We start from the raw sequence: 57,671 nt of genomic DNA, 5'->3' as shown, positions 1-57,671 counted from the left end.
AGCAATTGCGCAATTTTTTTCGCCACGTCAGATCCGTCCGGTACACCAGACGCATTCAAAATGGTGATGGTGGATTTCTGTTCAGATTGACTTTGAATTTTGATGCGGAATTGCTGGGGACCTTGGGTGCCTTTGGTTCTGCTGAAAATACGGCTGAAAAAACCTGGCTCTCCATCGGCATCTATTTCTACATAACGAACAAAGTAAATACCTTGCTTACGGTCTCGGTCTTCAACGGTGAAGCCATTGCGATCTAAAGTAGCGCCTACGCGTCGCCATGCAATATCAAAACCTTGAGCAAAAGACACTGCAGGCTTGCCTTCGATACTGGTCAGGGTACTGGCACTCGCTTTGGTTTGAATGACTGCGTCAGTGGTGGTCACAGCATTGCTTTTTGAGGGATCGAGTTTGATCATCAAGCGGCGTAAAAACTCTTTTTCTAATTCTGGATCGCTGGGCCTAGGTTGCCAAACCGTACGACGCGACAAACTGTCTGCGTACACTTCAATCAAGCCACGGTGCGTAACATAAATTTCAGTTTTGTTGTCGCTGGTGCGCTCCAGGCTGATGCGGAATTTATCCCTCTCACCGGTTGAATACAAACTGTCGATCACTTTGCCCAGATTGCGGCGGATAAAGTCTTGTGGAAGTTTGGCTCTGTTTTCAGCCCAGTCGGTTTCCAGCAGGCCCAGTTTCTGATCTTCTCTTGCAAAAGTAAAACCTGATTCAGCCCAAAAATCTTTGATTTGTGGCCAGAGTACTTCTGGTGTGCGGGCCACTTCCAGCCACACTTGTGTACCGGACTTTTTAATTTGTAAATCAGCCAGTTTGAGCGGGCTGGTTTCATCACTGCGCGGCAAAGCTTGTTCGCCACCGAGGGTTTTAGCGCTGATGCTGCCATCGGGTAATTGGTAACGCTTGTTGCGGTCCATCTTGGTCAGGTCCGGCGGGACTTCCAAAGTGACCGGTTTGGCTTCATCATTTTGGGATTTGTAGTTGACCTTGTCTGTCTCTAATACGGAACCACAGGCTGATAGCAGTAAACACAGGGTGATCAGACTGGCTGAACGTCCATTGATACAGTTAAATATAAACATCAAAACCATCCTTTAAGGAAAATCAAATCAACCCACACTCGCGCATGGCGGCTTCCAGTGCAGGTTGCAACTGTGAAGAAAACGGTGTCATTGGTAATCGCATGGTGCCGCCGCATAAACCCATGCGCGCCGCCGCCCATTTCACGGGAATAGGGTTGGCTTCAGTGAACAGGTTTTTATGCAAATTCAGTAAACGGTTTTGAATGGCCATGGCTTGACGCGATTGACCTGCGATAGCGGCTACACACAAATCGTGCATCCATTGAGGGGCGATATTGGCGGTCACACTGACGTTGCCTTGGCCGCCACACAGCATCAAGGCCACGGCGGTTCCGTCGTCGCCCGAGTAAACAGAAAAACCCTCGGGTGCATCATGAATCAGCCACTGTGCGCGCTCCAAGTTGCCAGTCGCTTCTTTGATTCCGATGATGCTGTCGATTTGTGCCAACCGCATGACCGTGTCATGCTGCATATCAGCGACAGTGCGTCCGGGTACGTTGTAGAGCACCATTGGCAAATCGACAGCCTCGGCGATGCTTCGAAAATGCAGGTATTGACCTTCTTGCGTCGGTTTGTTGTAGTAAGGAACCACTTGCAACTGGCAATCTGCACCGACTTGATGTGCAAACCGTGCCAGTTCAATGGCTTCAGTGGTCGAATTGGCGCCACAGCCTGCCATGATGGGCACACGACCGGCAGATTGCTCCACAGACACACGAATGATTTCGCAATGCTCTTCTACGGTGACAGAGGGTGATTCGCCGGTGGTGCCAACCACGCCAATGCAATCAGTACCTTGACTGATATGCCAGTCAATCAGTTTGCGCAAATGCGGGTAGTCGATACTGCCGTCTTCGAGCATCGGGGTGATCAGTGCCACGATGCTTCCGGTGATAGGTGCCATGGGTCAGTCAGTGAAAGACAAAGAGATACATTCTAGCTTTAGCACTGCCAATCATTGGCTAGCGCTCTAGCAGATAGCGCTTTGGCATGGCGATGTCGTTGACATCTGGCTTTACCGCCACAATACGTTGGACAAATCTGTCGGGTCGCTCACAAAAACCATTTTCGTATGCCACTGTTTGTAAGCCTTGGCATAAATCCAGCAATTCGCCTGTGCGGAGTAAAAAATCGGGGTTGGAAGGCTTGCCAACTGTTTCGTTACCCACCGCAAACGTTTCGTAAATCAAAACCCCTGCTGGTCGCAAGCTGGCCAGCAAGTCCTGCCACAAAGGACGCCATAAATAGTTGGTGACGACGATGCCTGCAAACTGTTGACCAAACAAAGGCCATGGTTGATTTTCCAGATCAGCTTCAAGAACATCGCCAAAAGCCGCAGCTGTTTGTAAGGCAAGCTTATCTCGGTCAACGCCCAAGCAAGATAGCCCTTGTTGCCCCAACCATTGCATATGACGACCAGAGCCACAGGCCAGATCGAGTACCCGACCAGATGGCGGGATAAGGTGCGACCATTGACGCACCCAGGCTGAGGCTGTTGTCATTGCTGGGGTCGGTGGTCTGCTTTCAACGCAGCCATGGCCATGCGGTCTACCAAGCTTGGAGCCAACAGTTTGAGCCATCGTCCTATTTTTCCTTTGACTGTCATGACCACCTCGCGTTTGCGCCTGACCATGCCGTAAATGATCAGCCGAGCACATTCCTGGGTAGACATGGCGTTTTCTTCGCGCAGACCACTGACACCTGCCACTTCGCCTTGGGCGTTCAAACCATGGGTACGAATCTGGGTACTGACCACACCCGGGTAAGCCAAGGTGACGCTCACACCGGAGTCTTTCAATTCGGAGCGAAGCGCTTCAAAAAAACCGGTCATGGCAAATTTGCTGGCGCTGTATGCGGTACGACCCGGCACCCCGACCAAGCCTGCCAATGAAGAAACTGCCACGATACGCCCGTGGCTTTGCTTAAGGTGAGGCAAGGCAGCATGGGTGCAATACACACTTCCCCAAAAATTCACCTGCATCAAGTCCTCGTACCAAGACAATTTGTCTGCTGGTACTTGATCAAGCAAAGCGTGGGCAGAGATGCCAGCGTTGTTGATCAAAATATCCAAACTGCCACATTCACGCACCGTGGTTTCCACCAAATGCCTGCATTGGTCAGCTTGCGTGACATCGGTGGGCATGATCAGCGTGCGTGCACCCAAAGCCATGCATTCGGCAGCAACCGATTGAAGACGAGAGGCGTTGCGTGAAGCCAGAACCAGCATGGCTTGCAAACCATGGCGTCTGGCCAGTTGTCTGGCCATTTCCGCGCCTATGCCTTCAGACGCACCGGTGATGATGATGTTTGGCATTTATAAACACCCCCAAGCTTGATTAGCCAGTTGAAACAGAAAGTCTGGTTGTCTGTACAACATGAATACCCCACCCAGTGTGATGACACAGACTGATGCTGTCAGCCTATTCAGCCAGATGGGATTGAATTTGAGCATCATGCAGCAACCATGGGTCGTGAAATGGACGCTTCTTTCACGGGGATATTGATGAGGGCTGCAAACACGCTTAATGCTATGCACAAATACCAGACCAAATCGTAACTGCCCGTGCGGTCATAGACCCAGCCACCGAGCCAGACGCCCAGGTAGCTGCCGAACTGGTGGCTCATGAAAACAAAACCGCTGAGCATAGACAAATGGGACACGCCAAATATTTGCGCGATGACCGCATTGGTGACCGGCACTGTCGACAGCCACAACAATCCCATGGCAGCCGCGAACAAATAAACCGTTGTAGGCGTTACTGGCAGGCTGATAAAAATACTGATGAAGATGCCGCGTGCGATATAGATGCCCGACAACAGCTGGTTCTTTGGCCAGATTTGCCCCAGTGTGCCTGCGGCATAAGTGCCAAAGATGTTAAATAAACCTATCAATGCAAGTGCAGTACCAGCCACTTGGGGCTCTAACCCCTGGTCTTTCAGAAAACTGGGCATGTGCACGCCGATAAACACCACTTGAAAGCCGCACACAAAATAGCCAGCCATCAGCAATTGAAAGCTGCGGTAACCAAAAGCTTCCCGCAAGGCTTGCAGAATGCTTTGCTGTCGAGGGAGTTGTTGACCGCCTGAAAATGCCGGTTCACGCAATCCCAAGGTCAAAGGCAAAACTACCAGCATGCCGGCAGCCAGCAAAAGCAAAGCCTGTTGCCAGCCGACATGCTGGATCATGTAAGTGGAACTGGGAACCAGCAAGAATTGACCGAATGAACCCGCCGCCGACACCACACCCATGGCCCAGGAACGTTTCTCGGCCGGGATATTGCGGCCGATGACACCAAACACAATGGCAAATGTGGTGCCGGCTTGTGCCGCACCAACCATCACGCCTGCGGTGATGGCCAGCCAAGTGGGAGAAGTGGCATGTGCCATGCCCCATAGACCAGAGGCATACAACAAGCCACCGAACACCATGACGCGGAATGCGCCGAATCGATCTGCCAGCATGCCAGAAAAAATGCCGAACACGCCCCAGCAAATGTTTTGCACGCCGATGGCAGTGGCAAAGTCCTCGCGGCCCCAACCCATGTCTTGCGTCATCGGTTGCAGCCACAAGCCAAAACCGTGGCGAATGCCCATGGCAACTGACACAATGACAGCGCCGCATATCAATACTTGCCACATCGGCAAGGTTTTAGGGGTGGAATGTTGCATAGGGTTTACTGTAACGATTTTGAGAAATAGTGATTAGCTTTTGCCAACATTGTCATCGACTGTTCATTTATCCAGTGTGCAATCGGCGGTCTGTCTACAATCTCTTCCCATGGCAAGCAAACAAACTGAATACTCCGAAGGGTCGATACGCGTTCTCAAAGGACTGGAGCCGGTCAAGCAGCGACCGGGCATGTACACCCGCACCGACAACCCCTTGCACATCATCCAAGAGGTCATCGATAACGCCGCCGATGAAGCCTTGGCCGGGCATGGTAAAAAAATCACCGTCACCATGTTTGCCGATGGCTCCATCGGTATCGACGACGACGGGCGAGGTATTCCATTTGGCATGCACCCCGAAGAAAAAGCCCCAGTCATCGAGTTGGTGTTCACCCGATTGCACGCAGGCGGCAAGTTCGACAAGGGCAGCGGCGGCGCTTACAGCTTCTCTGGCGGTTTGCACGGCGTAGGCGTGAGTGTGACCAATGCATTGTCCAAACGCATGGAAGTCACCTCTTACCGCGAAGGGCAGGCGGCGCATCTTGTGTTTCAAGGCGGTGACGTCATTGAAAAACTCAAAGTCCGCAAAGCCGACAGTGGCGAGCGCAAACAAGGCACGTTTGTGCGCGTTTGGCCGGATGCCAAATATTTTGAATCATCGGCTTTACCGTTGAATGAATTGGTGCATTTGCTGCGCAGCAAAGCGGTGCTCATGCCAGGCGTCAGCGTCACGCTGATACAGGAAAAAGCCAAAGAATCCCAGACCTGGTTGTACAAAGGCGGCTTGCGTGATTACCTGATGCAAACCTTGCACGCCGACCCGTTCATACCGTTATTTGACGGCGAAGGTTTTGCCGATGGCGGCCACGAAAGCTTCGCTGAAGGCGAGGGCGCGCAATGGTGTCTGGCGTTCACCGAAGACGGTGCACCGGTGCGCGAAAGTTATGTCAATCTGATTCCCACCAGCGCAGGCGGTACGCACGAAAGCGGTTTGCGCGACGGTTTGTTCAATGCGGTGAAAAGCTTTATTGACTTGCATGCCTTGTTGCCTAAGGGCGTCAAGCTGTTACCCGAAGACGTGTTTGCACGCGCGAGTTTTGTGCTCAGTGCCAAGGTGTTGGACCCGCAGTTTCAAGGCCAGATCAAAGAGCGCCTGAATTCACGCGATGCGGTGCGACTGGTGTCGAGCTTTGTGCGCCCGGCGCTAGACCTGTGGTTGAACCAGCATGTGGACTATGGCAAAAAACTCGCCGAGTTGGTGATCCGTGCAGCGCAATTGCGCCAAAAAGCCGGACAAAAAGTAGAAAAGCGCAAAGGCTCAGGCGTGGCCGTGTTGCCGGGCAAGCTCACCGATTGCGAAAGCCGCGATCTGGCGCACAACGAAATCTTTTTGGTCGAAGGTGACAGTGCAGGCGGCAGCGCCAAAATGGGTCGCGACAAAGAATCGCAAGCCATTCTGCCCTTACGCGGCAAGGTGTTGAACACTTGGGAAGTCGAGCGCGACCGCTTGTTCGCTAACAATGAAGTGCATGACATCGCGGTGGCTATCGGTGTTGATCCGCACGGCCCGAACGACACGCCCGATTTATCCGGCTTGCGCTACGGCAAGGTTTGTATATTGAGCGACGCGGACGTAGATGGCTCGCACATTCAAGTGTTGTTGCTCACACTCTTTTTCCGTCATTTTCCCAAGCTGATTGAAACCGGGCATGTGTTTGTCGCGCGTCCGCCGCTGTTTCGTGTGGACATTCCGGCGCGCGGCAAAAAGCCCGCGACCAAGGTGTATGCACTGGACGAAGGCGAGCTCACCGCTATCTTGGACAAGAGCGCCAAAGACGGCGTGCCGCGAGAGAAATGCAGCATCAGCCGCTTCAAAGGTCTGGGCGAAATGAACGCCGAGCAGTTGTGGGACACCACACTCAACCCTGACACGCGTCGCTTGTTGCCAGTGCAACTGGGTGTTCTCGATTTCGCGCAAACCGAAGGCATGATCACCCAACTGATGGGCAAGGGCGAAGCCGCTGCGCGCCGTGAATTGATGGAGTTGCATGGCGACTCTATAGATATTGATGTTTGAAAAAAATGACTGAACAAACCTCACTCGATTTAAACGCATCCGAATCCGACGACGGCATTGCCTTAGGCCATTACGCCCAACGCGCATACCTTGAATACGCACTCAGTGTGGTTAAAGGCCGTGCTTTGCCCGATGTGTGCGATGGCCAAAAACCGGTGCAGCGGCGCATTTTGTATGCCATGTCGCGCATGGGCTTGGGCTTTGGCGGCGCAAACGGTGCAGTGGGTGCGCGTCCCGTTAAAAGTGCACGTGTGGTCGGCGATGTGCTCGGCCGTTACCACCCGCACGGCGACAGTGCGGCCTATGACGCGTTGGTGCGCATGGCCCAAGATTTTTCGCAGCGCTATCCGTTAATTGACGGTCAAGGCAATTTTGGTTCGCGCGACGGCGATGGTGCCGCCGCCATGCGTTACACCGAGGCGCGACTGGCGCGTATCACCAGTTTGTTGATGGATGAAATCGACGAAGGCACGGTGGACTTTCAACCCAACTACGACGGCTCCACCGAAGAGCCCAAGCAATTACCGGCGCGTTTGCCGTTTGCCTTGCTCAATGGCGCCAGTGGTATTGCGGTTGGCATGGCCACCGAAATACCCAGCCACAATTTGCGCGAAGTCGCTGATGCTTGCGTGGCCTTGATCAAAAACCCCAAGCTGTCGCACGAAGAATTGGTGCAACTCATGCCCGGGCCGGACTATCCCGGCGGCGGTCAAATCATCAGCAGCGCAGCCGATATTTCTGACGCCTACGCCACTGGTCGCGGGTCGCTCAAGGTGCGTGCACGTTGGGTCATTGAAGATATGGCGCGCGGTCAATGGCAACTGGTGGTCAACGAATTGCCACCGAATGTCAGTTCGCAAAAAGTATTGGAAGAAATTGAAGAACTGACCAACCCCAAAGTCAAAACGGGCAAGAAAGCGCTGACACCAGAGCAATCGCAATTGAAAGCCACGGTCTTGTCTGTGTTGGATGTGGTGCGTGATGAGTCCTCCAAAGACGCACCGGTACGGTTGGTGTTCGAACCCAAAACCCGCACCATCGAGCAACAAGAACTCATCACCACGCTGCTGGCGCACACCAGCTTAGAAAGCTCCTCTTCCATCAACCTGACCATGGTCGGTTTGGATGGCAGGCCGGTGCCGAAATCCATGCGTCAAATGCTGGAGGAGTGGATCAGTTTCAGGCAGACCACGGTGCAACGGCGTTCACAATTTCGCTTGGACAAAGTGCTGGCGCGTATCCATATTTTGGAAGGCCGTCAGTTGGTGTTGCTCAACATTGACGAAGTCATTCGCATCATCCGCCACAGCGACGAGCCCAAGCCTGCGTTGATAGAACGCTTCAAATTGTCCGACCGTCAAGCCGACGATATTTTGGACATCCGATTGCGTCAATTGGCGCGGTTGGAAGCCATCAAGATTGAACAAGAATTGAAAGAGTTGCGCGAAGAACAGGGCCGCTTGGAAGATATTTTGGGCAGCGCCACTTCATTGCGCCGTTTGATGGTCAAGGAAATCGAAGCCGACGCCAAAGTGTTTGCCGATGAGCGACGCACCTTGATTCAGGCTGAGAAAAAAGCAGTGGCTGAAATCAAAGTGGTGGACGAACCTGTGACGGTGGTGGTGTCTGAAAAAGGCTGGGTGCGTGCCCGCCAAGGTCACAGCCATGAGCCAGGTAGTTTTGCATTCAAAGCAGGCGATGGTTTGTATGACACCTTTGAGTGCCGTACCGTCGATCAACTGATTGCATTCGGCTCGAATGGGCGCGTGTATTCGGTGCCGGTGGCAGCTTTGCCAGGTGCGCGAGGAGACGGTCAACCGGTCACGACCTTGGTTGACGTGGAGGCGGGTACCCAGTTAATTCATTACTTTGCGGGCCCAACCACCATGACTTTGCTGCTCAGTGGTTCGGGCGGTTATGGTTTTGTGTGTTGCATAGACAACCTGATTTCGCGCAACAAGGGCGGCAAGTCATTCATCAATTTGCAAGAGGGCGAAACTTTGTGTGTGCCTTCTATCGTCGGCGGCGGTAACGGTGCCGAGCCTTTGCCTATCGCCACACATGTGGTGTGCGCGTCTGCGGGCGGTCGTATATTGACATTTGACATCACCGAACTCAAGGCGATGGAGAAGGGCGGTCGCGGTTTGATGCTGATGGACTTGGAAGACAAAGACACGCTTGCAGGCGCTGCCGCTTACACACGCAGTGTTTGTATTTTGGGTGTCGGGCGCGGCGGTAAAGCCCGTGACGAAACACTGGAAATCAGAAGCTTGAATAATGCGCGTACAGCCCGGGCCCGCAAAGGAAAGATGGCTGATTTAGGTTTCAAACCCACCCATGTGTTACGGGTTTTGTAATTCCCGCAATTTTTCTCAATACGTTCAGAGGCAGGCAATGTTATTCAATCACCGATGGGGTTTCTATTGTCATACCGTGTGTTTATGCGCATTGCTGATTGTCAGTCCTTCGCACGCACAAACAGCACCCAAAGCTGTAGCGGCGACCAAACCCGCTATGACGGTGACGATCACCAAACCAAAATCTCAGCAACTCAGTCAGCGTTTGTCTGCCAACGGCACAGTGGCCGCTTGGCAAGAAGCCAGCATCGGTGCGGAAATCGGGGGCTTGCGGTTGACCGAAGTGCGGGTCAATGTGGGCGACCAAGTCAAAGTCGGGCAAGTGTTGGCGGTGTTTGCCAATGACAATGTGTTGACTGAAATCAACCAAGCCAAGGCTGCACTCAATGAAAGCCGTGCAGTGGCTGCTGAAGCCCAAGCCAATGCCGACCGTGCCCGTGCCTTGCAACCCAGCGGCGTGATCAGTGCGCAGCAATTCAACAAAGACGTGACCGCCGAGATGACTGCGAAAGCCCGTGTCGAATCGGCGCAGGCCAATCTGGCTGTGCATGAATTGCGTTTACACCAGACCCAGGTTCGTGCACCTGACAACGGTGTCATTTCTTCACGCACAGCCAGTGTCGGTGCAGTGGTGGCATTGGGAACCGAATTGTTTCGCGTGATTCGTGGCAACCGTCTTGAATGGCGTGCGGAGCTGGTTTCTTCAGAATTATTCCGCATCAAGCCCGGCCAAAAAGTCAAAATCACTGACGCCAGTGGCGGTGAAGTCAATGGCCAAGTTCGCATGCTGGCGCCCACAGTAGACGCGCAAAACCGAACCGGCTTGGTCTATGTGGATTTGCCAAGTTCTGCGCAGGGGTTGCTCAAGCCTGGTATGTTTGTGCGTGGTGAATTTGAGTTCGCCAGCACTGCGGCCATGCTGGTGCCACAGCAGTCTTTGGTGGTACGCGATGGTTTTCAGCAGGTGTATGTAGTAGGTACAGATCAACGGGTCAAGATGTACAAGGTGGTCGTAGGTCGTCGTCAGGCTGACATGATTGAAATCACCAATGGATTGCCACCGGATGCCAACGTCGTGGTACGCGGTGCAGGTTTTCTCACCTCCGGAGACTTGGTGAAAGTTGTGCCATGAATGTATCTGCTTGGTCGATACGCAATCCGGTTCCCGGGGTGGTGTTGTTTGTTCTGTTGAGTTTGGCTGGCTTGTTGGCCTTCAAAAGCATGAAGGTGCAAAATTTTCCAGACTTGGACTTACCCACCATCATCGTGACTGCCGCCTTGCCAGGTGCGTCGCCTGGTCAAATGGAAACCGAGGTGGCACGCAAAATTGAAAACGCCGTGGTGTCTGTTCAAGGTTTAAAAAATATTTACACCAAAGTGCAAGACGGTGTAGCCATTGTTTCATGCGAATTCCGTATTGAAAAACCGGTGCAAGAAGCGCTAGATGAAATTCGCTCTGCGGTGGCGAGTGTTCGCAGTGACTTGCCGGGTGACATGCTGGAACCCGTGGTCAAAAAACTTGACTTTGCTGGCACACCTGTTCTTGCATTTACCATCACCTCGCCCCGATTTGATGAGGAGGGCTTGAGTTGGTTTGTCGATCAGACCGTGGTCAGGCGGTTGTTATCTATCAAAGGCGTGGGATCGGTCAGTCGGGTAGGCGGTGTGCAGCGTCAAGTAGAGATTGCTTTGGACACGGTGCGTATGCAAGCCTTGCGCATATCCGCTGCCGATGTGTCTCGTCAATTGCGTCAAGTGCAAAGCGAAAGTGCCGGCGGACGCACTGACTTAGGTGGCAGTGAGCAACCTTTGCGCACTTTGGCAACTGTTGGCTCTGCCAGTGAATTGGCTGACATGGAATTTGCTGTCGGTCAGGGCGGGCGCATCCGCTTGCGCGATATCGCCACCGTCACCGACACTTTTGCAGAAAAAAGATCTTCTGCTTTTTTGAATGGCAAGCCCGTTGTAGGTTTTGAAGTCACCCGCAGCCGGGGTGCGAGTGAAGTCGATGTCGGCGCCAGAGTCTTTAATGCTTTGGACGAATTGCGCGTCACTCATCCAGATGTGACGATCACCAACGCCTATGACTTTGTCACTCCGGTCAAGGAAGAATTCAATGCCTCAATGATCTTGCTCTATGAAGGCGCATTGCTGGCAGTGTTGGTGGTTTGGTTGTTTTTGCGGGACCTGCGCGCCACCTTTGTGTCTGCAGTGGCCTTGCCTTTGTCTGTCATGCCTGCTTTCATAGGCATGTGGTATTTGGGTTTTTCTATCAATGTCATCAGTTTGCTGGCATTGTCGCTGGTGGTCGGCATATTGGTCGACGATGCGATTGTCGAAGTGGAGAACATTGAACGCCATTTGTACATGGGTAAATCGCCGTTTGTCGCCGCCATGGAAGCCGCAGATGAAATCGGTCTGGCTGTGATAGCCACAACGTTCACATTGGTCGCGGTGTTTTTACCCACTGCCTTTATGAGTGGTGTGCCAGGAAAGTTTTTCGTTCAATTTGGCTGGACCGCTGCTTTGGCTGTGTTCGCCTCATTGGTTGTGGCCAGGATGCTGACACCGATGATGTCTGCTTATTTGTTAAAACCATCGCACAAACCAGAGCCCGTGCCTTTTTGGATGCCTACTTATTTGCGTATGGTGCGCTGGTGTTTGAACCACCGTTTTTGGACAGCCTTGGGTGCGGCGGCTTTCTTCATCGCTTCATTGAGCTTGATTCCTTTGCTGCCCACTGGCTTTATTCCACCGGATGACAATTCACAAACCCAGGTTGGCATCGAGTTGCCGCCCGGTACATCATTGGCATTCACAGAAACAATAGCTGAAGAAGTTCGCCAGCGCATCATTGGCTTGCCAGAGGTGAGATCGGTTTACACCACGATTGGCGCAGGTGCCGCAGGTTCAGACCCGAGCATGCCGCAGGCAAGCGCTGAAACGCGCATGGCAACCTTGACTATTCAACTCTCTCCGCGCGGCGAACGTCCGCGCAAAGGTGTGATTGAAAAACAATTGCGCCTCATGCTGGCCGATATGCCCGGTATGCGCATCAAAGTTGGACTCGGTGCCTCGGGTGAAAAATACTTGATCATGCTGACTGGCGATGATCCCTTGCTGTTGCAACAAAGTGCTACTGCATTAGAGCGTGACTTACGCGGCATACCCGGCTTGGGCGCGGTCATTTCCAGTGCCAGTTTGGTGCGGCAAGAGATCGCGGTTCGGCCAGATTTTGCGCGTGCAGCCGATTTAGGTGTGACCAGCGCGGCCATTGGTGAAACACTGCGTATCGCCACGGTGGGTGACTATGACGCTGCCTTGCCAAAGCTCAATTTGGCGCAGCGGCAAGTCCCCATCATGGTCAAACTGGCTGACAGCGCCCGACAAGATTTGGAATTATTGGGGCGCTTGACCGTGCCGGGCGCACGCGGGCCTGTGCTGCTAGCAGAAGTGGCCAAACTAGAGCCCAGTGGTGGCCCGGCGGTGATTGACCGTTACAACCGTGAGCGCAATATCCAGTTTCAAATCGAGTTGTCCGGCGTGGGTTTGGGTGACGCCAAAGAGGCAGTAAAAAACCTGGCAACTGTTCAACAATTGCCGCCCGGTATCAAGCTTGTCGAAGTCGGCGACGCCGAGGTGATGGAAGAGTTGTTTGCCAGTTTTGGCTTGGCCATGTTGACCGGTATTGTGTGTATTTATTTGGTACTGGTGCTGTTGTTCAAAAGCGTGTTGCACCCCATGACTATTTTGGCGGCTTTGCCCTTGTCCATCGGCGGTGCTTTCGTGGCATTGCTGTTAACCGGTAAAAGCTTTTCCATGCCATCACTCATAGGCTTGATCATGCTCATGGGGGTGGCCACCAAAAACTCTATTCTTTTGGTCGAGTACGCCATCGTGGCTGAGCGCGACCATGCCATGAGTCGCTTTGATGCATTGATGGATGCGTGTCAAAAGCGCGCACGACCCATCATCATGACCACCATTGCCATGGGCGCGGGCATGTTGCCGATTGCAGCGGGTTGGGGCAGTTCCGATTCAAGCTTTCGCTCGCCGATGGCAGTGTCTGTTATCGGCGGCCTGATCACATCCACTTTCCTCAGTCTGTTGGTGATACCGGCGGTGTATTTGTATGTGGACGATGTGGGTAAATTTTTTACCAGCTTGTTGTCGCGTTTGAAACGCTGAGATCAGCTGGGATGCAACTCGGCAATCAACTCAATCTCTACACAGGCGCCCATAGGTAATTGCGCCACACCAAAGGCGCTGCGTGCGTGCGCACCAGCTTCGCCCAAAATATGCACCAGCAATTCACTGCAGCCGTTGGTCACCAAGTGGTGCTCGGTAAAGCTGCTGCTAGAGTTCACCAAACTCATGACTTTGACAATGCGTTTGATTTTGTGCAAGTCACCGCCGCAGGCCGCTTGCAAGGTGCCTAACAAATCAATGGCGACTGCTTCAGCGGCTTGCTTGCCGGTTTCGGTGTCCATGTTGGTGCCGAGTTGACCCACCCAGGGCTTGCCATTTTGTTTGGCAATATGGCCGCTGATGAACACCACATTTCCCGTTTGCACATACGGCACATAAGCAGCCGCTGGGGCGGATACCTCAGGCAATTGGATGTTTCGCTCAGTAAGTCGATGTTGAATTGACATAGGGATTCCTAAAAAATGAAGCAAAAAGAATTCGCAAAGAAGGCATGAAAACCAAGTGGTGTGACAAAGCCCTATTTTGCGCTTGCCGCGCTCAAGTAATGGCTGAACAATCCGAATCCTAACTGCCGTCATAGTTCTCACGATTTTGAAATGAACCACATGATCCACACTTTTTGTTTAAGACCCACTGCCGTTTGCCTGACTATGTTCATGGTGTGTGCGTACCCCTATGCTTTTGCACAGAACAATGAACTCGATGAGCAAGGCCGTTTGATTGCTGCACCCACGGAAACCGATTTGGTCGAGCGCGGCTATTTGTTTTACCCACTCAGGGTATTGCCCAAAAAACAAGCAGAGGCTCCTACCGCGGCATTACCCCCTTTAGCGATTGCCAAAGCCGTGAGCTCAGACAGCGCTGATAAATTGGCTGCAACACTTCCTACGGCTTCAACTTCCCGTGCGTCAACTGAAGCGCTTGACGATGCGCAGGGTGATGCGTCCAAGCACAAGTCGGCACAACAAGTGGCGGCTTCTTCTGCGTCTGATGCTTCAAGTCATACAGCCGACGCGTCTACAAAACCTGCCGCTGCCTCTGTGTTGGTCCAAGTGTTAGAACCGGTCAAGCCTGCAACAGCAGTTCATGCTGACAAGTCACTTGCCAAAGAAGCTACCAACGAAAAGGCAGCCAATGGCGAGCATGCCAATGCGCATGATGCCAAACCTGAGCTAAGCAAGGCTGAATTGGCCAAAGCTGAAAGCGCGAAAGCAGCCGAAGCACGCGCAGCCAAACTCAAAGAAGAGCAAGCTAAATCTGAATTAGCCAAAGCCGAACGCGCCAAAGCGGCAGAAGCACGCGCAGCCAGACTCAAAGAAGAGCAAGCCAAGGCTGAATGGGTCAAAGCCGAACGTGCCAAAGCAGCCCAAGCCCGTGCTGAAAAAATCAAGCAAGAACAAGCCAAAGCCGAGCGAGCCAGGGCCGAGCGTGTGATGTTGGCGGCTCAGGCCAAGGTGGACAAAGCGCTGGATGATTTGGCAAAAGCTGAAAAGGCATTCGCCATGCTGGGCAACCCAGACACACAAGCTGCTGAAGAAGCCAACGCAGAGCCCACCAAAGCCGAACCGGCCAAGGAAGAACAAGCCAAAGCCGTTCCCGCTAAATCAGAACCTACCAAAGCAGAACCGGCCAAGGACGAACATGCGAAAGCCGTTCCCGCTAAATCAGAACCTACCAAAGCAGAACCTACCAAAGCAGAACCTGCCAAGGACGAACACGCACAACGCGTTGATACCCCCGCACATGCATCTGTCAGCGTGACTGCGGGTCAAAAGATATTGCTGCCTAGAGCAGAAAATGCCTTATTGATGGCCGAGTAGGCGGGAGAATATCGCCATCAAGTTTGGCTGCGTCAGGCCGATTTAATACACATGGTAACTGTTGACTTTTTTTGTCGTCTGATCTGTATTGGCCTGGCCTGCTTGGGCTTGGTCTTGCCTGCTCACGCTGAATGGGCAGAATTGATGAAAGATGACGACATCACCTACGTGTGGGACAAAGATTCCGTACGCGCCATCCACATCACACGGATTGCCTGGACCATGACCAACACGACCGCCAAAGGGATCAAGGCGCCGAATGGCGAGGAATACCAGTCGTCACAGGCACGTTGGCGTATCAATTGCAAAACCGATTCATTTGTCAAATTGTCCGAAAGCTTTTATGCCAAAGCGGACGGCAAAGGCCGCGAAGTGGCTTTTTATGAATCCGCAGACTGGCGCCCGCGAGACGCCGCTATACGACCCGGTTCTTACTTGTCCTTACTGAAAAAACAGATTTGTACTAGCACCGAATCCGCTTCTTCCTAACTACAGTTTCTTTCTGCCAAGCGTTACGTCGCAGGGCAAGAAAGGACAGTGTTGCTTCATCTCAACGGACCTGCACCCTGGTTGCTGGCGTGGTTGGCCGGCACTGCATTGCAATTGTTCCAACCTGCATTGTGGTCATTCCAAACCTATGGCCTATGGGTTGCTGTAGGTTTGCTTGTGTGCGCTTGCTGTTTAGGTGCAGCACACCTCAACGCAAACTCACGAAGTGCGAGCTTGTATGCGTCTACTTTGTGGCGCGTATGTGCTGTATTGTGTGCAGGTGTCACCTTGGCGTTTACGCTCACCGCAGTACGCGCCTTGTGGTTTGCCCAGCATGCGCTGGACCCCGCCCTTGAAGGCTTGGATTTACAAGTGACCGGCGTGGTCAGCACCATGCCGCAATGGCACAGTGACGGCGTACGTTTTGGTTTTGAGGTGGAGCAAATACAGCGCAGCGCAGATCAACCAAGCGTGCAACTTCCTGCTCAACTCAGCGTGGGTTGGTACAGCATGAACCATGACGGGGAGGTGCGTGCCTTGCCCGACATACGTGCAGGTGAACGATGGCAACTGCCGGTTCGTTTGAAACGACCGCACGGCTTGGTCAATCCAGGTGTATTTGATACAGAGTTAGGGCTGTGGGAACAAGGGGTGCACGCGACTGCCAATGTGCGAGAGAGTGCCGTGGCTGGTAGCGTTAAACGTTTGCAAAGCACTTGGCGCTATCCCATGGAGCAATGGCGGCAGCACACACGCAGTTTGATTGTGCAAACCTTGAAAGAGCCTCGCTTTAGCGGGCAGACTGCAGCTTTGCTGCTTGGCGATCAGGCGGCTATCAGTCAGCGCGACTGGGATGTGTTTCGCCTCACAGGCATCGCGCACTTGATGAGTATTTCCGGTTTGCACATCACCTTGTGGGCCTGGGTGGCGCGTTGGCTGGTGTCTCGACTGTGGAGCTACAGCGATGTTTGGGGTCAATCATGGTGTTTGTTCTACCCCGCTCCGTTGGCAGCTTTGTGGGGCGGGGTGGTGTTTGCTTTGGTGTATGCCTTGTTCAGTGGTTGGGGCGTTCCGGCACAGCGCACGGTCATCATGTTGATGGCGGCTTGTTGGTTGAGGGTGAAAGCATTGCATTGGCCCTTGCTCGAACAATGGTTGCTGGCGGCTGCGGTGGTGTGTGTGTGGGATCCGTGGGCCTTGTTACAAGCTGGTTTTTGGCTGAGTTTTATGGCGGTTGGCATGTTATTTCTTATACCGGTATCCGCTTCGCAGTCGCCAGCAGTAGCCGCAGCTTCGTTGCATCTGCGTTGGTGGACAAAGCTGTACAAGGCTTTGCGTCATTTGCTGCGCGAGCAAAGCTTCATCACTATCGGACTCGCACCTCTCACGCTGTTGTTGTTTCAACAGGTAAGCGTTATCGGCTTGCTGGTGAATTTGTACGCTATTCCTTGGGTCACGTTTGTGGTGACGCCACTGGCGTTTGCGGGTGTGTTGTGGTCACCGCTGTGGCAGTTGTGCAGCCAGAGCCTGCAACTGCTGATGGCCACACTCCAGCCATTGCCCGACTTGCCTTGGGCTGTGTGGCAAACCGCCGCACCGCCATGGTGGTTGGCGCTCATCGGTATGGCAGGCGGTGCTTTATTCATCAGTCAACGCCAACTGTGGCGACGCATCGCAAGTGCAGCCTTGGTGATGCCTGTGTTTTTCTGGCAAGCGCCGCGCCCCGCGTATGGCGAAGCGAAATTGCTGTTTGCTGATATCGGGCAGGGCAATGCGGTGCTGGTACGTACGGCGCAGCACAGTTTGTTGTTTGACACCGGTCCTCGCTTTGGCGTGGACAGCGACGCCGGACAACGCGTGTTGCTGCCTGTCTTGCAAACCATGGATGAACACTTGGACGCTTTGGTGCTCAGTCATCAAGACAGCGACCACACTGGTGGCGCTTTGTCCGTTTACAAACAACACCAGCAAACACAGCTGTGGTCCTCCATCACCGATGCACATTGGTTATCGCAACAATTGCCTTTGCAACGTTGTCAGGCAGGGCAAGCATGGGTTTGGGATGGTGTGCAATTCGATTTCATTCATCCGCTAGCGGCTGACTATGACAAAACCATGAGCCCGAACAACCGCAGTTGTGTACTGCGCATTCGCGCGCAGTCGCAAACCGTGTTGCTGACCGCAGACATTGAAGCTATGCAAGAAAACGCCTTGTTGCAACGCATGGGCAAGGACTTGAAAGCCGATGTGTTGCTGGTGCCGCACCACGGCAGCAAAACATCGTCATCCGAAAGCTTTATTGAAGCCGTGCAACCGCGCTGGGCCTTGCTGCAACACGGTTACCGCAACCGCTATGGCCATCCAGCGCCTGTGGTGGTGCAGCGCTATGAAGCGCGCGGCATACGCATGTTGGATTCTCCGCATTGCGGAGCCATGCACTGGCGCAGCGATCAACCAGGGGAAGTGCTTTGTCAGCGAGAGTTGGATAAGCGGTATTGGAGGTTTGGGGGACGGTGATTGGGTTTGATAGAGCACTTAAAAAGATCACATAATTGTCATATGACAATGTAGTATTATTTTGTCAAGGAGATTCCTTATGAGCACCACAGCCAAAGTTTTTATGAGCGGACGCAGCCAAGCCATACGCTTGCCGGCCAAGTTGCGCCTGCAGACCAAAGAGGTTCAGATTGAACAAATCGGTGACGCTTTATGGCTGAAGCCTCAAAACGGGGTCAAGCAAGACATGTCACAGTGGTTGGCGGCGTTCTATGAAAACACGGAACCCTTGCCGGATGATTTCCTGAACAACAGGAAAGACTTGCCGCTGCAAGAGCGCGATTGGTCTTGAGCCGGGCGCATCATGAGAAAAACACTGGACACCAATATTTGCAGTTACATACTGCGTCAACACCCCGCGCAAATGTTGGAAATGTTTCGCAGTTTGGACAGACAGCAATTGTGGCTTTCTGCGGTGGTGGCAGCTGAATTACGGTTTGGTGTGGCCAAGCTCGGTGTTCCTAAATTTGCATCTGCCGTAGAAAGTTGGCTGTCCGGATTTGATGTGCAGCCCTGGCCCTTATCGGCGACGCACTCCTGTGCGAGTGTGTGGGCAAATCTGGAAAAAAATGGGCAAATCATTGGCGCCATGGATTTGATGATCGCAGCCCATGCGCTTGCAGAAGACAGCGTGCTGATCACCAACAATGCCAAAGAATTTCAGCGCGTACCGGGTCTTGCTATTGAAACCTGGGGAGTGTGAGTGACATGGCAACTTTTTGAATTTGAATGCCCGGTTCTGCTGAAAACCCTATGTAGTCAGTTGTCTCAGTGACACCACAATAGCCATTTCTTCCGTCATTTCTTCCATCATTTATCCCAAGAGGTATTGCAGATGAAAACCAAACAATTGTTGTTAGTCGCTTTGTGGGCTTTGGGTTGCACCCCTTTGTTTGCCCAGCAATCAGGCATCGCTCGTTTTCCTCTGCAATCGGTTGAGGTCAACGTACCCGGTCGCATCGTTATTCAAGCCAGGGTGGAAATCGATCCTGGCGTAGAAGGTGGCAAGCACACACATCCCGGTATTGAAATCGCCTATGTCATCGAAGGCCAGCTCGAAGTCAAAGTAGACGGCCAACCCACCCGCACCTACAAAGCCGGTGAAGCCTTCTCTGTGGCAGATGGCGTGGCGCATGCGGCAACCAACACGGGCACGGTGACGACCAAATTGTTGGCGACATATTTGGTGGAAGTCGGCAAGCCGTTGGCAACGCCTTTCAAATAAAAAAAACCAACCCTCGGGTTGGCTTTTTGATTGATGCGCACAGTAATCAGGCTTTTCTGCCTGATGCCATCAAGCTGTCAAACGGCATTTCACAAAACTGTGACCACAGCACATATTCGTCGCGGAATTTCGACCATGGTGCATGAATCTTTTTGAACGCCGGACTGGTGTCTATCATCTCGGTCATGAATTGCTGATTGGCTTTGTAGCAAGCCTGCAATATCTCAGGTGAAAACCTTTTCAGTTGTGCGCCGTTGCTGATCAGGCGTCGCAATGCTGCGGGGTTGGTCACATCGTATTTCGCGGTAGACCATTGGTTGGCCTCTGCCGCTGCAATTTTCAGCACCGCTTTGTAGTCGGCAGGCAATGCATCAAACGATTTTTGGTTGACAAACAACGACAGCGTGGCCGAGCCTTCCCACCATCCAGGGTAGTAATAGTATTTCGCCACTTTGTGCAGGCTCAGGTGCTCGTCATCCGCCGGGCCGACAAACTCGGCCGCATCAATCACACCTTTTTCCAACGCAGGATACAAATCGCCGGGCGGTAACTGTTGCGCCACCACACCGATTTTGGACAGCACTTTGCCTGCCAATCCGCCGACGCGCATTTTCAATCCGTTGAAGTCAGCCACGGTTTTCATTTCCTTCCGGTACCAACCGGCCATTTGAGCGCCTGTGTTGCCCACAGGCATGGCGAGCACACCGTAGTTGGCATAAAACTCGTTGAGCAATTCAATGCCGCCGCCCACATACATCCATGCGTTTTGCGCGCGGGTGTTCATGCCGAAAGGAATGGCCGTACCAAAACCAAACGCTGGGTCTTTGCCGATATAGAAATAGCTGGCACTGTGTCCGGCTTCGATGGTGCCGTTTTGTACGCCGTCCAACACTTGCAACGCGGGCAGCAATTCGCCTGCGGCGTGCAAACTGATTTTGAATTTGCCGTCGGTCAATTCACCCACGCGCTTGCACATCATGTCGACCGCGCCGTAAATCGTGTCCAGCGATTTTGGGTAGCTAGAAGCCAGTCGCCAGCGAATTTCTGGGCGGGAAGAATCTGCGATGGCCGGTGCGGCTAGGGCAGTGGCGGCTGTCGCGCCGATCGCACCTCGGGTGAGAAAGTTTCTGCGTTGCATTATTTTTTCTCCTTGTGTGACTGACTGTAATTGAAATTGCTAGTGTTTATTACGCCTCAAGACAGAGAACTCAATAAAAAAAAGGTAGTCACAAACACATACTCGGCAAATAAATCATTCATTTTTCACGTCGATAGGTCTGACCTGCCGCTCCTAACCGAGCGTTGCGATCACTTAAAGAATGCTTGCAAATTCCGGATTGCCAGCCGCAGGTATCAAGCCTGCTCCGCCACCCTTTTACCAATATGCGCCAGTGCTTCTTCCACTTGGTCGATCAATATCAAACACAAATCGCCGGGGTTTAACTTAGCCAGTGCGTGGTCAATGGCGATGAACTCGCCTTGTATTTCCGAGATGTCGCGAGTCAGCTTGGCGTCTTTCAAACCTTGGCGCAGCAAGGCGATGACTTCTCCGTCGGCACGCCCGCGTTGGCAGGCGTCTTCAAACAACACCACGCGCTCAAACGCATCGCCGATCAGCCGAGTTTGTTCGCGAATATCTTCATCACGCCTGTCACCGGCGCCACTGATGACGACACTGCGTTGCTTGGCTGGCAGGTTGGTGACGGCCTGCACCAGCGCTTTGATGGCGTCGGGGTTGTGGCCATAGTCGGCAATGATGGTCGCGCCCTTGTAGCTAAACATATTGAAGCGACCCGGTACGCCTTGCGTGTCGCTGACAAAGGTGGACAAGCCCATGCAAATGCTGTCCCACGGTAAATTGATTGCCCATGCAGCACCAATCGATGCCATGGCGTTTTCCACCTGAAAACCGATGGCACCATTTTGTGTCAACGGTACTTCTTTCAAAGAAACGCGTATTTTTTGAGAGCCTTCTTGTGCCACGATGTGACCATCTTGCACATAAAGCACGCGCTTGCCTTGAGCGCGGTGTGTGGCCAGCACCGGATGGTGCGGATCCACCGAGAAAAACATGACTTGTCCCGGACAATTGTGAGCCATGGCTGCAACCATAGGGTCTGTGGCGTTCAACACGGCTGTACCACTGGGCGAAACGTTTTGTACGATCACGCGTTTGAGAACAGCCAAGTCTTCCACGGTGCTGATGTAGTTCAATCCGAGATGATCGCCTGCGCCGATGTTGGTAACCACCGCCACTTGGCAGCGGTCAAACGCCAGTCCTTCGCGCAGCATGCCGCCGCGTGCGGTTTCAAGCACTGCGGCGTCTACATCGGGGTGCATCAACACGCTGCGTGCGCTACGCGGGCCGCTGCAGTCACCGGTGTCGAGTTGCAAACCATTGACAAAAACGCCATCCGTGTTGGTCATACCGGTACGCAAACCACTGGTGCGCAACAAATGCGCACACAAGCGTACTGTCGTGGTTTTGCCGTTGGTACCGGTCACTGCGATCAAGGGAATGCGCCCGTCTTGTCCATGGGAGAACATGGTGTCGATGATGGCGCTGCCAACATCGCGGCCTTTGCCGAAAGAGGGTTGCAAATGCATACGCAAACCTGGCGCAGCATTGACCTCGACGATGCCACCGTTTTGTTCTTCCAGCGGTTTGAGCACAGACTCACACACCACATCAACGCCGCACACATCCAATCCGACCATCTGCGCGGCCATGACGGCGCGAGCGGCCACTTCGGGGTGAACATCGTCGGTCACGTCGGTGGCGGTGCCGCCGGTGGACAAGTTGGCATTGTTGCGTAACACCACGCGAGCGCCTTTGGTTGGCACACTGTCTGCATCAAAGCCTTGTTCTTTCAATCGCGCCAAAGCAATATCGTCAAAACGGATTTTGGTCAGCGAGGTGGCGTGTCCATCGCCACGGCGAGGGTCTGCATTGACTTTGTCGACGAGTTGTCGCACAGTCGATTGGCCGTCGCCCACTACCAAAGGTGGTTCACGCCGCGCTGCAGCGACCATGCGGTCACCGACCACCAACAGACGGTAATCACTGCCTGGTAAAAAACTCTCGACCATGATGTCGTCGCGGTATTCGAGCGCGTTGTTGTAGGCCTGCATGACTTCTTCGCGGGTACGGATATTCACCACCACACCTTTGCCTTGGTTACCGTCACGCGGTTTGACCACCACTGGCAAACCGATTTCCTGCGCTGCGGCCCATGCGTCTTGTGCGTTATCAACCGGTCTACCCAATGGCACTGGCACACCGGCGGCAAGCAACAATTTTTTGCTGAGCTCTTTGTCTTGCGCAATGGACTCGGCAATGGCGCTGCTGGCATCGGTTTCGGCGGCTTGTATGCGCCGCTGCTTGCTGCCCCAACCGAACTGAACCAGACTGGCATCGGAGAGACGGCGAAATGGAATGCCACGCGCCAAGGCCGCGTCCACAATCGCGCCGGTAGAAGGTCCTAATCGAATGTCCTCATCCAATTCGCGCATTTCTTGTAAGGCTTGATCGACATCGAATTGTCTGGATTCAAACGCAGCCAAACACAATTGCTCGCCTAGGCGCATGGCAAGTTTGCCGACTTGCTCGACCGAATACTCCACCACTACTTGAAACAATCCTTCTTCAGTCGTTGCTGTGGTTCGGCTGAAAGTGACTGGGCAGCCGGCTTGGATTTGCAAATGTAAAACGACTGCTTCCAAGGCATGCGCCATGCTGAGGTGCGCGTCGCGCTCGCCGGGTTGCAAGCGACCCAAGCCAGGAAACAAATGGCGAAGTCGCTTTTCAAATGCTTGTTGATCTGCGCTGAGATTGCTTTGCAGACCGGGTGCGCAACGCACCATGGCTTCGATAGCGACATGGCGGGTCCATAAATTGGGACCGCGCAGAGCGCGAATGCGTGAGACTTCCATCAGGCTTTCATCCTTGCAATGTCAAGATTGGCAATCGCAGACGGTTGACCATAATTTTTCAGACCGGCGCGTATCAGATCGGGCGTCATGTCCAGTGCCCAGGCGACAGCCACCGAAGCCAGTAAATGGTGAGAACTCAAGGTGCCCTCACTCAGTTGCTTGGCAATGGCCGGAAAATCGAGTTTCAACAAACTTTGTTCATGTGAGCCTCGCGACAACATGACCTGTCCGTTGGAAAAATACACAGCACGCCCTTGTTTGGCGAGGTGTTGCTGAATAGCTGTGTTGTGAGGGTCGGAGGCATAAAAAATAACTTCCCCGTCGCACAGGTCTGCCATTTCAACCACCGCATCATCTTCTGCGTTCAATACTGCAGCACCTTCGGGTAGCACCAAGTCTATCTGTGTGCGAGCTACATTGCGAACTTGTTCCTGCGTGAGTATGTCGTGGTCTTGCAGACCCGTGTTGTCAGGCATATCCGTCAACACACCGACGTGGCAACGGTCATAGGGCAGACCTTCATCCAGTACTTGCAGGACGGTATTTTCAAACACGGCCGCATCGAGTGCGCGGTTGATTAACAAACGCTGGCTGGCTTCAAACACGCGCGCATCTTTGGGGTCTACCAATCGCTGGTCCATGAATAACCCGCGAGCAGATGCCAGACCGGTGCGGCGCCCCGTTAAATGAATCAGCCAGTTCACCAGATGCGCCAACTCTGTGGTGTGGCTGCGTCCCATGATGCCAACCACGGGTATGCGCGTGGCTTGTTGAGGTTCGAACAAATGCGAAACAATGGCTTGACCGACGGGGCGTGCTTGGCCGATGGCTGGTTTTAAATGCATCAGCAAACCCGGTCCTGCATTCACTTCTACAACGGCACCGCCTTGCGCCAACAACGGTTTGCTGATGTCTTGTGCCACCAAATCGATACCAGCGATGTCCAAGCCCACCACGCGCGCAGCCAACACCACCACAGCGGCCACTTCGGGGTGAACCAGATCGGTGACATCAATGCCCATGTTGCCCGTGCGCTGGACCACGGCCACCCGGTCTTTCTCGGGAATGCTGTCGGCGTTCAAGCCCTGGCGTTGTAATTCCAGCACCGCAGTGGGCAAGTCTTTCAAGCGTATGGTGTCCAGCGGGAAGTCTTCCTCTTCTCCGCGTCGCGGATCAGAATTGATTTGCAATTCGATGAGTTCAGCCACGGTATGAACGCCGTCCCCTGTAATGCGAGCGGTTTCACCGCGAGAGGCCGCCACGACTTGGTTGCCGACCACCAGCAAGCGGTGTTCGTCACCCGGTATGAAGCGCTCGACCATGACATCGGTGCCTTCGCGTTGCGCCATCAAAAATGCCGTCTCAATGTCTTCGCGCTTGCGCAAGTCCAGCGCCACGCCACGCCCGTGGTTGGCGTCTGTCGGTTTGACTGCCACTGGCAGGCCGATGTCTTGCGCAACGCTCCAAGCTTCTTCAGGGGAACTCACCACCTCGCCAGACGGGATGGGAACACCGCATTGGGTCAGCAGTATTTTGGTCAGGTCTTTGTCGCTGGAAATGCTTTCTGCGATGGCACTGGTACGGTCGGTTTCTGCCGTCCATATGCGGCGTTGCAATGAGCCGTAGCCCAGTTGCACCAAATTGCCTGATGTCAGACGAATAGAAGGGATGCGGTGTTCGGTTGCAGCGTCGACGATGCAAGCGGTGCTTGGCCCCAAACACAGACGGTCGACCATGGCCTTGAGCCGGTTGACCGTGGCCTTGAGGTCGTAGGACCTGTTGTTGATGGCAGCCATCACCAGGTCTCGCGCGGCGACCAGACTTTCGCGTCCGACTTCTTCCTGGCGTGTGCGAATCACAACTTTGTACACACCGCGCTGGCTGGTTTCGCGTGCTTTGCCGAAACCGACTTGCATGCCAGCCAGGGTTTGTAATTCAATAGCCACATGTTCCATGATGTGACCGCACCAAGTGCCGTCCTTGAGGCGCAGCAAAAAACCGCCGCGCTCGCCGACACCGCATCGGTGCTCGACCATGCCGGGCAGCCAATCGGTGAGGCGCTCGACAAAGCCGGGAAGTTTGTTGGAGGGATGGTCTTCAAGAATGCCCAGATCAACCCAGGCTTCAATGACTGGACGGTAGGTCCACACATTGGGTCCGCGCAAATAACGCATGCGCAAAATAGCGATGTCAGGAAAGGTCATAAAGTGAATCAGGGGGTACGGCTGTGAATCTGCCAAGCAGGGCAGAGGGTTAGAATGGTTTCACTGTAGGTCATCGATATAAGAATGAATATTCCCTCTCAAGTTGCGCCAGTGCTGCTGGATTTGCCAGCCTTTTGGCGGGAGGATGTGCAGCTTCAATTGACATCAGAAGAAAACGTTCTAGCTTGGCTGGAGGTTGACCTCGATGAGCGATTGTATTTCGCTAAAGGCTTGCTGGTTCTCACCCCGTCCAGACTGTTTTGGTGCCCACCCGGCAAGGCGCAGGCTTGGCAATCGCAGGCTTGTCAGCCGGATTGGCGCCTGCTTTTGTCTGACCACGCAGGTGTGGGCCATTTGCGATTGATGGACGCCGAGCTGCAGTTGGCCGATTGGCGCTTTACGCTTGGTCACAACCTCAAGGCGGCAGCCTTGTTAGAGAAATTTCACAAATTGCAAACGGGAGATGTGACCAGCAGCAACCAAACGTGGTGCCCGCAATGTCATGCCCCATTGACTGAGCCAGATAATTCCTGTCGAAATTGCGAACAGACGCCAGACGACACACCTGCTTCAACCTGGAGTTTGTTTCGCTTATGGCGTTTTGCCAAGCCATACCAAGGGCAGTTGTTGCTGGGCTTTGGCTTGACTTTGGCCTCAACCGCAGCCACGCTGGTGCCCCCATACCTCACCATGCCATTGATGGACGACGTGTTGATACCTTTTCAAAACGGACAACAAATCGACATCATGCTGGTTGCCAAGTATCTGGGTGGTTTGCTGGCTGCAGCTTTGTTGGCTTGGGGCCTGGGTTGGTTCAAAACCTATGTGCTGGCCTTGGCTTCCGAGCGCATTGGCGCGGACTTGCGTTCCACCGCTTACGAACATTTGCTGAAACTGTCTTTGGAATATTTTGGTGGACGCCGTACTGGCGACTTGATGACGCGCATCGGCAGCGAAACCGACAGGTTGTGTGTGTTTTTGTCTTTGCATTTGCTCGACTTCGCCACTGACGTGTTGATGATTTTGATGACCGCGGTCATTTTGTTCAGCATCGACCCATGGTTGGCATGTGCCACGTTGCTGCCTTTGCCGTTCATCGCCTGGTTGATACACATCGTGCGTGACCGTTTGCGCACCGGTTTTGAAAAGATAGACCGTGTCTGGTCAGAACTCACCAACGTGCTGGCCGACACCATTCCGGGTATTCGTGTGGTCAAGGCATTTGCCCAAGAGAACCGCGAAGCGCGTCGTTTTCAAGAGGCCAATAAACACAATTTGGCGGTCAATGACCGCATCAATTTTTTATGGTCTTTGTTTTCGCCCACCGTCACGCTGGTCACTGAAATCGGTTTGCTGGTGGTTTGGGCTTTTGGTATTTGGCAAGTGGCACACCATCAAGTCACGGTTGGTGTGCTGACTGCTTTTCTGGCTTACAGCACCCGCTTTTACGCCAGGCTTGATGCCATGAGCCGTATCGTGTCGCACACGCAAAAAGCGGCAGCCGGCACCAAGCGTATTTTTGAAATTTTGGATCATGTGTCCAGCGTGCCCGAATCGCTCAACCCGGTGGTATTGAACGAAGTGGTGGGCCGCATACAAATCACTGACGCAGGTTTTCGCTATGGCAACCGCGCTGTCATCAAAGGTTTGACGCTGGACATCGCGCCGGGTGAAATGATCGGTCTTGTCGGGCAAAGTGGATCTGGTAAGAGCACCATGGTCAATTTGATTTGTCGTTTTTACGACCTGAGCGAAGGCGCGATTCGCATCGATGGCATCGATATTCGTGATGTACGCATTGCCGACTACCGCCGTCACATTGGCTTGGTGTTGCAGGAGCCGTTTTTATTTTTCGGCACTATCGCCGACAACATCGCGTACGGCAAACCGGGGGCGACCCGCGCAGAAATTGTGGCAGCCGCGCGTGCCGCGCATGCGCATGAATTCATTTTGCGTTTGCCGCAAGGCTACGACTCGTTGGTGGGCGAGCGCGGCCAAGGGTTGTCCGGCGGCGAGCGTCAGCGCATATCGATTGCGCGCGCACTGTTGATTGATCCGCGCATTCTCATCATGGACGAAGCCACGTCCTCCGTCGACACTGAAACCGAGCAGGAAATCCAAAAAGCATTGGATAACTTGGTGCGCGGACGCACCACCATTGCGATTGCACACCGCTTGTCTACGCTACGCCGCGCTGATCGGTTAGTGGTGATGGAGCATGGTCAGTTGGTCGAGCAAGGACAGCATGATGAATTGCTGGCACGCCAAGGGGCTTATTGGCGCTTGTACGAAGCACAAGCCCGTCAAAAAGAAGCGGAAGAAAACGGTTTGACTTTGGGTGCTGCCAGAGAGGAACGGGTATGAGCGACGCGACTTTCGAACTCAGTCAAAACGCCTCCGGTCACTGGCAACTGCAACTCAACGGTGAACTGCATCAAGGGGTGGTGGTGGTGCGAGCGTTTCCCATTGGTGCGCCGGATGAAGCAGTGTCTGTTTTGAGTGCCGAAGGCCATGAGCTCTTGTGGTTGCCGCATCCATTGCAACTTCCGCAAACGCAACAAGACGCGGTACTGGCGGCCTTGCAGACGCGCGAATTCATGCCTGAAATTTTGCGGGTTGATGCGGTCAGCAGTTTCACTACACCATCGACTTGGTCGGTGCAAACGCATCGCGGCGACACACAGTTTGTGTTGCGTGGCGAAGAGGATATACGCCGTATCAGCGGCAAAACGCTGATCGTGGCAGACGAACACGGCGTGCAATTTTTGATTCGCGATTTGCCAACGCTTGACCGCCACAGTCGCAAATTGCTGGATCGTTTTTTATAAAAAATTTGACAGCCACACCTGAATGCAGGTGTATGTCTGGATGCGGTTTTACCAACCACTCTTTGCGTTGAAACCTTGCTGGCTGTGGATCCGTCAGTTAAATAAATTCTTCAGCTTATCGGCCCAACCAGCTTCAGAGGGCGAATGTTTATCGCCACCTTTTTTCAGCGACTCATCCAATTCGCGCAACAGCTTGCGTTGATGTTCGGTCAGCTTGACTGGCGTTTCCACTGTGATGTGGCAATACAAATCGCCCGGGAAGCTCGAGCGTACGCCTTTGATCCCTTTGCCGCGAAGTCTGAATTGCTTGCCTGTTTGTGTGCCTTCGGGCAAGTCGATGGCGGCTTCGCCGCTGAGCGTGGGCACACTGATTTCGCCACCCAATGCCGCCGTGGTGAAACCGACGGGAACAGCGCAATGCAAATCGTCACCGTCACGTTGAAACACTTCGTGCTTTTTGATTCGGATCTCGATGTACAAATCACCGGGCGGCCCGCCGTTGGTGCCTGGTTCGCCGTTGCCAGTGCTGCGTATGCGCATGCCGTCGTCAATACCAGCAGGGATTTTGATTTCCAGTGTTTTTTGGCGTTTGATCTTGCCTTGGCCGTGACAAGGTGAACAGGGATCGGTGATAACTTTGCCTGAACCTCTGCAATGCGGACAGGTTTGTTGCACACTGAAGAAGCCTTGGCGCATTTGCACCACCCCTTGACCTTGGCAAGTGCCGCAGGTTTTGGGGGAAGTACCGGGCTTGGCGCCACTGCCATGACAGGTGTCGCATTCGTCATAAGAGGGGATACGGATTTCACTCTCTTTGCCTGCTGCCGCTTCTTCGAGCGTGACCTCCATGGCATAACTCAGGTCGTTGCCGCGAAAAACTTGTCGACCACCAGCGCCTTGTTGCCGGCGTGCCTGACCGAAGATATCGCCAAAGATATCGCCAAAACTTTCGCCAAAGCCACCAAACCCAGCGCCAGCACCGCCGGGGCCGCGCATGTTCGGGTCGACACCGGCATGGCCGAACTGGTCATAGGCCGCGCGCTTTTCACTGTCGGACAACATTTCATAAGCCTCTTTGGCTTCTTTGAATTTCACCTCAGCGGAGGCGTCCCCCTGGTTGCGGTCAGGGTGGTATTTCATCGCCAGTTTGCGGTACGACTTTTTAATTTCGTCATCGCTGGCGTTTTTGGGTACTCCCAAAACTTCGTAAAAGTCGCGTTTAGTGGCCATGTGAGTGCTGCAAAAAAAAGTGCCAACGCCGCGTCAGCCTTTTCAAGGCAGAACGCGGCGGGGCAGGGGTTAAATTGGTCAGGCTTTTTTGACTTCCTTGACCTCGGCATCGACCACATTGTCGTCTTGCGGTTTGTCCTTGCTTGCATCTGATGCTGAAGGTCCAGCCGCCGCGGCTTGTTCGGCTTGCATATTGGCGTAAACCATTTCACCCAGTTTTTGGGCGGCGGTCATCAATGCTTCGGTTTTGGCATCAATGGCAGCTTTGTCTTCGCCTTTCAATGCTTCTTCCACTTCCTTGGTGGCCGCTTCAATTTTCTCTTTTTCGGCGGCGTCCAATTTGTCGCCATGCTCGGTCAGTGATTTTTTGACGCTGTGTACCGAGGCTTCTGCTTGGTTACGCGATTGCACGATTTCCAGTTTTTTCTTGTCCTCGGCTGCATTGAGTTCGGCATCCTTGACCATTTGTTGGATCTCAGCTTCGCTCAAGCCTGAGTTGGCTTTGATGGTGATCTTGTTTTCTTTGCCAGTGGCTTTGTCTTTGGCCCCGACGTGCAAAATGCCGTTGGCGTCAATGTCAAAACTCACTTCAATTTGAGGAGTGCCACGTGCGGCGGGGGGAATGCCCTCTAAATTGAACTCGCCCAAAGACTTGTTGCCCGAGGCCATTTCACGCTCACCCTGGTAGACCTTGATGGTGACCGCAGGCTGGTTGTCGTCAGCGGTTGAAAAGGTTTGTGCAAACTTGGTTGGGATGGTGGTGTTCTTGGTGATCATTTTGGTCATCACACCGCCTAAGGTTTCAATGCCTAATGACAATGGTGTCACGTCAAGCAGCAACACGTCCTTGCGGTCGCCAGACAAGACTTGACCTTGAATAGCGGCACCGACAGCCACGGCTTCATCAGGGTTGACATCGCGGCGTGGGTCTTTGCCAAAAAATTCTTTGACCTTGTCTTGCACCTTGGGCATGCGGGTCATGCCACCCACCAGAATCACGTCGTCAATGTCGCCGACAGAAACGCCCGCGTCTTTGATAGCGGTGCGGCAAGGGGCGATGGTGCGTTCGATCAACTCGTCGACCAGACTTTCCAGCTTGGCGCGGTTGAGTTTGATATTCAAGTGTTTAGGCCCGGACGCGTCAGCGGTGACATAAGGCAAGTTGATGTCAGTGCCGGTCGCAGAAGATAACTCGATCTTGGCTTTTTCTGCGGCCTCTTTCAGCCGTTGCAATGCCAGTACGTCTTTAGACAGATCGACACCAGAGTCTTTTTTGAACTCAGCAATGATGAAGTCGATGATGCGTTGGTCAAAGTCTTCGCCACCTAAGAATGTGTCGCCATTGGTGGACAGCACTTCAAATTGCTTTTCGCCGTCGACATCAGCAATTTCAATGATGGACACGTCAAACGTGCCGCCACCCAAGTCATACACAGCGATTTTGCGGTCGCCTTTTTCGGTTTTGTCCAAGCCGAAGGCCAAAGCCGCCGCCGTCGGTTCGTTGATGATGCGTTTGACATCCAGACCGGCAATGCGACCTGCATCCTTGGTGGCCTGACGTTGGCTGTCATTGAAGTAAGCAGGTACGGTGATGACGGCTTCCGTCACTTCTTCGCCCAGGTAATCCTCGGCGGTTTTTTTCATTTTGCGAAGCACTTCGGCGCTGATTTGCGGCGGGGCCATTTTTTGACCGCGCACTTCGACCCAGGCGTCACCGTTATCGGCTTTGGCAATGGTGTAAGGCATCAGGTTGATGTCTTTTTGAACTTCTTTTTCTTCAAACTTGCGACCAATGAGGCGTTTGACCGCATACAAGGTGTTGCGCGGGTTGGTGACGGCTTGGCGTTTGGCAGATGCGCCGACCAGAATTTCGCCATCCTCTTGGTACGCAATGATGGAAGGTGTGGTGCGCGCGCCTTCGGCGTTCTCAATCACCTTGGTGGTGTTGCCTTCCATGATGGCCACGCATGAATTGGTGGTGCCGAGGTCAATGCCAATGATTCTTCCCATTTTTTTCTCCTGTGCGATTCAGCCCCTCAAGGTAGCTGATTCATTTCTTAAAAGCGATGTTGAACAGTTGTGGATAAGTCGGTGGATTTCAAGTGCAGACGGTGTTGACAATGAAGTTACTTCGGTGCTGTCACCGTGACCAAGGCGGGACGCAGCACCCGATCGGCAATCAGATAGCCTTTTTGCAACACCGTGACCACCGAATTCGGCTCTTGTTCAGCCGGAACCACTGAAATGGCTTGGTGCTGATGCGGATCAAACTTAGTGCCTGAGTCTGGGTTGATTTCAATGACTTTATGGCGCTCTAAGGCGGTTTTGAGTTGACGCAGCGTGGCTTCGGAGCCCTCGCGCAGTTGCTCGGCCGTGGCGTCAGCAATAGCCAAGCCAGCCGACAGGCTGTCAGCCACTGGCAACAGACTTTCGGCAAATGCCTCAACGGCGAATTTGCGGGCTTTGGAGACTTCTTCGTCGGCGCGACGGCGGGCGTTTTCGACCTCGGCTTTGGCGCGTAAAAACTGGTCGGCCAAGTCGGAATTGGCGGCTTTCAAATTGGCCAGTTCGGCGTGTGCATCTGACAACGGGTCCAAGGGTTGGACGGGTTGTTCTGGCGTATCTGTGGAATGTGCGTCCATGACGGGCTCGGGTTGACCCGTTTGGTCGGGCGGGGTTGAAGATGGCTGGTCTGACATGCTTTTGACGGGTGAGTATGAAGTTCAGCCATTTAGTTGGGAGGGTTTTGACTGAATTCAAGGGGCAGACCAAGAGGGGAAAGAAAAATACAGATAGCGTTATATTTGCGGCAATTTGGTTATTAAATACATAAATAGTAATTATTAAATGCTCAAATTAATGTTTCAACATGTGATAACGAGATGGGATGTACACCATGACAAGAAAATTCATTTTCACCAGCTTACAGCGTTATTTGGAGGCGCAGGTAAACGGCTTCAAGAATGTGTCTGAACAGCTTCAAATCTCTGAAGAAGCGCTCAAACTCATTTTCACCCAACAAGATTGCTCGTTCAAAGTGCTTGAACACATTTGTCAAATTGCAGGGGTCAAGTTGGAAGACTTTTTTGGCAATTTGCCCAAAGAGCCTAAGTTGCTGGAGTTTTTAACGTCACAACAAGAGATTGAATTGATTAGCAACAAGAAATTGTTTGCGGTGGCCGTTTTTGCGACGTACTTAATGTCGTTCAAAGAAATTTTGGACAAAGTCAAGGTGCATAAAGTGGAATTGAAAATGCTGCTTGAGCGTTTGGAGTCCATGGGGATGGTCACGGTCTTACCGAACAATGAATTCAAGTTGACCATTTCCAAAAGATTCAGCTGGATACCCGACGGTCCCATCATGGGCATGATCCGCAGAGAAGCTTTGAATTACTTTAACTATAGTTTTGAAGACCCCGCCGTAGATCTGATCAACACATTCAATGTGTTGATAACCCCAGCCGCACACGAAGAACTGAAGGCGAAATTGGTACAAATCGCCAAGGAATACAGGATACAAATGTTGAGAGAGGCAAGTCTGCCCGCCAAAGACAAAATTCAGGTTTCGTTTTGCATAGCAGCCCGCTCTTGGCTGCCTGTTTCCATACAAAGTCACCTTCGAACGTCAGCCAACCCTTGAATCAGTCCTCCACACCCAACAACTCCACTTCAAACACCAGCGTGGCATTGGGTGGGATGACGCCGCCAGCGCCGTATGCGCCGTAGCCCAATTCGGGAGGAATCAGTAATGTGCGTTTGCCGCCGACTTTCATGCCTTGTACGCCTTCGTCCCAACCTTTGATGACCATGCCTTGGCCCAGGCCAAATTCGAAAGGGTCGTTGCGGTCCAGACTGGAATCGAATTTTTCGCCTTTTTCTCCGTCTTCCCACAACCAACCGGTGTAGTGCACAGAAACGTATTGACCCGCAACCGCCAGGTCGCCGTCGCCAGAGTGTGTGTCGTTGTATTGCAGGCCGCTGTCGGTGGTGATCATGTAAAGTTCCTTGGAATATTTAAACGCTGGAGTGTAATGGCCCGTCATTGCACCATCAGGACTCCGCCGTGAAGCCGATGCGCTTGACGATCGGGCCCCAGTAGTCGTACATGCGGCGCATGTCTTTGGCCATGTCGTCGCTGCTGCCGCCCAGTGGCAACAAACCTTGCAATGCCAGGCTTTCGATCAAGGTTTTGTCTTTCAAAGAGTTGTTGATGGCTGCGTTGGCGGCGGCAATCACATTTGTCGGGGTTTTGGCGGGTGCGAAAAATCCGAACCATTCCTCCACAGTCAAATCTGCGTAGCCTTGCTCTGCAAAGCTGGGCACTTCAGGCACAAACGGGGATCGCGCCTTGCCTGAGGTCGCCAAGATACGCAATTTGCCTGCGCGGTGATTGGCCAAAAAGTCACCGTGGGGAGTGAACATAGCGGCGATTTGTCCGCCGATGACATCGGTTACGCCGGGAACTGATCCTCGATAGGCCACGTGGGTCATTGCCACACCTGTGTTCAAACTGAGCAGTGCACCGAGGAAATGCGGGGTCGAACCGGCCGCAGGTGAAGCGTAATTGGCGCGATCTGGGTTGGCTTTGCACCAAGCGACAAAATCTTTGACATTTTTGACAGACGCCGGAACCATCGGTCCGACTGCCAATCCGTGCGACAAGACGGAGGCCATGGCAACCGGCGCAAAATCTTTGAAAGGGTCGTAACTCAAGGATTTGTAAATATGCGGGTAAATCAACAGCATGGAATAGGCGCTCAGTAGCAGGGTACTGCCATCAGGTATTGCATTTTTGACTGCCTCAATCGCGATACGCCCGCCTGCGCCAGTTTTGTTTTCCACCACGGCACTGTTGCGTGTGTAACTGCTGCCACTGAGTTTGTCGCCAACACGTCGGCTGGTGGTGTCAGCGGTTCCCCCTGCGGGAAAGCCGCACATGATCTTGACTTGGTCAATCGGCAGTCCGCTTTGTGCCAATACCGACAACGGTGACAAGGCCGCACAGACAGTGGGCAACGCCAATGTTTGCAATACCAATCGACGAGAGGTGTGGGTATCAATCATGAGGGACTTCATAGGGTGTGATCAAAGAGGGGTGAGGTTGGGTTGATGCGCGAGTATCGTTCAGCGTGGCAGCAAGATGCCAGGTGCTGTTCCCTCGTGAAAGGCTTGCACCAAGGCATCTCGATGTTGGAGCACCGAACGCTGATTGATGGAGCCTTTGTCAGTGACCTCGCCTTTGTCGATCGACGGTGGTACGCTGAGCAGCATCAGTCGTGCTACCCGGTTGGCACTGCCCGTGGATTGCGCGGCCAAGGCGTCAAGCAAGTGTTGAAAATAGCTTGTCACTTTCAGGTGTTGCAACACATCACTGAGTGGCGCATCGGCAGGTAAATCGCTGATTTCTCGTACGCGAGGTGTGGTGAAAATCATGGCGCCGACTTCTTTCATGTTCAAACCAGTGATGACTGCATCTTGTACATAGGGTGCGCCTGCGGCGATGATGCGCCCACGCAATGGGCCGACGCTGACAAAGGTGCCGGTGGCCAGTTTGAAATCTTCGGCGATGCGTCCATTGAACCGCAAACCCAGATTGGGTTGTGTCGGGTCGCGCCAAACGACAGCGTCGCCGCTTTTCAAAAAACCTTCTTCGTCAAAACTTTCGGTATTCGCTGCAGTTGCACGCCAGTATCCGGGCGTGACGTTAGGGCCTTTGTAGCGTACCTCTACTTTGTCATCCACCGGCACCAGTTTCAATTGCAAACCTGCGCCGGGCAAACCCAAGTCGCCAGACTCAACTTCCGGACGCGGTACAAAAATCCCAAACGGGCCGGTTTCGGTCATGCCCAAGCCTGTGCCCATGACGATGCGTTCGCCCACCTCGCGCTCTTGCGATGCATGCAAGCTGTCCCAAATAGGTTGTGCCAATGCTGCACCCGAGTAGAAAAACATGCGTACTTTGCTGAGAAGATTGCGTCGCAGCTTGTCGTCGGTTTGCATGGCGTTAGCGATGGCTTCCAAACCTGTGGGTACATTGAAATACAGGGTGGGCGCGATATCACGCAGGTTGCGCAGTGTTTCGTTCATCAGGGCGGGCACTGGTTTGCCGTCGTCAATATAAAGCGAGCCGCCGTGGTAGAGCACCAGACCCATGTTGTGGTTGCCGCCAAAGGTGTGGTTCCAAGGTAACCAGTCGACCAGCACTGGCGGTGACTCGGCCAGCACTGGCATGGACTGCAACATCTGTTGCTGGTTGGCGCACCACATGCCGTGCGTGTTGATCACGCCCTTGGGCATGTTCGTCGAGCCCGAGGTGAATAAAAATTTCACCACGGTGTCAGCGCCAGTGGCGTGCATGGCTGTGTCCACCGCGAGGGTATCGGGCGTTTCCAGCAGATCGGCAAACCGAGTGAATTTGCGGCCATCCATAGAACCGTTGCCAAGCACGATTTCCACGTCGTGCGGCACACAAGCAGCCATGGCAGCACCGTAGCGGTCTGCATCCACGGCCATCACCATGCCTGGTGTCAGTGTGCGAATAATATGTTTGAGTTTGTCGTAGTCTTTACTTAGCGTAGAGTAAGCGGGCGACACGGGGCAATACGCCACGCCGACCATCATGCAAGCCAATGCCATCATGGCGTGTTCCAGGCTGTTCTCGCTCAATATCAGTACGGGTTTGTCAACGCTCAAACCCCTGTCAAGCAACGCCTGTCCGATGCGCCTGGCTGCTGCCAGCGCTTGCGCATAGCTCAAGTGTTCCCAGTCACCGGTGCTGCCATCACTCAGACGCTTGCGTCTTGCGACGTAGGTTCGCTCGGGCGTGACGCGCGCCCAGTGCAGCAACTTATCGGTCATGCGTGTCGGGTATGGGCCCAACGCAACATCAGCCAGTACGTATTGCACACCATCGTCACGCGTTTGCACCTGCACGCTGGTGATGCCATAGCGCATAGGGCGGTATTTGGGCGTAGGCATTATTTATTCTCTACCTTGGCTGCGCGGCCTTGCAAAAATGCATCCACGCGTGCTTTGGCTTCAGGGGCGGCTTGGGTGATGGAAGACATCAGCGACTCGGTGACAAAGCCGTGATCTGCCGCTTGTTCTGCGATGCGCGGTAACGCATGCATGAGCGCGTAGTTGGTCAGTGGCGCATTGCTGGCAATGTGCTTGGCAAGTTCCATGGCTTTGTCATACGCTGTACCTTGAGGCACTAGGTATTGGGCAAAACCTATACGCTCTCCCTCGACCGCGTTGTAAACACGACCCGTCATCATCATGTCTGTCATACGCGCCACGCCAATCAATTTGGGGATACGCACCGCGCCACCGCCGCCGACAAAAATGCCGCGCGAACCTTCGGGCAGTGCATAAAAAGTGGATTCGTCTGCCACGCGAATATGGCAGGAGGCAGCCAACTCCAAGCCGCCGCCGACCACTGCGCCTTGTAAAGCAGCCACCACAGGCACAGAGCCGAACTGTATATGTTGAAAAGCTTGGTGCCACATGCGTGAATGCAGCATGCCATCGCCAGCGTCGCGCGATTGCAATTCGCTCAAGTCCAAACCGGCACAAAAATGTTCGCCCTGTGCATGCAGCACAGCGGCACGCGCATGGCCAGGCAAGGTAGCAAACAGATCGCGCAACGCGAGCACCAGCGCGTCGTTCAAGGCATTGCGCTTGGCCGCACGAGACAGACGCACCACGGCAACGTTGTCATGCATTTCAAAGTGGAGGTCTGGGTTGGTCATGGGTATTTAAAAGTGTGGAGGCGATGAAAAATGCCATGTCTTTGGGTCATAAGCAAGTTTTTAACCGAGAGGAACACGACTGACTCAGCTGGTTATAGTCAATGAAACTATCTTAATCGACCATGAAACACCAAGACCTGATCGCCATTGACATTCACACCCATGCAGAAGTGAGTTGCTGGAACCCGTTTGACAATTACGGCGAAGAATACGACCGTGCCGCCGACAAGTACTTCGGCTCAGACCGACGCCCGACCATCAAAGAAACAGTGGCTTATTACCGAGACCGCCAACTCGGATTGGTGATGTTCACGGTAGATACCGAGTCGCACATGGGCCGTCGTCGCATACCGAACGAGGAAATTGCCAAAGCAGCCCGCGACAACAGCGACATGATGATTGCCTTCGCCAGCATTGATCCTCACAAAGGCAAATTCGGTGCGCGCGAAGCAGAAAGATTGATCAAGGAAGAGGGCGTCAGGGGATTTAAATTTCATCCGACGGCGCAAGGCTGTCACCCCTACGACAAAATGGCATGGCCGATTTATGACGTGATCAATGCGTACAAGCTTCCCGCCATTTTCCATACGGGTCACAGCGGTATTGGTAGTGGCATGCGCTGCGGAGGGGGCTTGCGGCTTGCGTACAGCAACCCCATGCACTTAGACGATGTGGCCATAGACTGGCCCGACATGCAAATCGTCATGGCGCATCCCAGTTTTCCATGGCAGGACGAAGCTTTGTCGGTCGCCATGCACAAACCCAATGTGTGGATAGATCTGTCGGGTTGGAGTCCTAAGTACTTTCCGAAAAGTTTGATTCAATATGCCAACACCTTGCTCAAGGACCGAGTGCTGTTCGGCAGCGATTACCCGCTGATCACGCCTGAACGCTGGATGAAAGACTTTGAGGTGGCCGGTTTCAAACCCGAAGTGATGCCTGGAATTTTGAAGGGTAATGCGGTGAGATTGTTAGGCTTGTCATGATCGTGCATGTTGGATCAGATCAGCCTCTCGCAGGTGCGATAAGTCACGATGGGTTTGCATCATGCATCATGCTGGGGACATTGATGCGTTTGGAGTGAAATAACGCGCTTCATCTTGAAGCGCAAGTGCTTTATTTGAAGGCGTGACGCGCTTAATTGGTCCAATTAACATATAAATAAAAGTGTTATTGGAAACCAATACTGAAATCTACACGGGGAACTACTTAGACTCCGTCTGAAACTTGATCCTAGAATGAATTGAGTTACTTTTAGTCACCCTTGGGGAAGTCGCATGATTGTTCTTGCTTGGCTGTTTGGCATCGTTGTGTTCGTGGTCGTGATCGCAGCACTGGTCACTTTTCTCAATCACTTTTATCGCAAATCCAGTCGTGACGTTGCCATCATCCGAACCGGTTTTGGTGGTCAAAAAACCCTCATCTCAGGCGGTTGTCTCTCACTGCCTTTTCTTCACAAAATTGACGAGATCAATCTGCGCACCATACGCGTGGAGGTTCGTCGCGTGGCTGAAAAATCATTGATTACCGAAGACCGTATGCGGGTGGATGCAGAGTTGGAGTTTTATGTACGTGTTCAGCCTACCATCGAAGGCGTGGCCACTGCAGCACAGTCGCTTGGTTCCAAAGCTTTCAATCCAGAAGGCATGCGCAATTTGCTCGAAGGCCGTTTCATTGACGCTGTGCAAGCCATAGCTGCCAGCCGCACCATGGACCAGATCCATGAAAAACGTTCGCTGTTTGTTTCCGATATTTCAGCTTTGCTCAAAGGCAATCTGGCTGAGAACGGCGTAGTGCTCGACTCTGTGTCATTGACCCGTTTAGACCAGACTTCCTTTTCTGCGCTCGATGAAAACAATGCGTTCAACTCGGTCGGTATGCGCCGTCTGGCTGAAATCATTGCGGTCAACCGCAAGAAGCGGGTGCAAATCGAATCCGAAGCCGATATTTCTGTTCGTCAAACGCAGTTAGACGCCACCAAGCAGCGTTTGCTCTTAAACCAGCAGGAAGAAGAAGCGCAAATCAGTCAGCGTTTAGAACTGGAAAAAATCAAAGCGCAAAGCGATGCCGAAACTTCCCGCTCGCGCGAGGAGTCACAGGCTGCATCCGAGGCAGCTCGCATTTCTCGTGAGCAAGAGACACGCATGCGCGAAATTGAAAAGCAGCGTGAATTGCGCAAGTCTGAAATCGAAGCCCAGCTCAACGCTGAGGTTCGCAAGTTGGAAAGCTCCATCACATTGTCAGTCAAGCAAGCCGAAGAAGCCCATGCGCAAGCGGCGGCAGAGTTGGCCCGTACCGAGGTGATTCTGGCGCAAGAAAAAGTACAAACAGACCGTGAGCGTGCCGTGGCCGACAGATCGCTAGAGATGGCGGTCAAGCGTGTCAAAGAAGCGGGTGAAGTGGCTGAGGCCAACGCCGCCACCGAAGTCACTGTGCTGCTCAAACGCGCCAAGGCCGAGGCTGAAGCCACCCACACACGGGCCGCGGCTGAAAAAGCACGCATGCTGGCCGAGTCTGAAGGCTCGCGCGCATTGATTGATGCTGAAAATGCACTCAGCACACCTGTGCTTCACATGAAACTCGAGCAATACCGTCTTGACCGCTTGCCTGAAATCATGTCGCACATGATGAAGCCCATAGAGAAAATCGACAGCATCCGCATCAACCATGTCAGCGGGTTTGGCGCGACCAATGGCGCTGGTGGTGCTGGCGCAAGCGGCGCGTCAGATGGCGGCGGCGGTGCGGGCAAACCGCCTGTCACCCAAGTCATGGACAGTATCTTGGGCATGGCTTTGCAGTTGCCTGCGCTCAAAAGCATTGGCGACCAAATCGGTGTGGACCTCTCAGGCTCCATAGATGCTGCCAGCGGTAAACCCGCAACCGGCGCAGACAAATAACACGGCTGTTTGTTTTTACTGGCCACATTCCTAACTTACCCATTCACTTGTTTTCGTTTCCCCAACCCACGAGCAATTCGCTCATTTTTCAGGAGTAACACCATGAGCTTTTCACGTCGCCAATTTTTGGCAGGAACTGGATCAGCAGGTCTGACCGCACTGGGCGCCACGATTCCCTTTGAGATGGTTTTGGCACAGGGCGCACCCATCAAACTCGGCTCCATTCTTGACAATTCAGGCAACTTGGATGCCTACGGCAAGCCCATGGTGATGGCCACCACGCTGGCCGCTGAAGAGATCAATGCAGCCGGTGGTTTGCTTGGTCGCAAAATTCAAGTGGTGCAATACGATTCACAGTCTGATATTGCGCTCTACACCAAATACGCCCAGCAATTGACACGCGATGACAAGGTCGACGTCACCCATGGCGGTATCACTTCTGCTTCACGTGAAGCGATTCGCCAAACATTCAACCGCGCCAATTCACTGTATTTTTACAATGTGCTTTACGAAGGCGGCGTGTGCGACCGCAACATCGTTTGCACTGGTACCACGCCTGCCCAAGCGGTCGAGCCGATTGTGGAAGTGGCATTGAAGCAATGGGGCAACACGGCCTATGTGCTGGCTGCTGACTACAACTATGGTCAGATCACCGCCAAATGGCTGACGCACTACATCACCAAAGGCGGTGGCAAAGTGCTGCAAACCAACTTCTTCCCGCTAGATGTGTCTGACTTTGGTTCGACCATCGCCAAGATTCAGCAGGAAAAGCCTAAGTTTGTGGTGGCTGCCCTGGTCGGCGGTGCACACATGTCTTTCTTCCGTCAATGGGCGGCTTCCGGCATGAACAAAAAGATTCCTTTGTGCTCCACCACCTTCGGTGTCGGCAACGAGCATCTGGCTTTGTCTGCCGCAGAAGGCGACGGCATCTTGATCGCTGGTAACTACAGCCAGGAAAACAACAATCCTTCCAACAAAGACTTCCTGGCCAAATGGGCCAAGCGTTTCGGCGACACCAAATTGGTTCACGAAATCGCTGTGTCTCAGTACCAAGGCATCATGTTGTGGGCGGCTTGCGTCAAGAAAGCTGGCTCTCTGGACCGCGAAAAAATGTTGGCCGCCATCGAGTCCGGCGTCAGTATTCAAGGACCGGGCGGTACGGTCACACTTGATCCGAAAACACACCACGCCATTTTGGATATCAACGTGATGGAAGTGAAAAACCAAAAGCTCACTATCAAGCAGCAATTCAAGGCGCGTCCTCCTTCAGACACGCTGCAGTTCTGTGACTTGCAGAAAAACCCTAAAGATAACAAACAGTACGAAGTGAAGATTTAAACCTTGTCGGACAGCGTCCCGGTTCATGTGAATCGGGACGCGCAAGTTTCAGAGAGTAAACATGGATTACGCGGCGGTTGTACTTCTTGAAATTATTTACATGATTGCCTTTTTGGTGCTGACCAGTGCCGGGCTGGCAGTGGTGTTTGGCATGATGCGCGTGATCAATCTGGCGCACGGTGAATTCGTCATGATCGGCGGTTACACCACGATTGCATGCGCCAAGGCCGACATCAATATTTATTTCGCCATGCTGGTGATTTCACCGCTGGTCGTCGGTATTTTGGGTTTGCTGGTTGAACGATTGGTAGTGCGTCAGTTGTATGGCCGCATGATCGACACCATGCTGGCCACTTGGGGCCTGTCGTTGCTCATGGTGGGTATCGTCACCTTTATTTTCGGCAACACGGCGGTGAGTGTGCCGGCGCCTATTCCCGGCTACGAACTAGGTGAGTTTCAAATGGGTGGCTACAACTTGTTCATCATCGGCATTGCCACCTTGTTGATTCTTTGTATGTGGTTGGTGATGCGGTTTACCCGACTTGGCTTGGTGGCCCGTGGCGCCATGCAAAGTGCCGATGTGGCTTCATCGCTGGGCTACGACCCCAAGCGCGTGTATATGTGGACGTTCACTGTCGGCGCGGCTTTATCTGGCTTGGCAGGGGGCGTGTTGGCGCCATTGACGGGTTTGTTGCCTTCGTCTGGCGGTGCTTATATTGCCAAGGCATTTATCACCGTCATCACTGGCGGGGCAGCGGTGATTACCGGCACCTTGTCGAGTTCCATCATTTTCGGCACCATCAATCAGGTGGTGTCATTTGGCTCAACCCCAGTCATTGGAGAAATTGCCATGCTGGCATTTGCCGTGGTGTTGCTGCGCCTGATGCCGCAAGGCATTACCGGTCGCTTTTTCCGTAACGCGCCATGATTGGAGACGCCGCCAATTTCTCCAGTGCCGGTCGCACGCACTGGGGCTGGATCATCGCCATCACCTTGCTACTGTTGTTGTTGCCCGCAGTGTTTGATACCAACACACCAACCTTGCTCGGCATTTGGGCCTTGTTTGCTTTGTCTCTGGGTTTGATGTGGGGTTATGCAGGTATTCTGAGTTTTGGCCACGCTGCGTATTTCGGCCTTGGCGCCTATACCTATGCCATCACTTCAATGAATTTGGGTGAAAGCACAGCAGCATGGATGCTGGCTATTTTATTGCCTGCGTTTGTGGCTGCCCTGATTGGCGCCATGATGTTTTACGGCCGCATCAGTGATGTTTACATGGGCGTGATCACGCTGGTGTTTTCTCTCATCATGGCCAAGTTCATGGGTGCCACAGCAGGAGATGCCTACAGCATAGGCAACGCACGCTTGGGCGGCTTTAACGGTATTCCTGCCTTTCCTATCTTGAATGTGCCAGGAGACCCGACGACACAAATTTACGGCGTGCCTCTGTATTACTTGGTGGTGTGTTGCCTGGTCTTTTGCTACTTGGTGTCACGCTGGGTGTTGTCCAGCGCCTTTGGCCGCATATTGCTGGGTATTCGTGAAAATGAGTCGCGCATTGAATTGCTGGGCTACAACGCACCGGCTTACAAAACAGCCATTTTTTCTTTGTCTGCAGCCATGGCGGGCATGGCCGGTTGTTTGTTTGCCAGTTGGGCAGAGATCGTCACACCGGCATTGTTTGGTTTGGGTCAATCGGTGGAAGTCATCATTTGGGTGATTGCCGGTGGCTTGGGTACTTTGATGGGCCCTGTCATTGGCGCGGTGTTGTTAGGCACCATGAAGCTGTTGCTAGGCGGTCAAACCTTTATCGATAACTCGCTGGTGATTGGCGCCATCCTGGTCTTGGTCGTTTTGTTATTGCCTCGCGGTTTGTTACCCACTGTCATGGGTTGGCGCAAACAACAAGGTCAACGCAGTGTCAGTCGTGCGCGCAACAACAGCATGCGCCGTCGTGGGGGTGAGCGCCGTACCTCGCATGCCTCCTCAGACCATCACAAAACGGGTAGCGGATCATGAGTGAAATGATCGTCGAAACCCGCGATTTGTCTATGCGTTTTGGTGGCGTACTGGCTGTCAATAACGTCAATTTCAATTTGCGCGAACGAGAACTGCGTTGCCTTATCGGGCCCAACGGCGCAGGCAAAAGCACCTTGTTCAAATGCATGACCGGCTTGCACCAGATCAACCACAGCAACGGCCGTGTCTTTATCCGCGGCCATGATGTCACCGGCTGGCGTCCACATGATATTGTGCAACTTGGTGTAGGTATCAAAACCCAAGTGCCTTCGGTAATGAACGGCTTGACCGTTTGGGAAAACCTGTGGTTATCGGCGCGGCGCATACACGGCAAACAAGGGGCTTCCACAGAGGTCGACCGCGTGGTGACCGAACTCGGTTTGCAAACCCATTTGCGTCGCAGTGTGGGTGAACTGGCCCATGGTCAGCGTCAAATTGTGGAAATCGGTCTGGTGCTGTGTCAACGGCCCAAACTGGTATTGCTGGACGAACCCGCTGCCGGCATCACGGGTGCTGAAGCAGACAGGTTGGTGGAATTGATTCATGGCATCAACCAGCAAGCGGCAGTGGTGGTGGTCGACCACGATATGAATTTTGTCCGTATGTTGGGCGGCTCGGTCACTGTCTTGCACCAAGGTGCAGTGCTGATGGAAGGTGCCACAGATGCGGTCATGAACAATGCAAAAGTGCGTGAGGTCTACATTGGCAACCGGGCGAAATAAGCATGGCTGAGTCACACAACTCCACCGCAGATTCTTTTGAGCGTGCCGATGTGGTGCTGCAAGTCGCTGATTTGCGTGCCGGTTACGGCCGAGTGCCTGTGTTGCACGGTGTCAATTTGCAAATCCATGAAGGCGAGGCGGTAGGTATCGTCGGCCATAACGGTATGGGTAAAACCACGCTGCTCAAAGTCATCATGGGTTTGATGTCTTCTACGGGTGGACGCATTGAACTCGATGGCACTGACGCCACTGGCTCTGCGGCGCACCAGCGCTCGCAAATGGGCATAGGCTATGTACCGCAAGGGCGCGGCATTTTGCCTGGTCTGACTGCGCTTGAAAACCTGCGCATGGCATGGCGTGAAGACATAGGCGAAACCGAAGAACAATCGGTGGAGCGTGTGGTTGATCAGTTCCCCCGTTTGCGTGTTTTGCTCGATCGCAAAGGTGGCTCCCTCTCTGGCGGTGAGCAACAAATTCTGGCCTTGGCGCGCGCACTGGTGCCCAAGCCCTGGCTGTTGTTACTTGATGAACCCAGCGAAGGCATACAACCCTCCATCGTCCAAGAGATCGGTGCTACCTTGGCCAGATTGCGTGACGAGTTCGGACTGGCGCTGATCATCGTGGAACAAAATTTGGATTTGGTACTCGACGTTGCGCACCGCGTCTTGGTGTTTGAGCGCGGCACCATACTTAAAGAATTGCATGCCAGCCAATTGAGTGGTGGAGGCTTGAGCGAATTGCTTGGCATGGGTTCAGCCCGCATGACACACAGCCCTCACTCGCATAGTGCCAAATCTGCAAGCGCACACCACCCATCGGCAGTTGCGCCGTCAGCCCTTCACACTCCGCCTGCACCTGCAAGCGTCCAAGCCAGTGCAGATCATGTGCGTGAGCACAGTCGTCCATCGGTCAAATCTTCTTCTATCAACAAGCGGTCGCATTCAACCGCCATCGAATCTAAGGCCACCGGCCCCGGGGGAATCATGTCTACTGTCAAACGTCCTACTGTCGATCAGATGCATGCCATCGTCGAATCCATGCACATGAATATGTCATCGCGCGAAGTGGCGGAGTACCTTGAAATCATGGAGGGCACTTTCCAGTCCTATGACCGCCTGACGCAATTGCCCGACAACCTGCCGCCGGTCAGATATCCGCGTACACCTGGTATCAAACCAAGCCCTGCTGACAATCCGTTGAATGCCTGGGCGGTCAAGAGCGAAGTGCGCGGCGCCGCGCACGGGCCTTTGTCCGGCAAGCGGGTGGTGCTCAAAGACAATGTGTGTCTGGCGGGTGTGCCCATGATGAACGGTGCTTCTTCGCTTGAAGGCTATGTGCCCGATGTGGATGCCACCTTGGTCACGCGCATTCTGGATGCCGGTGGCTCGATTGCGGGTAAAGCACATTGCGAATATTTCTGTTTGTCAGGTGGCAGCCATACCAACGCCGCTGGTCCTGTGCACAACCCATATCGTTATGGCTACTCAGCCGGTGGTTCCTCCTCGGGTTCTGCTGCGTTGGTGGGTGCGGGTGAACTCGATTTGGCCATTGGTGGTGACCAAGGGGGTTCTATTCGCATGCCTGCTTCATGGTGCGGTATTTACGGCATGAAGCCCACCCACGGCTTGGTGCCTTATACCGGCGTGATGCCGATTGAAGCAACGATTGACCATGCAGGACCGATGACAGCCAATGTGGCTGACAACGCCTTGTTGCTAGAGGTGATTGCAGGTGCAGATGGTTTGGACCCGCGCCAATACAGTCCGCGTGTCGATCGTTACACAGCCGCCCTGGGGCGCGGTGTGTCGGGTTTGCGCATTGGCGTCTTGCTTGAAGGCTTTAACCGCGCAGACAGTGAACCTGATGTGGACCACAAGGTGCGTCAAGCCGCAGACCGTTTGCGTGCCATGGGGGCCATCGTGGAAGATGTGTCTGTACCTATGCACATGGATGGCCCGGCCATTTGGACTGCCATTGCCGTTGAAGGCTTGCAGGCACAAATGATGAACGGCAACGGCATGGGTTTCAATTGGAAGGGCTTGTATACCACCAGCTTATTGGACGCACATTCTGCTTGGCGTGCCCGCGCGGATGAGTTGTCGCCATCGCTCAAGGTGTCGATGATGGCTGGTGAATATTTCATCAAAAACTACCGTGGCCATTTTTATGCCAAAGCGCAAAACCTGAGCAGGGTATTGGCCAAGGCTTATGACGATGCATTGTCGAAATACGACTTGCTTTTGTTGCCGACGGTGCCCATGAAAGCCACACCGCTGCCGCCATCTAATGCACCGCTCAAACTCATTGTTCAGCGTGCACTGGAAATGCTCGGCAATACCTGCCCCTTGGATGTCACTGGACACCCAGCCATGAGCGTGCCATGCGGCATGTCCAACGGTTTGCCCATCGGTGTGCAATTGGTGGCCAAGCATTGGGAAGAATCCACCATTTACCGCGCTGCCCATGCGTTTGAGCAAGCCGGTGACTGGCGCAATTTCTGACAGACTTTGCAGTATCTATTCAGCAGGTAACAGACAAGGTGTCCCACAATCCATTTCTCTCAGATTGGGTCAAAGGCGGCGCGGATCACACGCTGAGCCCGCCGGGTTCGCTGTCGTTTGTTGCTGGCCCTACCGATGTGTCCTTGCATTTCATGACCATCCCTCAGTTGCTCGACCGCGCGGTGTTGCGTCATGGCTCACGCGACGCCGCCGTGTTTGTCGCGCAAAACCAGCGTCTGAGTTGGTACGACTTGCAGCAACAAGCCGACCACATGGCAGCCGCCTTGTTGTCCATGGGTATCAGGCGGGGCAACCGCGTGGGTATTTGGGCGCCGAACCGGCTGGAATGGTTGCTGACCCAGTTCGCTACTGCCCGCATAGGTGCCGTGTTGGTGAACATCAACCCCGCTTATAAAAGCAGCGAACTTGAATATGCGTTGAATAAAGTGCGATGCCGCATGTTGGTGATGGCGCGAGGCTATAAAACCAACCATTACTTAGATACATTGCGCCAACTCGCCCCTGAAATTGACCGGCCTGGTCAGGCAGGTGAATTGACTTCATTGCGTTTAGAGCATTTGAAACACGTCATCTTGCTTGACGATCTTTCTTTGTCGGCCAATGAAGCAGCCAAATTACCGGTGCCTGCACGCGCTATGCGTTTCAAAGATTTTTTACACCAAGCTGGTCCCGCCCAACATGCGCGGTTGAAAGATTTGTCGGCGGCGCTCGACCCGGATGACGCGATCAATATCCAATTCACCAGCGGCACCACGGGCAATCCCAAAGGCGCCACGTTGTCGCATTTCAATATCGTCAATAACGCACGTTTTGCAGCCAAGTCCATGGCATTGACGCATGAAGACCGCATGTGTATACCGGTGCCGCTCTATCACTGTTTTGGCATGGTGCTTGGTGTGTTGACCTGTACCGCCGCGGGATCTGCCATGGTGTTTCCGGCAGAAGGCTTTGACGCCGCAGCCACGCTTAAAACTGTGGTCAAGCAGCGTTGCACCGCATTACATGGCGTACCCACGATGTTCGTTTCCATGTTGGCCGAACCTGCTGTAGCAACCATGGATTTCAGTCTTTTGCGCACAGGCATCATGGCCGGTGCGCCTTGTCCTGTTGATACTATGCAGGCGGTGATGCGCACGCTCAACATGAAGCAAATCACCATCGGTTACGGCATGACTGAAACTTCGCCGTTGTCGTTCCAGTCGCATGTGTCAGATCCAGTCGAACGCCGTGTATCCACGGTTGGACGCATTCAGCCGCATGTGCAGGCCAAGGTGGTGGACGCGCATGGGCGCATGGTGCCAGTGGGTATGCCGGGCGAGTTGTGTGTGCGCGGTTATCTGGTGATGCGCTCTTATTGGGAAGACGCGCAGCAAACGGCCGACGCGATTGACGATGCCGGTTGGATGCATACCGGCGATCTGGCGACCATTGACACGCACGGCTATTGCAATATCGTTGGCCGTGTCAAAGACATGTTGATCCGTGGTGGAGAGAATGTATTTCCGCGTGAAATCGAAAACCAGTTGATGCAACACCCCAAAGTATTGGACGTTCAAGTCTTTGGCATACCCGATGTGAAATACGGCGAGGAAATCGCTGCATGGGTGATCTTGCAACCAGAACAAACCGCCGAAGCGGATGAATTCATTGACTATTGCCGCTCCCGCATGGCGCACTACAAAACACCGCGTTATCTGCGCATCGTGCGCGAATTTCCTCTCACAGCCACCGGCAAGCCGCAAAAATTTCAGATGCGTCAAAGCATGATGGATGAACTGGGTTTGCGTTCACCGCAAACCGCTTAAGCAGTGACGACAGAAAGCACACAGTGACTGACGACCAACTGGCTTTTCTGGACGCGTATTCACTGGCAGGGCTGCTGCACAGCAAAAAACTGTCGTCTGTCGAACTCACCCACATGATGCTCAACCGGATTGAGCGTGTCGACAAACGTTTGTTGTCCTACGCCACCGTCTCGCATGACATCGCTTTGAAGCAAGCGCGTGATGCAGATGCGATGATCATGCGCCGACAAATACTCAGTCCCTTACACGGCGTTCCTATCGCGCTCAAAGACCTGTGTTACACCAAAGATATCGTCACTGCTGCCGGCATGCCGATGATGCGCGACTTCACACCCGCCTACGACGGCACGGTGGTGAAACGCTTGCGACAAGCCGGAACGGTGTTGCTTGGCAAACTCACCATGACAGAAGCTGCATTTGCCGATCACCATCCTGATGTGCCCCCGCCGATCAACCCTTGGCACGATGATCACTGGTCCGGTGCGTCTTCCAGCGGCTCGGGTGTGGCTGTCGCAGCGGGTTTGTGTTTTGCAGCCATTGGCACCGACACTGGCGGTTCCATCCGTTTTCCTTCAGCGGCTAACGGCGTGACGGGACTCAAGCCCACTTGGGCGCGTGTACCTGTGCATGGTGCGTTCGAGCTGGCGGCCTCTCTAGACCATATAGGCCCGATGGCTCGCTCGGCCATGGACTGTGGACATATGCTGGGATTGATTGCAGGCGCAGACCCTGATGACAGCGTTGCGTTGCATGCGCCAGTGCCTGACTATGTGTGCGGTGACATTACCCAGTTAAGCGGTTTACGCATAGGCTTTGATCCGGACTACTGTGCAGGCTTGGACGCAGACATGCAAAAAGCCGTGCAGTCTGCCTATGAGGTGCTTCAATCTTTAGGCGCAGACATGCGACACGTGCGCTTTCCTGATGTGACAGACATGGTCGCTGATTGGGGCACGGCGTGTGCCGCAGAAACCGCGGTGGCGCATGAGCCTTGGCACCCGAAAAACAAACATTTGTACGGCCCGGGCTTGGGCGGTTTGATTGAATTTGGCCGTTCCATCTCTGCGGTGGAGATGCAAAAAATCTGGTTGCGTCGTCGCGCTTTCAAGGGGGCGGTGCGCGGGTTTTTCCAAAACTGCGATTTGTTGTTGATTCCTGCACAACCCATGGCCTCGCCTACACGTGAAGAAATGTCGGTGATCGGTACGGTGCCTGCTGAATTGGCCCGTCTGATCAAATTCACCGCGCCGTTTGACATGAGCGGCAACCCAACCATCACTTTGCCAGCTGGCTTCACAGTGAAGAACACACCGGTTGCCATACAGCTGGTGTCTGCGCATTTGGATGAAGCCACACTCGTACGCGCAGGCAGCGCGTTTCAACGTGTGACGGATTGGCATTCGCGGGTACCGCCCCGGCTTTGAGTGCATATTCGATGAAGCGCCTGCGAGGAATGTTCAACATGCACTGCTTCTCTACGGTATGAATCTCGTTCAGGCTTTTCTCAACCGCGCACGCAGCCATCCACAGTTGCCAGCGCTGAGCGACAGCCATCAAACACTTAGCTATGGTGAGCTTTCGCAACGCAGTCACGCCTTGGCCGCTGGACTGCGGCAACGTTGCCTGCTCAAGCGTTCTGATCGAGTCGTTATGTGCATGGAAAACCGCGTAGCATTCTTTGAAACATTGTTTGCATGTTGGATCGCCGGCTTATGCCCCGTGCCAGTGAATGCCAAATTACATCCCAAGGAAGTACGTCACATTGCTTTGGACAGCCAAGCCTCAGCATTGATTTGCAGTGACGGATTGTTCAATGGCTTGCAACTTGCATTGGCTGATTTTCCATCCGCGTTGCCTTTGATTTCTGTCGATACTGGTTCATACATGGATTTGCTAAGTCACCATGCCATGGAGGTGGCCCCCATGCAAGCCAACGACATTGCATGGATTTTTTATACCAGCGGCACCACAGGCGTACCCAAGGGCGCTATGTTGTCTCACCTGAACTTGATGAACATGTGTTTGCAATACGGTGCAGACATCGATTGTGTGCAAGCTGGAGATACGTTCTTGCATGTCGCACCTTTGTCGCATGGTTCTGGTTTGTACAGCTTGCCGCATTTGTTCAATGGCGGACATCAGGTGATTGAAACCACGTTCAACCCTGATCTGGTGTTTCAAGCTTTGCAGCGGTATCAGCGCGTTTCATTTTTTGCTGCACCGACCATGCTGACGCGCATGCTTCGTGCAAGCAAGGGCATCGCAAACCCGGCTGGCAATTTGCACACCATCACTTACGGTGGTGGCCCTATGTATGTTTCTGATCTGTTGCAATCTTTGGATCTTTTTGGGCCACGCATGGTACAAATTTACGGTCAAGGAGAAAGCCCCATGACCATCACCGCTTTGTCTAGGCCGGATCATCAAGGCCAGCAGGATGCGGCACATTTGGCGCGTCTTGCGTCGTGCGGAACTTCACGCACAGGCGTGGATGTGCGGGTGGTGGATGATGAAGGGCGTGACAGGCCTTTGGGCGAACCCGGGGAGGTGGTCACACGCAGTGCCACCCGTATGTTGGGTTACTGGAACAATCCAACGGCTACCGCCGCTGCGGTACGAGACGATTGGCTGTGGACGGGAGACATAGGCTCGATAGATGAGCTCGGCTATTTGACGCTCAAAGACAGATCTAAAGATTTGATCATCCGAGGCGGCAGCAATATTTACCCGCGCGAAATTGAAGAGGTGCTGCTGCATCACCCCGCCGTCGCTGAAGTTTCTGTGATTGGAATGGCTCATGCCGATTTGGGTGAAGAGCCTGTGGCATTTGTGGTGTTAAGGGAAGGCATGCGTGTCACACCGCAAGAACTCGATCAGTTGTGCTTGGATAATCTCGCGCGATTTAAACGGCCGCGTGATTATTTTTTTCCGCCTGATCTGCCGAAAAACAATTACGGCAAGATTTTGAAAACCGCATTAAGACAACAACTTAAACAGGATAAAGCGTGATGCGTGATGTGTATGTTGCAGGCATAGGTTCAACCACTTTTGGTAAACATGCGGGGCGCAGCATAGAGTCCTTGGCAGTGGACGCATCTGCAAAAGCTATGGTGGAGTCCGGTATTGATCGCGCACGCATAGGCGCTGTGTATCTCGGTAACTTCATCAGCGGGCCTTTGAACGGCAAAGAAGTGCTTGCTGGTTTGGTGGCAGAGCAATTGGGTTTGCAAGGCATTCCATGTACCAAGGTGGAAGGCGCTTGTGCCTCAGGCGGCATTGCCATGCGACATGCATGCTTGATGGTGGCCAGCGGTATGTGCGATGCGGTATTGGTGGTGGGAGTGGAAACCATGACGCATGCTTCTACGCCTGAGGTCACTTCTGCGCTGAACTGCGCCATGGACAATGAATACGATGGCCTCAGCGGTTTGACTTTTCCCGGCTTGTTTGGTTTGGCGTGGCGAGCACATGCGCAGCGATACGGCACCACACGTGAAGACATTGCCAGTGTTGTGATTAAAAACAAGGCGTATGGTTTGAAAAATCCTTTGGCACAAATGGGTGCTGATTTGTCCATAGAGCAAGTGTGCGCCTCCGCCATGATTGCTGACCCTTTGCAACTCTTTGACTGTTGCCCGCCCAGCGATGGCGCTGCTGCCTTGTTGGTTTGCACCAAGAAATTGTTGCCTGCCAACTCGAACAAGCCGCGTGTGCGTGTCATGGCCAGTGTGCAAACCAGCGGTTCTGCGCGTATTTCAAATCATCCAGATTTGTGTTCGTTTGATGCCACCGTGTTGGCCGCGCAACAGGCCTACAAACAATCGGGACTGCAACCGGCCGGTATTGATTTGGTTGAACTCCATGACTGTTTTTCGATTGCAGAAATCATCGACAGCGAAGACCTGGGGCTGGTACCCAGAGGCGAGGGCGGTCGTTGGGCAGCACAAGGTCGCACCGGCATGCAAGGTGATGTTGTCATCAATCCCAGCGGCGGTTTGCTGGCCAAAGGCCATCCCGTGGGTGCCACAGGCGTGGGACAAATGGTTGAAGTGGTATTGCAGTTGCGCGGTGAACATGCCAACCAGGTCGCCAATGCAGGCATTGGCATGACGCATAACTTAGGTGGCACAGGTGTGGCTTGCACCGTGCATATTTTGGGTAGAGACGCATGATTTCAGCGGCGACTGCGCCTGCCTTGGCGGTCTTTCAATGTCAGTCATGTCAGACCTTGACCCAACGCAAACCCATCGTGTGCGCGCATTGTTTACAGCCCACGTTTCAAACAAAGCATGTGGCAGCAACCGGTGTGTTGGCGAGTTGGACCACGGTTCGCAAACCTCCGCTGAGGTTCAAAGCAGAGGGTGCGTACCACGTCGGTGTTTTCGATTTAGACAACGGCATGCGCATTTGCGGACGATTGTTGTCAGCGCCCAGCGACCGCTTGGGTGACCGCGTGGTGCTGGTCAAGGACGAACTGATTCAAACAGATATTCCAACATTCAAGGTGGCACGAGATGGCTGATATTTCCTATGAAAAACACGGTGCGGTGCGGTTGATCACCATCCAACGCGCTGACAAAATGAATTCACTTGATTTCGCCGCTAACGATGAATTGATAGACATCTGGCATGAGTTTGACCGTGATGACCAAGCGCGTGTCGCGGTCATCACCGGCGCGGGTGACAAGTCGTTTTGTGCCGGTGCTGATTTGAAGACTTACACGTTGACTTTCGCGCAAGCGGCGGCGCCTGAGTTTCGCGCCAAGTACACCAACGGCCCGGGCTTTGGCGGCATCACGCGCAATCTCGACATAGACAAACCCATTTTGGCGGCAGTCAATGGTTTTGCTATTTCCGGTGGTTTCGAGTTGGCTTTGGCCTGCGATATACGCTTTTGCTCAGACAACGCAGAGTTCGCCTTGCAAGACGCGAAATGGGGCTTTCATGCCTGCGATGGCGGCTTGATTCGCTTGCCGCAAATTGTCGGCATGGGACACGCCATGGAAATTATTTTGTCGGGTGAACGGGTCGATGCAGCGCATGCTTACCGCATCGGTTTGGTTAACCGTGTGTATGCACCCAACGAACTTCTTGGCAAAACCTTGGCGTACGCGCAAATGCTGGCCACGCGAGCGCCTTTGTCGCACCGGTTTGCTAAAGAAGTGGTGCGCCGTTCAGTAGGTATGCATATGGCAGAAGCATTGCAGTGGGAGTCACGCTCTTTCAGAGATGTGGCTTTTACCGATGATTTGAAAGAAGGATTGGCTTCATTCAAAGAGCGCAGACCCGCCGATTTCAAAGGCAGCTAGGTCATAGCTAGGAGGGTGAAGAAAAGCACATAAATATTTTGTTATGTGTGCTGGGAATCCAAACTCTGCGGGCATGCGACGGCGATTCGCTTTTTGTGTATCTTTAAGATGGCTGATACGATTGAGACCATCCAACGACGGCTTTGGTTCAAGCCTAGATCGAGGTTCTTGTGTCGTCAGCACAAGAATTTGATGAAGACTCCATATGGCAATAAAGCTTGGTGCAGGTTTGGCGTTACAAAGAAGTTTCTGATTCAATAATGTATTCAAAACAAACAATCATCTACAGATGAATTTCTTTCTCAATCAAGCCATTAATGCTAAGGCATTCTTTAATCAGATCCGCGATATGTTTTGAATCAATTTTCAATAACCCTTAGAAAATAGTGGATTCTTGAAGAGTTCTTGTGCTTTATGAACCTGTTCATAAAATGGTTTTTGAAAATATTTTTTTCATTTTAAATACAAAGGACAGTGATGTTGAATAACAAACTTGCAATTGTTACGCTGCTTTTCAGCACGGCTTTGATAAATGCCCTCGCCGATACCACCGAAGTCAAAACACAAACCATTGTGGAAGTAAAGAAGAGTGGAGGTCATTGCGAACAAGACCCCAATTGCTTCAACCGCTATCACCCCGCGATCAAACCTGTGGCTCGCGCCAAGCCAGGTGACTTGATCATGGTGCACACACGTGATGCTTTGGATGCCAATCTGAATATCAACTCTTTGCCTAAAGATGTCACTGCCATTGACACCAATCTGATTCATCCAATGACAGGCCCCATCTACATTGAAGGCGCAAAACGCGGTGATGTGTTGGCCATCAAACTGATTGATATCAACCCCAATGAATATGGCTACACCACGCTGATCCCCGGCTTTGGCTTTTTGCCTGACATGTTTCCGGATCCTTATGTTGCCAACTGGAAGTTGAACCGCCGTGAGGCTGTGTCAGCGCAATTGCCAGGCGTACGTATTCCAATGAACGGCTTCATGGGCTCTGTAGGTGTCATGCCTGGTGAAGAAGAAATCGAAAAATGGTTGGCCCGTGAAAACCAATTGGGCGCTGCCGGTGGCGTTGCACTGCCACCCCAGCCTATCAACGCTCGTCCCGCCAACATCTGCGGCCCTAACGGTAGCCACAAAGACAAATGTTTGCGTACTGTTCCACCCCGTGAAAATGGCGGCAACATGGACGTCAAGCAAATGGTCGAAGGTACAACCCTTTTGCTGCCTTGCTTCATCGACGGTTGCGGATTCTTTATTGGTGACGTTCACTATGCACAAGGTGATGGCGAAGTGGCTGGTACCGCCATCGAGATGGGTGCCATCGTTACAGTGACCACTGAAATTCGCAAAGGCATGGCTTCTTTGATTAAACAGCCCATGTTCGAGGGCGGTTCTCAAATCAAGAAACTTGAGCCTGACAGCTTCCACGCTGTGGTCGGTTACCCACTCAAGAAGGCCGGAGAAGTACCTCCTCAATGGGCTTACCTCGACAGCGAAAAAATCAAGCCTTTGACTAACCTGTCCAACGATCTCACCTTGGCCGCACGCAATTCATTGATCACTATGATCGATTGGTTGATGGCCACCAAAGGATTGAGCAAAGAACAAGCTTTGGTTGTTGCCAGCGTTGCCTGCGACTTGCGCATCAGCAACGTGGTGGATGTGCCAAACTACGCCGTGACCACCATTTGTCCTATGGAAATTTTCGGTAAAAAATAAAGTCACTTAGACTTGCCAAAAAGAGCGAGTCACCCTCGCTCTTTTTTTTTGGAATCTCACATGCAAAGACGTTCATTCATTTCCTATTTGTCTATTTCTTTTGCCACGGCCATGCTGCCCATGATCCACGCAATTGCGCACACACCGTATCGGTTCTGGGATGTGTTCCGTAAGCGAAATATGCAAATCATGACCTCGCATGCAGACTACACGGGTGATGACATCGGCGACGCTTGGGTGGCTGTATTACGTGAAAACCTGCCGCTCAGCCGCGCCATGGTCAGCCGAACACACGATATGCCACGCATTGCCAGTCTGCTCAAAACGGACCAAGTAAAGAATGCAGTCTTGTCATACCAACATGCGAGGTTGATGTTTACCGGCGAACCTCCTTTCGAAGAATTTGCACCCTTGCAAATGGAAATTTTGGTCGACAACGGTAAATACCTATTGGTGACTCGACCTGACCTGCCGCTTTACCATGGCTATTTGGTGACCACTGCATTGATGGAGGCCGCAAACAAACTCCAGTTGATCAACCCTGGCAATGGTCGCTTCGGAATGGCTGTTCATGCCGGTGCACAAGCCTATTACCGGGGCGAAAAACTCGAACCGCCACCGCCCCCGGCAGAAAAATGACAGTCTTTGTTTGTTTACGTAGTTGCGCGCTTGTATTCGCATTATTGAATTGCAGCAGTATTTGGTCGCATGAGTCCATCACGGCTGAAGCGCGTAAAAACTATTTGATGAAGTTGCAAGAGTCTTTTCAGGTGCAATCTACCAACCCATCCGCACCAGTCAAAGCCAAGGCACTTTACCAAATAGGTGCAACACTGGAAGAAATCCGCGATCTGTTCAACCAAGACATCATCAGTCATGGCTCAGTCAAAGGGCTGGAGTCCACATTGCTGCTGAATGAACTTGCACGCGCCGGTTTCAAAATGGAGATGTCTAGCAAAATTGGTTTGTATGTGTCGCAACTGCATTACTACCGTGACGTGATCAAACTTGACGCGAAGGCAGCATTTGCAGACCATGCAAGGTACCTGCTGCTTAAAAACCATTTCTACGACAGTTTCACTGACAATCCTTTGGCTCCTTTCTCGCAAAGCCGAGATGAACTGATTGAACTGATTGATATTGGTGAAAGACTGCTCAAGGTCAAGGACGGCAATATCAACCCAGAAGAAGTGAAATTTATTTTGGCGATCCATTACCTGCAAGCCATTCAGCAGCAATTGATGGCCAAGGACGATGGACAAAAAAAATTCAAAAAACTGCTTGCTGATTTGCGTAAAGACTATCCACAAAGTCTCAAACCACTGACACTTGAAGCATTGAGTCCTGCACCCTAACCATGACAACAGCAAATTATCTATTTCGCAAGTTCAGTCTATGGTTTGGTCAATCTCTGTTTTGCTTATTTGCTATCGTTGGTCCTTCCCTTGCGCATCAGACTGGAAACAGCTACCTGACAGTCAGCGAAGCGAACGGACGTTTACAGCTGGAAATTGACTTTATCGCCCGCGATTTAGGTAATCTACTTCAAGCACCAGATCAGGCCAATGCGCCCCCGCCACCGCCAGAAAAAATCCTGTTGTTGCAGGGGCCGATCACGACTGCGATTCAAAAATCCCTGGCCATTGAGATTGACGATCAACTTGTACCACTGGAGTTCTTGTCCCAATCAGTGGTGTTGCATAACGATGGTTTGTACGTTCGTCAGCGTTTCAGTGGTAGCACATTGCCCGAAGATGCCAGATTCATCGTGGTTCGCTACGAATTCTTCACCCAGAACGACAAGCTAGGACGTGCATTTTTCAAACTGGTGATACGCAATGATGAAATGTCATCTGTGTTTGACCAAACGAGCGCCATTCAAC

At 53.1% G+C, this 57,671-nt stretch carries 46 protein-coding genes and 1 pseudogene (2 of these 47 only partly in view); 31 read left to right on the top strand and 16 right to left on the bottom strand.

The genetic code is table 11. The features are described from left to right. From bamC to AC9UG7_RS03330, 5 genes are all read right to left on the bottom strand, one after another. Positions 1-1,097, bottom strand: partial view of an NlpB/DapX family lipoprotein gene (gene bamC, locus AC9UG7_RS03350; protein ID WP_509584100.1) — the 5' portion only. 19 nt of this gene lie to the left of the window's left edge; only the first 1,097 of its 1,116 coding nucleotides appear in the window; the start codon lies at positions 1,095-1,097; its stop codon lies beyond the left edge, outside the window. Positions 1,098-1,119: 22 nt separating this feature from the next. Further along, the gene (dapA, locus tag AC9UG7_RS03345) at positions 1,120-2,001 is read right to left on the bottom strand and encodes a 4-hydroxy-tetrahydrodipicolinate synthase (protein ID WP_509584097.1); all 882 of its coding nucleotides are present in this window, start codon (positions 1,999-2,001) and stop codon (positions 1,120-1,122) included. A 58-nt stretch (positions 2,002-2,059) separates the two neighbouring features. Beyond that, positions 2,060-2,599 (bottom strand): class I SAM-dependent methyltransferase, encoded by a 540-nt coding sequence (locus tag AC9UG7_RS03340; protein ID WP_509584094.1) that lies wholly within the window; start codon positions 2,597-2,599, stop codon positions 2,060-2,062. Continuing rightward, entirely contained in the window at positions 2,596-3,411 is an 816-nt protein-coding gene (locus AC9UG7_RS03335; RefSeq protein WP_509584091.1) for an SDR family oxidoreductase, read from the bottom strand. Before AC9UG7_RS03335 ends, AC9UG7_RS03340 begins: the two co-directional genes overlap by 4 nt. A 137-nt stretch (positions 3,412-3,548) precedes the next feature. Further along, the gene (locus tag AC9UG7_RS03330) at positions 3,549-4,766 is read right to left on the bottom strand and encodes an MFS transporter (protein ID WP_509584088.1); all 1,218 of its coding nucleotides are present in this window, start codon (positions 4,764-4,766) and stop codon (positions 3,549-3,551) included. 109 nt (positions 4,767-4,875) lie between these two features. Here AC9UG7_RS03330 and AC9UG7_RS03325 point away from each other — a divergent pair, with 109 nt between their 5' ends. Genes AC9UG7_RS03325 through AC9UG7_RS03310 form a run of 4 tightly spaced genes read left to right on the top strand, consistent with a single transcriptional unit; the run spans position 4,876 to position 13,388 of the window. Further along, entirely contained in the window at positions 4,876-6,843 is a 1,968-nt protein-coding gene (locus AC9UG7_RS03325) for a DNA topoisomerase IV subunit B (protein WP_509584085.1), read from the top strand. 5 nt (positions 6,844-6,848) lie between these two features. Then, the gene (gene parC / locus AC9UG7_RS03320; protein ID WP_509584083.1) at positions 6,849-9,200 is read left to right on the top strand and encodes a DNA topoisomerase IV subunit A; all 2,352 of its coding nucleotides are present in this window, start codon (positions 6,849-6,851) and stop codon (positions 9,198-9,200) included. Between the two features lie 37 nt (positions 9,201-9,237). Beyond that, on the top strand, positions 9,238-10,332 hold the full coding sequence (locus tag AC9UG7_RS03315; protein ID WP_509584080.1) for an efflux RND transporter periplasmic adaptor subunit: 1,095 nt from the start codon (positions 9,238-9,240) through the stop codon (positions 10,330-10,332). Then, on the top strand, positions 10,329-13,388 hold the full coding sequence (locus AC9UG7_RS03310) for an efflux RND transporter permease subunit (RefSeq protein ID WP_509584077.1): 3,060 nt from the start codon (positions 10,329-10,331) through the stop codon (positions 13,386-13,388). Before AC9UG7_RS03315 ends, AC9UG7_RS03310 begins: the two co-directional genes overlap by 4 nt. A 2-nt stretch (positions 13,389-13,390) precedes the next feature. Here the strand turns inward: AC9UG7_RS03310 and AC9UG7_RS03305 are convergent, their stop codons facing one another. Beyond that, the gene (locus AC9UG7_RS03305) at positions 13,391-13,855 is read right to left on the bottom strand and encodes a RidA family protein (RefSeq protein WP_509584075.1); all 465 of its coding nucleotides are present in this window, start codon (positions 13,853-13,855) and stop codon (positions 13,391-13,393) included. A 159-nt stretch (positions 13,856-14,014) separates the two neighbouring features. Here AC9UG7_RS03305 and AC9UG7_RS03300 point away from each other — a divergent pair, with 159 nt between their 5' ends. The 6 genes from AC9UG7_RS03300 (at position 14,015) to AC9UG7_RS03275 (ending at position 19,499) form a co-directional block, all read left to right on the top strand. Beyond that, a complete protein-coding gene (locus AC9UG7_RS03300; RefSeq protein ID WP_509584072.1) occupies positions 14,015-15,229 on the top strand; it encodes a hypothetical protein in 1,215 nt (404 codons plus the stop codon). Positions 15,230-15,280: 51 nt separating this feature from the next. After that, the gene (locus AC9UG7_RS03295; protein ID WP_509584069.1) at positions 15,281-15,718 is read left to right on the top strand and encodes a surface-adhesin E family protein; all 438 of its coding nucleotides are present in this window, start codon (positions 15,281-15,283) and stop codon (positions 15,716-15,718) included. Positions 15,719-15,766: 48 nt separating this feature from the next. Continuing rightward, complete coding sequence (locus AC9UG7_RS03290; protein WP_509584066.1) at positions 15,767-18,235, top strand: DNA internalization-related competence protein ComEC/Rec2; 2,469 nt, start codon at positions 15,767-15,769, stop codon at positions 18,233-18,235. A 79-nt stretch (positions 18,236-18,314) separates the two neighbouring features. Continuing rightward, the gene (locus AC9UG7_RS03285) at positions 18,315-18,566 is read left to right on the top strand and encodes an antitoxin (protein ID WP_509584064.1); all 252 of its coding nucleotides are present in this window, start codon (positions 18,315-18,317) and stop codon (positions 18,564-18,566) included. 12 nt (positions 18,567-18,578) lie between these two features. Then, positions 18,579-18,977 carry a type II toxin-antitoxin system VapC family toxin gene (locus AC9UG7_RS03280; RefSeq protein ID WP_509584061.1) on the top strand — a complete coding sequence of 133 codons (399 nt, stop codon included), beginning with the start codon at positions 18,579-18,581 and terminating at the stop codon, positions 18,975-18,977. Between the two features lie 132 nt (positions 18,978-19,109). After that, the gene (locus AC9UG7_RS03275; protein WP_509584059.1) at positions 19,110-19,499 is read left to right on the top strand and encodes a cupin domain-containing protein; all 390 of its coding nucleotides are present in this window, start codon (positions 19,110-19,112) and stop codon (positions 19,497-19,499) included. Between the two features lie 46 nt (positions 19,500-19,545). Here the strand turns inward: AC9UG7_RS03275 and AC9UG7_RS03270 are convergent, their stop codons facing one another. The 3 genes from AC9UG7_RS03270 to AC9UG7_RS03260 all read right to left on the bottom strand — a co-directional run bounded on the left by AC9UG7_RS03270 (position 19,546) and on the right by AC9UG7_RS03260 (position 25,636). Continuing rightward, positions 19,546-20,637: a TRAP transporter substrate-binding protein gene (locus AC9UG7_RS03270; protein ID WP_509584056.1), complete on the bottom strand. Its 1,092-nt coding sequence runs from the start codon at positions 20,635-20,637 to the stop codon at positions 19,546-19,548. A gap of 215 nt (positions 20,638-20,852) precedes the next feature. Further along, positions 20,853-23,432, bottom strand: a complete 2,580-nt coding sequence (gene cphA, locus AC9UG7_RS03265; protein ID WP_509584053.1) for a cyanophycin synthetase — start codon at positions 23,430-23,432, stop codon at positions 20,853-20,855. Beyond that, a complete protein-coding gene (locus tag AC9UG7_RS03260) occupies positions 23,432-25,636 on the bottom strand; it encodes a cyanophycin synthetase (protein WP_509584050.1) in 2,205 nt (734 codons plus the stop codon). The genes cphA and AC9UG7_RS03260 overlap by 1 nt, the downstream gene beginning before the upstream one ends. An 84-nt stretch (positions 25,637-25,720) precedes the next feature. Here AC9UG7_RS03260 and AC9UG7_RS03255 point away from each other — a divergent pair, with 84 nt between their 5' ends. Together AC9UG7_RS03255 and AC9UG7_RS03250 are read left to right on the top strand one after the other, a co-directional pair. Continuing rightward, positions 25,721-28,000 carry a cyanophycin metabolism-associated ABC transporter gene (locus AC9UG7_RS03255; RefSeq protein WP_509584048.1) on the top strand — a complete coding sequence of 760 codons (2,280 nt, stop codon included), beginning with the start codon at positions 25,721-25,723 and terminating at the stop codon, positions 27,998-28,000. Further along, complete coding sequence (locus AC9UG7_RS03250) at positions 27,997-28,464, top strand: cyanophycin metabolism-associated DUF1854 family protein (RefSeq protein ID WP_509584045.1); 468 nt, start codon at positions 27,997-27,999, stop codon at positions 28,462-28,464. Before AC9UG7_RS03255 ends, AC9UG7_RS03250 begins: the two co-directional genes overlap by 4 nt. 93 nt (positions 28,465-28,557) lie before the next feature. Here AC9UG7_RS03250 and dnaJ read toward each other — a convergent pair whose 3' ends face one another. From dnaJ to grpE, 3 genes are all read right to left on the bottom strand, one after another. Next, a complete protein-coding gene (dnaJ, locus tag AC9UG7_RS03245; protein WP_509584043.1) occupies positions 28,558-29,694 on the bottom strand; it encodes a molecular chaperone DnaJ in 1,137 nt (378 codons plus the stop codon). Between the two features lie 78 nt (positions 29,695-29,772). Then, entirely contained in the window at positions 29,773-31,704 is a 1,932-nt protein-coding gene (gene dnaK / locus AC9UG7_RS03240; RefSeq protein WP_509584040.1) for a molecular chaperone DnaK, read from the bottom strand. 116 nt (positions 31,705-31,820) lie between these two features. After that, complete coding sequence (gene grpE / locus AC9UG7_RS03235; protein WP_509584037.1) at positions 31,821-32,393, bottom strand: nucleotide exchange factor GrpE; 573 nt, start codon at positions 32,391-32,393, stop codon at positions 31,821-31,823. Between the two features lie 197 nt (positions 32,394-32,590). Between grpE and AC9UG7_RS03230 the strand changes: the two genes are divergently transcribed. Then, entirely contained in the window at positions 32,591-33,334 is a 744-nt protein-coding gene (locus tag AC9UG7_RS03230) for a hypothetical protein (RefSeq protein ID WP_509584034.1), read from the top strand. A gap of 1 nt (position 33,335) precedes the next feature. Here the strand turns inward: AC9UG7_RS03230 and AC9UG7_RS03225 are convergent, their stop codons facing one another. The 4 genes from AC9UG7_RS03225 to AC9UG7_RS03210 are packed head-to-tail and all read right to left on the bottom strand — an operon-like array spanning position 33,336 to position 37,445. Then, the gene (locus AC9UG7_RS03225; RefSeq protein ID WP_509584031.1) at positions 33,336-33,689 is read right to left on the bottom strand and encodes an FKBP-type peptidyl-prolyl cis-trans isomerase; all 354 of its coding nucleotides are present in this window, start codon (positions 33,687-33,689) and stop codon (positions 33,336-33,338) included. A gap of 55 nt (positions 33,690-33,744) precedes the next feature. Further along, positions 33,745-34,758: a Bug family tripartite tricarboxylate transporter substrate binding protein gene (locus AC9UG7_RS03220; protein WP_509584028.1), complete on the bottom strand. Its 1,014-nt coding sequence runs from the start codon at positions 34,756-34,758 to the stop codon at positions 33,745-33,747. 60 nt (positions 34,759-34,818) lie between these two features. Next, entirely contained in the window at positions 34,819-36,672 is a 1,854-nt protein-coding gene (locus tag AC9UG7_RS03215) for a feruloyl-CoA synthase (protein WP_509584025.1), read from the bottom strand. After that, positions 36,672-37,445, bottom strand: coding sequence for a crotonase/enoyl-CoA hydratase family protein (locus AC9UG7_RS03210; RefSeq protein WP_509584022.1), 774 nt, complete (start codon positions 37,443-37,445; stop codon positions 36,672-36,674). Before AC9UG7_RS03210 ends, AC9UG7_RS03215 begins: the two co-directional genes overlap by 1 nt. 122 nt (positions 37,446-37,567) lie before the next feature. Between AC9UG7_RS03210 and AC9UG7_RS03205 the strand changes: the two genes are divergently transcribed. The 18 genes and pseudogenes from AC9UG7_RS03205 to AC9UG7_RS03120 all read left to right on the top strand — a co-directional run. Beyond that, complete coding sequence (locus tag AC9UG7_RS03205; protein ID WP_509584019.1) at positions 37,568-38,431, top strand: amidohydrolase family protein; 864 nt, start codon at positions 37,568-37,570, stop codon at positions 38,429-38,431. A 291-nt stretch (positions 38,432-38,722) separates the two neighbouring features. Continuing rightward, the gene (locus AC9UG7_RS03200) at positions 38,723-40,342 is read left to right on the top strand and encodes a flotillin family protein (protein WP_509584016.1); all 1,620 of its coding nucleotides are present in this window, start codon (positions 38,723-38,725) and stop codon (positions 40,340-40,342) included. Positions 40,343-40,444: 102 nt separating this feature from the next. Next, entirely contained in the window at positions 40,445-41,680 is a 1,236-nt protein-coding gene (locus AC9UG7_RS03195) for an urea ABC transporter substrate-binding protein (RefSeq protein WP_509584013.1), read from the top strand. A gap of 61 nt (positions 41,681-41,741) precedes the next feature. Next, positions 41,742-42,608 (top strand): branched-chain amino acid ABC transporter permease, encoded by an 867-nt coding sequence (locus AC9UG7_RS03190; RefSeq protein ID WP_509584010.1) that lies wholly within the window; start codon positions 41,742-41,744, stop codon positions 42,606-42,608. Further along, entirely contained in the window at positions 42,605-43,699 is a 1,095-nt protein-coding gene (locus AC9UG7_RS03185) for a branched-chain amino acid ABC transporter permease (RefSeq protein ID WP_509584007.1), read from the top strand. Before AC9UG7_RS03190 ends, AC9UG7_RS03185 begins: the two co-directional genes overlap by 4 nt. Continuing rightward, positions 43,696-44,421, top strand: coding sequence for an ATP-binding cassette domain-containing protein (locus AC9UG7_RS03180; protein ID WP_509584004.1), 726 nt, complete (start codon positions 43,696-43,698; stop codon positions 44,419-44,421). Before AC9UG7_RS03185 ends, AC9UG7_RS03180 begins: the two co-directional genes overlap by 4 nt. 2 nt (positions 44,422-44,423) lie before the next feature. Continuing rightward, positions 44,424-44,945, top strand: a pseudogene (locus AC9UG7_RS03175) (ABC transporter ATP-binding protein); the annotation flags it as partial. 459 nt (positions 44,946-45,404) lie between these two features. Next, positions 45,405-46,922 carry an amidase gene (locus AC9UG7_RS03170; protein WP_509584155.1) on the top strand — a complete coding sequence of 506 codons (1,518 nt, stop codon included), beginning with the start codon at positions 45,405-45,407 and terminating at the stop codon, positions 46,920-46,922. Between the two features lie 152 nt (positions 46,923-47,074). Then, positions 47,075-48,748 (top strand): AMP-binding protein, encoded by a 1,674-nt coding sequence (locus AC9UG7_RS03165; RefSeq protein ID WP_509584152.1) that lies wholly within the window; start codon positions 47,075-47,077, stop codon positions 48,746-48,748. Positions 48,749-48,771: 23 nt separating this feature from the next. Further along, a complete protein-coding gene (locus AC9UG7_RS03160; protein ID WP_509584001.1) occupies positions 48,772-50,172 on the top strand; it encodes an amidase in 1,401 nt (466 codons plus the stop codon). 58 nt (positions 50,173-50,230) lie between these two features. Continuing rightward, on the top strand, positions 50,231-51,757 hold the full coding sequence (locus tag AC9UG7_RS03155; protein ID WP_509583998.1) for a class I adenylate-forming enzyme family protein: 1,527 nt from the start codon (positions 50,231-50,233) through the stop codon (positions 51,755-51,757). Then, positions 51,757-52,920: a thiolase domain-containing protein gene (locus AC9UG7_RS03150; RefSeq protein ID WP_509583995.1), complete on the top strand. Its 1,164-nt coding sequence runs from the start codon at positions 51,757-51,759 to the stop codon at positions 52,918-52,920. Before AC9UG7_RS03155 ends, AC9UG7_RS03150 begins: the two co-directional genes overlap by 1 nt. Beyond that, complete coding sequence (locus AC9UG7_RS03145) at positions 52,917-53,270, top strand: Zn-ribbon domain-containing OB-fold protein (protein WP_509583992.1); 354 nt, start codon at positions 52,917-52,919, stop codon at positions 53,268-53,270. The genes AC9UG7_RS03150 and AC9UG7_RS03145 overlap by 4 nt, the downstream gene beginning before the upstream one ends. Next, positions 53,263-54,057 carry an enoyl-CoA hydratase/isomerase family protein gene (locus AC9UG7_RS03140; RefSeq protein ID WP_509583990.1) on the top strand — a complete coding sequence of 265 codons (795 nt, stop codon included), beginning with the start codon at positions 53,263-53,265 and terminating at the stop codon, positions 54,055-54,057. The genes AC9UG7_RS03145 and AC9UG7_RS03140 overlap by 8 nt, the downstream gene beginning before the upstream one ends. Before the next feature lie 480 nt (positions 54,058-54,537). Continuing rightward, the gene (locus AC9UG7_RS03135) at positions 54,538-55,788 is read left to right on the top strand and encodes an acetamidase/formamidase family protein (RefSeq protein ID WP_509583987.1); all 1,251 of its coding nucleotides are present in this window, start codon (positions 54,538-54,540) and stop codon (positions 55,786-55,788) included. A gap of 60 nt (positions 55,789-55,848) precedes the next feature. After that, positions 55,849-56,427: a hypothetical protein gene (locus tag AC9UG7_RS03130; RefSeq protein ID WP_509583984.1), complete on the top strand. Its 579-nt coding sequence runs from the start codon at positions 55,849-55,851 to the stop codon at positions 56,425-56,427. Next, positions 56,424-57,143 carry a phospholipase C/P1 nuclease family protein gene (locus AC9UG7_RS03125; protein WP_509583982.1) on the top strand — a complete coding sequence of 240 codons (720 nt, stop codon included), beginning with the start codon at positions 56,424-56,426 and terminating at the stop codon, positions 57,141-57,143. The genes AC9UG7_RS03130 and AC9UG7_RS03125 overlap by 4 nt, the downstream gene beginning before the upstream one ends. A 2-nt stretch (positions 57,144-57,145) precedes the next feature. Next, on the top strand, positions 57,146-57,671 hold the start of the coding sequence (locus AC9UG7_RS03120) for a HupE/UreJ family protein (RefSeq protein ID WP_509583979.1). 632 nt of this gene lie beyond the right edge of the window; 526 of the gene's 1,158 nt are visible here — the first part of the coding sequence; its start codon is at positions 57,146-57,148; its stop codon lies beyond the right edge, outside the window.

The organism is Limnohabitans sp., assembly GCF_046052765.1.
In the GTDB taxonomy this organism is placed as follows: Bacteria; Pseudomonadota; Gammaproteobacteria; order Burkholderiales; family Burkholderiaceae_C; genus Limnohabitans.
The sequence above is the reverse complement of the archived record's forward strand: the minus strand, read 5'-3'. Positions and strand labels throughout refer to the sequence as shown.

Excerpts from the sequence above, each read along its gene's own strand:
- dapA (WP_509584097.1), bottom strand. The coding sequence starts at position 2,001 with ATGGCACCTATCACCGGAAGCATCGTGGCACTGATCACCCCGATGCTC.
- AC9UG7_RS03340 (WP_509584094.1), bottom strand. The coding sequence starts at position 2,599 with ATGACAACAGCCTCAGCCTGGGTGCGTCAATGGTCGCACCTTATCCCG.
- AC9UG7_RS03335 (WP_509584091.1), bottom strand. The coding sequence starts at position 3,411 with ATGCCAAACATCATCATCACCGGTGCGTCTGAAGGCATAGGCGCGGAA.
- AC9UG7_RS03330 (WP_509584088.1), bottom strand. The coding sequence starts at position 4,766 with ATGCAACATTCCACCCCTAAAACCTTGCCGATGTGGCAAGTATTGATA.
- AC9UG7_RS03325 (WP_509584085.1), top strand. The coding sequence starts at position 4,876 with ATGGCAAGCAAACAAACTGAATACTCCGAAGGGTCGATACGCGTTCTC.
- parC (WP_509584083.1), top strand. The coding sequence starts at position 6,849 with ATGACTGAACAAACCTCACTCGATTTAAACGCATCCGAATCCGACGAC.
- AC9UG7_RS03315 (WP_509584080.1), top strand. The coding sequence starts at position 9,238 with ATGTTATTCAATCACCGATGGGGTTTCTATTGTCATACCGTGTGTTTA.
- AC9UG7_RS03310 (WP_509584077.1), top strand. The coding sequence starts at position 10,329 with ATGAATGTATCTGCTTGGTCGATACGCAATCCGGTTCCCGGGGTGGTG.
- AC9UG7_RS03305 (WP_509584075.1), bottom strand. The coding sequence starts at position 13,855 with ATGTCAATTCAACATCGACTTACTGAGCGAAACATCCAATTGCCTGAG.
- AC9UG7_RS03300 (WP_509584072.1), top strand. The coding sequence starts at position 14,015 with ATGATCCACACTTTTTGTTTAAGACCCACTGCCGTTTGCCTGACTATG.
- AC9UG7_RS03295 (WP_509584069.1), top strand. The coding sequence starts at position 15,281 with ATGGTAACTGTTGACTTTTTTTGTCGTCTGATCTGTATTGGCCTGGCC.
- AC9UG7_RS03285 (WP_509584064.1), top strand. The coding sequence starts at position 18,315 with ATGAGCACCACAGCCAAAGTTTTTATGAGCGGACGCAGCCAAGCCATA.
- AC9UG7_RS03280 (WP_509584061.1), top strand. The coding sequence starts at position 18,579 with ATGAGAAAAACACTGGACACCAATATTTGCAGTTACATACTGCGTCAA.
- AC9UG7_RS03275 (WP_509584059.1), top strand. The coding sequence starts at position 19,110 with ATGAAAACCAAACAATTGTTGTTAGTCGCTTTGTGGGCTTTGGGTTGC.
- AC9UG7_RS03270 (WP_509584056.1), bottom strand. The coding sequence starts at position 20,637 with ATGCAACGCAGAAACTTTCTCACCCGAGGTGCGATCGGCGCGACAGCC.
- cphA (WP_509584053.1), bottom strand. The coding sequence starts at position 23,432 with ATGGAAGTCTCACGCATTCGCGCTCTGCGCGGTCCCAATTTATGGACC.
- AC9UG7_RS03260 (WP_509584050.1), bottom strand. The coding sequence starts at position 25,636 with ATGACCTTTCCTGACATCGCTATTTTGCGCATGCGTTATTTGCGCGGA.
- AC9UG7_RS03255 (WP_509584048.1), top strand. The coding sequence starts at position 25,721 with ATGAATATTCCCTCTCAAGTTGCGCCAGTGCTGCTGGATTTGCCAGCC.
- AC9UG7_RS03250 (WP_509584045.1), top strand. The coding sequence starts at position 27,997 with ATGAGCGACGCGACTTTCGAACTCAGTCAAAACGCCTCCGGTCACTGG.
- dnaJ (WP_509584043.1), bottom strand. The coding sequence starts at position 29,694 with ATGGCCACTAAACGCGACTTTTACGAAGTTTTGGGAGTACCCAAAAAC.
- dnaK (WP_509584040.1), bottom strand. The coding sequence starts at position 31,704 with ATGGGAAGAATCATTGGCATTGACCTCGGCACCACCAATTCATGCGTG.
- grpE (WP_509584037.1), bottom strand. The coding sequence starts at position 32,393 with ATGTCAGACCAGCCATCTTCAACCCCGCCCGACCAAACGGGTCAACCC.
- AC9UG7_RS03230 (WP_509584034.1), top strand. The coding sequence starts at position 32,591 with ATGACAAGAAAATTCATTTTCACCAGCTTACAGCGTTATTTGGAGGCG.
- AC9UG7_RS03225 (WP_509584031.1), bottom strand. The coding sequence starts at position 33,689 with ATGATCACCACCGACAGCGGCCTGCAATACAACGACACACACTCTGGC.
- AC9UG7_RS03220 (WP_509584028.1), bottom strand. The coding sequence starts at position 34,758 with ATGATTGATACCCACACCTCTCGTCGATTGGTATTGCAAACATTGGCG.
- AC9UG7_RS03215 (WP_509584025.1), bottom strand. The coding sequence starts at position 36,672 with ATGCCTACGCCCAAATACCGCCCTATGCGCTATGGCATCACCAGCGTG.
- AC9UG7_RS03210 (WP_509584022.1), bottom strand. The coding sequence starts at position 37,445 with ATGACCAACCCAGACCTCCACTTTGAAATGCATGACAACGTTGCCGTG.
- AC9UG7_RS03205 (WP_509584019.1), top strand. The coding sequence starts at position 37,568 with ATGAAACACCAAGACCTGATCGCCATTGACATTCACACCCATGCAGAA.
- AC9UG7_RS03200 (WP_509584016.1), top strand. The coding sequence starts at position 38,723 with ATGATTGTTCTTGCTTGGCTGTTTGGCATCGTTGTGTTCGTGGTCGTG.
- AC9UG7_RS03195 (WP_509584013.1), top strand. The coding sequence starts at position 40,445 with ATGAGCTTTTCACGTCGCCAATTTTTGGCAGGAACTGGATCAGCAGGT.
- AC9UG7_RS03190 (WP_509584010.1), top strand. The coding sequence starts at position 41,742 with ATGGATTACGCGGCGGTTGTACTTCTTGAAATTATTTACATGATTGCC.
- AC9UG7_RS03185 (WP_509584007.1), top strand. The coding sequence starts at position 42,605 with ATGATTGGAGACGCCGCCAATTTCTCCAGTGCCGGTCGCACGCACTGG.
- AC9UG7_RS03180 (WP_509584004.1), top strand. The coding sequence starts at position 43,696 with ATGAGTGAAATGATCGTCGAAACCCGCGATTTGTCTATGCGTTTTGGT.
- AC9UG7_RS03170 (WP_509584155.1), top strand. The coding sequence starts at position 45,405 with ATGTCTACTGTCAAACGTCCTACTGTCGATCAGATGCATGCCATCGTC.
- AC9UG7_RS03165 (WP_509584152.1), top strand. The coding sequence starts at position 47,075 with ATGACCATCCCTCAGTTGCTCGACCGCGCGGTGTTGCGTCATGGCTCA.
- AC9UG7_RS03155 (WP_509583998.1), top strand. The coding sequence starts at position 50,231 with ATGAATCTCGTTCAGGCTTTTCTCAACCGCGCACGCAGCCATCCACAG.
- AC9UG7_RS03150 (WP_509583995.1), top strand. The coding sequence starts at position 51,757 with ATGCGTGATGTGTATGTTGCAGGCATAGGTTCAACCACTTTTGGTAAA.
- AC9UG7_RS03145 (WP_509583992.1), top strand. The coding sequence starts at position 52,917 with ATGATTTCAGCGGCGACTGCGCCTGCCTTGGCGGTCTTTCAATGTCAG.
- AC9UG7_RS03140 (WP_509583990.1), top strand. The coding sequence starts at position 53,263 with ATGGCTGATATTTCCTATGAAAAACACGGTGCGGTGCGGTTGATCACC.
- AC9UG7_RS03130 (WP_509583984.1), top strand. The coding sequence starts at position 55,849 with ATGCAAAGACGTTCATTCATTTCCTATTTGTCTATTTCTTTTGCCACG.
- AC9UG7_RS03125 (WP_509583982.1), top strand. The coding sequence starts at position 56,424 with ATGACAGTCTTTGTTTGTTTACGTAGTTGCGCGCTTGTATTCGCATTA.